General features: G+C 62.7%; 48 protein-coding genes and 1 pseudogene (1 of these 49 running past the window's edge). 30 read left to right on the top strand and 19 right to left on the bottom strand.

Annotated features, from left to right (window positions below; genetic code table 11):
* Both NKI47_RS29405 and dnaE read left to right on the top strand, forming a co-directional pair.
* A protein-coding gene (locus tag NKI47_RS29405; protein WP_352594502.1) for an acetyl-CoA carboxylase biotin carboxylase subunit crosses the window boundary here: on the top strand, positions 1-1421 show its 3' portion. The gene continues 592 nt to the left of window position 1, outside the view; the window shows 1421 of its 2013 coding nt (coding positions 593-2013); its start codon lies beyond the left edge, outside the window; it ends in the stop codon at positions 1419-1421.
* Between the two features lie 585 nt (positions 1422-2006).
* A complete protein-coding gene (gene dnaE / locus NKI47_RS29400; protein ID WP_036239474.1) occupies positions 2007-5534 on the top strand; it encodes a DNA polymerase III subunit alpha in 3528 nt (1175 codons plus the stop codon).
* Between the two features lie 14 nt (positions 5535-5548).
* Here dnaE and NKI47_RS29395 read toward each other — a convergent pair whose 3' ends face one another.
* Positions 5549-6430 (bottom strand): DMT family transporter, encoded by an 882-nt coding sequence (locus tag NKI47_RS29395; protein ID WP_023679994.1) that lies wholly within the window; start codon positions 6428-6430, stop codon positions 5549-5551.
* 173 nt (positions 6431-6603) lie between these two features.
* Between NKI47_RS29395 and NKI47_RS29390 the strand changes: the two genes are divergently transcribed.
* The gene (locus NKI47_RS29390; protein ID WP_352594501.1) at positions 6604-7110 is read left to right on the top strand and encodes a hypothetical protein; all 507 of its coding nucleotides are present in this window, start codon (positions 6604-6606) and stop codon (positions 7108-7110) included.
* A gap of 5 nt (positions 7111-7115) precedes the next feature.
* On the opposite strand, the gene NKI47_RS29385 is transcribed toward NKI47_RS29390, so the two are convergent.
* Positions 7116-8444 carry a DNA polymerase IV gene (locus NKI47_RS29385; RefSeq protein WP_352594500.1) on the bottom strand — a complete coding sequence of 443 codons (1329 nt, stop codon included), beginning with the start codon at positions 8442-8444 and terminating at the stop codon, positions 7116-7118.
* A gap of 68 nt (positions 8445-8512) precedes the next feature.
* Here NKI47_RS29385 and NKI47_RS29380 point away from each other — a divergent pair, with 68 nt between their 5' ends.
* Positions 8513-9088, top strand: coding sequence for a GNAT family N-acetyltransferase (locus NKI47_RS29380; protein ID WP_023679991.1), 576 nt, complete (start codon positions 8513-8515; stop codon positions 9086-9088).
* Positions 9089-9184: 96 nt separating this feature from the next.
* Positions 9185-10732 carry a hypothetical protein gene (locus NKI47_RS29375; protein WP_352594499.1) on the top strand — a complete coding sequence of 516 codons (1548 nt, stop codon included), beginning with the start codon at positions 9185-9187 and terminating at the stop codon, positions 10730-10732.
* A 190-nt stretch (positions 10733-10922) separates the two neighbouring features.
* Here the strand turns inward: NKI47_RS29375 and NKI47_RS29370 are convergent, their stop codons facing one another.
* On the bottom strand, positions 10923-11222 hold the full coding sequence (locus NKI47_RS29370) for a DUF3572 domain-containing protein (RefSeq protein WP_352568802.1): 300 nt from the start codon (positions 11220-11222) through the stop codon (positions 10923-10925).
* Positions 11223-11394: 172 nt separating this feature from the next.
* On the opposite strand from NKI47_RS29370, the gene NKI47_RS29365 reads away from it, so the two are divergent.
* The 8 genes from NKI47_RS29365 to NKI47_RS29330 all read left to right on the top strand — a co-directional run bounded on the left by NKI47_RS29365 (position 11395) and on the right by NKI47_RS29330 (position 19963).
* Positions 11395-11811 (top strand): response regulator, encoded by a 417-nt coding sequence (locus tag NKI47_RS29365; protein ID WP_348625950.1) that lies wholly within the window; start codon positions 11395-11397, stop codon positions 11809-11811.
* Between the two features lie 33 nt (positions 11812-11844).
* Positions 11845-13218, top strand: a complete 1374-nt coding sequence (locus tag NKI47_RS29360; protein ID WP_352594498.1) for a PleD family two-component system response regulator — start codon at positions 11845-11847, stop codon at positions 13216-13218.
* Positions 13219-13680: 462 nt separating this feature from the next.
* Positions 13681-14415, top strand: coding sequence for a FadR/GntR family transcriptional regulator (locus NKI47_RS29355; protein WP_352594497.1), 735 nt, complete (start codon positions 13681-13683; stop codon positions 14413-14415).
* Positions 14412-15599, top strand: a complete 1188-nt coding sequence (locus NKI47_RS29350; RefSeq protein WP_352594496.1) for a PLP-dependent transferase — start codon at positions 14412-14414, stop codon at positions 15597-15599. Before NKI47_RS29355 ends, NKI47_RS29350 begins: the two co-directional genes overlap by 4 nt.
* 29 nt (positions 15600-15628) lie before the next feature.
* Positions 15629-16906 (top strand): ABC transporter substrate-binding protein, encoded by a 1278-nt coding sequence (locus NKI47_RS29345; RefSeq protein ID WP_031212851.1) that lies wholly within the window; start codon positions 15629-15631, stop codon positions 16904-16906.
* A 213-nt stretch (positions 16907-17119) separates the two neighbouring features.
* A complete protein-coding gene (locus NKI47_RS29340) occupies positions 17120-18043 on the top strand; it encodes a carbohydrate ABC transporter permease (protein WP_023679983.1) in 924 nt (307 codons plus the stop codon).
* The gene (locus tag NKI47_RS29335; RefSeq protein ID WP_352594495.1) at positions 18043-18891 is read left to right on the top strand and encodes a carbohydrate ABC transporter permease; all 849 of its coding nucleotides are present in this window, start codon (positions 18043-18045) and stop codon (positions 18889-18891) included. Before NKI47_RS29340 ends, NKI47_RS29335 begins: the two co-directional genes overlap by 1 nt.
* 4 nt (positions 18892-18895) lie before the next feature.
* The gene (locus tag NKI47_RS29330) at positions 18896-19963 is read left to right on the top strand and encodes an ABC transporter ATP-binding protein (protein WP_352594494.1); all 1068 of its coding nucleotides are present in this window, start codon (positions 18896-18898) and stop codon (positions 19961-19963) included.
* Between the two features lie 67 nt (positions 19964-20030).
* Here the strand turns inward: NKI47_RS29330 and rpmG are convergent, their stop codons facing one another.
* The 9 genes from rpmG to NKI47_RS29285 form a co-directional block, all read right to left on the bottom strand.
* Positions 20031-20198, bottom strand: a complete 168-nt coding sequence (gene rpmG, locus NKI47_RS29325; RefSeq protein ID WP_006201775.1) for a 50S ribosomal protein L33 — start codon at positions 20196-20198, stop codon at positions 20031-20033.
* Positions 20199-20517: 319 nt separating this feature from the next.
* Entirely contained in the window at positions 20518-20886 is a 369-nt protein-coding gene (locus NKI47_RS29320; protein WP_352455648.1) for a YybH family protein, read from the bottom strand.
* 51 nt (positions 20887-20937) lie between these two features.
* Positions 20938-21399 carry a YqfO family protein gene (locus NKI47_RS29315; RefSeq protein WP_352568798.1) on the bottom strand — a complete coding sequence of 154 codons (462 nt, stop codon included), beginning with the start codon at positions 21397-21399 and terminating at the stop codon, positions 20938-20940.
* Between the two features lie 109 nt (positions 21400-21508).
* A complete protein-coding gene (locus tag NKI47_RS29310) occupies positions 21509-22684 on the bottom strand; it encodes an MFS transporter (RefSeq protein ID WP_023679978.1) in 1176 nt (391 codons plus the stop codon).
* Between the two features lie 16 nt (positions 22685-22700).
* Complete coding sequence (locus tag NKI47_RS29305; RefSeq protein WP_352594493.1) at positions 22701-23435, bottom strand: NUDIX hydrolase; 735 nt, start codon at positions 23433-23435, stop codon at positions 22701-22703.
* 72 nt (positions 23436-23507) lie between these two features.
* Positions 23508-23960: a DUF983 domain-containing protein gene (locus tag NKI47_RS29300; protein WP_352594492.1), complete on the bottom strand. Its 453-nt coding sequence runs from the start codon at positions 23958-23960 to the stop codon at positions 23508-23510.
* Positions 23960-26266 carry a ribonuclease R gene (gene rnr, locus NKI47_RS29295; protein WP_023679975.1) on the bottom strand — a complete coding sequence of 769 codons (2307 nt, stop codon included), beginning with the start codon at positions 26264-26266 and terminating at the stop codon, positions 23960-23962. Before rnr ends, NKI47_RS29300 begins: the two co-directional genes overlap by 1 nt.
* Before the next feature lie 6 nt (positions 26267-26272).
* Complete coding sequence (gene topA / locus NKI47_RS29290) at positions 26273-28888, bottom strand: type I DNA topoisomerase (RefSeq protein WP_023679974.1); 2616 nt, start codon at positions 28886-28888, stop codon at positions 26273-26275.
* A gap of 446 nt (positions 28889-29334) precedes the next feature.
* Entirely contained in the window at positions 29335-29712 is a 378-nt protein-coding gene (locus tag NKI47_RS29285; protein ID WP_352594491.1) for a COG4315 family predicted lipoprotein, read from the bottom strand.
* Positions 29713-29899: 187 nt separating this feature from the next.
* Between NKI47_RS29285 and NKI47_RS29280 the strand changes: the two genes are divergently transcribed.
* Entirely contained in the window at positions 29900-30646 is a 747-nt protein-coding gene (locus tag NKI47_RS29280; protein WP_352594490.1) for a cytochrome c biogenesis CcdA family protein, read from the top strand.
* Positions 30647-30699: 53 nt separating this feature from the next.
* On the opposite strand, the gene NKI47_RS29275 is transcribed toward NKI47_RS29280, so the two are convergent.
* A complete protein-coding gene (locus NKI47_RS29275; RefSeq protein ID WP_352594489.1) occupies positions 30700-31605 on the bottom strand; it encodes an SDR family oxidoreductase in 906 nt (301 codons plus the stop codon).
* A gap of 129 nt (positions 31606-31734) precedes the next feature.
* On the opposite strand from NKI47_RS29275, the gene NKI47_RS29270 reads away from it, so the two are divergent.
* Together NKI47_RS29270 and glmU are read left to right on the top strand one after the other, a co-directional pair.
* Positions 31735-32682, top strand: coding sequence for an AraC family transcriptional regulator (locus tag NKI47_RS29270; RefSeq protein ID WP_352594488.1), 948 nt, complete (start codon positions 31735-31737; stop codon positions 32680-32682).
* A gap of 129 nt (positions 32683-32811) precedes the next feature.
* Positions 32812-34173: a bifunctional UDP-N-acetylglucosamine diphosphorylase/glucosamine-1-phosphate N-acetyltransferase GlmU gene (gene glmU / locus NKI47_RS29265; RefSeq protein WP_352594487.1), complete on the top strand. Its 1362-nt coding sequence runs from the start codon at positions 32812-32814 to the stop codon at positions 34171-34173.
* Between the two features lies 1 nt (position 34174).
* On the opposite strand, the gene NKI47_RS29260 is transcribed toward glmU, so the two are convergent.
* Positions 34175-34528, bottom strand: coding sequence for an ADP-ribosylation/crystallin J1 (locus tag NKI47_RS29260; RefSeq protein WP_352594486.1), 354 nt, complete (start codon positions 34526-34528; stop codon positions 34175-34177).
* Between the two features lie 227 nt (positions 34529-34755).
* On the opposite strand from NKI47_RS29260, the gene glmS reads away from it, so the two are divergent.
* Together glmS and NKI47_RS29250 are read left to right on the top strand one after the other, a co-directional pair.
* Positions 34756-36579, top strand: a complete 1824-nt coding sequence (glmS, locus tag NKI47_RS29255; RefSeq protein ID WP_352455656.1) for a glutamine--fructose-6-phosphate transaminase (isomerizing) — start codon at positions 34756-34758, stop codon at positions 36577-36579.
* Between the two features lie 80 nt (positions 36580-36659).
* Positions 36660-37412, top strand: coding sequence for a DUF502 domain-containing protein (locus NKI47_RS29250; RefSeq protein ID WP_023680026.1), 753 nt, complete (start codon positions 36660-36662; stop codon positions 37410-37412).
* Here the strand turns inward: NKI47_RS29250 and recG are convergent.
* Positions 37364-39472 carry an ATP-dependent DNA helicase RecG gene (gene recG, locus NKI47_RS29245; RefSeq protein WP_352594485.1) on the bottom strand — a complete coding sequence of 703 codons (2109 nt, stop codon included), beginning with the start codon at positions 39470-39472 and terminating at the stop codon, positions 37364-37366. The two genes, NKI47_RS29250 and recG, sit on opposite strands and share 49 nt — an antisense overlap.
* A 91-nt stretch (positions 39473-39563) precedes the next feature.
* Between recG and NKI47_RS29240 the strand changes: the two genes are divergently transcribed.
* From NKI47_RS29240 to NKI47_RS29215, 6 genes are all read left to right on the top strand, one after another.
* On the top strand, positions 39564-39851 hold the full coding sequence (locus NKI47_RS29240) for an FAD assembly factor SdhE (RefSeq protein WP_023680023.1): 288 nt from the start codon (positions 39564-39566) through the stop codon (positions 39849-39851).
* A 13-nt stretch (positions 39852-39864) separates the two neighbouring features.
* Positions 39865-43362: a transcription-repair coupling factor gene (gene mfd / locus NKI47_RS29235; protein ID WP_352594484.1), complete on the top strand. Its 3498-nt coding sequence runs from the start codon at positions 39865-39867 to the stop codon at positions 43360-43362.
* A gap of 179 nt (positions 43363-43541) precedes the next feature.
* The gene (locus tag NKI47_RS29230; RefSeq protein WP_023680020.1) at positions 43542-44915 is read left to right on the top strand and encodes a class II 3-deoxy-7-phosphoheptulonate synthase; all 1374 of its coding nucleotides are present in this window, start codon (positions 43542-43544) and stop codon (positions 44913-44915) included.
* A 149-nt stretch (positions 44916-45064) separates the two neighbouring features.
* Complete coding sequence (locus NKI47_RS29225; protein WP_031212867.1) at positions 45065-45484, top strand: GFA family protein; 420 nt, start codon at positions 45065-45067, stop codon at positions 45482-45484.
* 76 nt (positions 45485-45560) lie between these two features.
* On the top strand, positions 45561-45920 hold the full coding sequence (locus tag NKI47_RS29220) for a diacylglycerol kinase (RefSeq protein WP_031212866.1): 360 nt from the start codon (positions 45561-45563) through the stop codon (positions 45918-45920).
* 101 nt (positions 45921-46021) lie between these two features.
* Entirely contained in the window at positions 46022-46609 is a 588-nt protein-coding gene (locus tag NKI47_RS29215) for a hemerythrin domain-containing protein (protein ID WP_031212865.1), read from the top strand.
* Between the two features lie 3 nt (positions 46610-46612).
* Here the strand turns inward: NKI47_RS29215 and NKI47_RS29210 are convergent, their stop codons facing one another.
* Both NKI47_RS29210 and NKI47_RS29205 read right to left on the bottom strand, forming a co-directional pair.
* Entirely contained in the window at positions 46613-47200 is a 588-nt protein-coding gene (locus NKI47_RS29210; protein WP_023680016.1) for a DedA family protein, read from the bottom strand.
* Positions 47197-47760 carry a DUF1003 domain-containing protein gene (locus tag NKI47_RS29205; RefSeq protein ID WP_023680015.1) on the bottom strand — a complete coding sequence of 188 codons (564 nt, stop codon included), beginning with the start codon at positions 47758-47760 and terminating at the stop codon, positions 47197-47199. The genes NKI47_RS29210 and NKI47_RS29205 overlap by 4 nt, the downstream gene beginning before the upstream one ends.
* 83 nt (positions 47761-47843) lie before the next feature.
* On the opposite strand from NKI47_RS29205, the gene NKI47_RS29200 reads away from it, so the two are divergent.
* The 5 genes from NKI47_RS29200 (at position 47844) to gltX (ending at position 54421) form a co-directional block, all read left to right on the top strand.
* Positions 47844-48557 carry a DNA-3-methyladenine glycosylase I gene (locus NKI47_RS29200; RefSeq protein WP_023680014.1) on the top strand — a complete coding sequence of 238 codons (714 nt, stop codon included), beginning with the start codon at positions 47844-47846 and terminating at the stop codon, positions 48555-48557.
* 65 nt (positions 48558-48622) lie between these two features.
* The gene (locus NKI47_RS29195) at positions 48623-50305 is read left to right on the top strand and encodes an NAD+ synthase (RefSeq protein WP_352594483.1); all 1683 of its coding nucleotides are present in this window, start codon (positions 48623-48625) and stop codon (positions 50303-50305) included.
* A gap of 26 nt (positions 50306-50331) precedes the next feature.
* On the top strand, positions 50332-50733 hold the full coding sequence (locus NKI47_RS29190) for a GNAT family N-acetyltransferase (protein ID WP_352455666.1): 402 nt from the start codon (positions 50332-50334) through the stop codon (positions 50731-50733).
* Positions 50734-51108: 375 nt separating this feature from the next.
* On the top strand, positions 51109-52914 hold the full coding sequence (locus NKI47_RS29185) for an ABC transporter ATP-binding protein (RefSeq protein ID WP_352594482.1): 1806 nt from the start codon (positions 51109-51111) through the stop codon (positions 52912-52914).
* Between the two features lie 133 nt (positions 52915-53047).
* A complete protein-coding gene (gene gltX / locus NKI47_RS29180; RefSeq protein ID WP_352594481.1) occupies positions 53048-54421 on the top strand; it encodes a glutamate--tRNA ligase in 1374 nt (457 codons plus the stop codon).
* Here the strand turns inward: gltX and NKI47_RS29175 are convergent.
* Positions 54339-55551 (bottom strand): annotated as a pseudogene (locus NKI47_RS29175) (DUF2865 domain-containing protein). The gene gltX and the pseudogene NKI47_RS29175 overlap by 83 nt on opposite strands.
* Before the next feature lie 267 nt (positions 55552-55818).
* On the opposite strand from NKI47_RS29175, the gene NKI47_RS29170 reads away from it, so the two are divergent.
* Positions 55819-56439: a DUF1287 domain-containing protein gene (locus tag NKI47_RS29170; protein ID WP_352594479.1), complete on the top strand. Its 621-nt coding sequence runs from the start codon at positions 55819-55821 to the stop codon at positions 56437-56439.
* A 12-nt stretch (positions 56440-56451) separates the two neighbouring features.
* Here NKI47_RS29170 and NKI47_RS29165 read toward each other — a convergent pair.
* A partial coding sequence (locus NKI47_RS29165) for a phosphate acyltransferase (RefSeq protein WP_352594478.1) occupies positions 56452-57671 on the bottom strand: 1220 nt, incomplete at its 5' end.

Here is a 57671-nt window from a genome sequence, read left to right as displayed (position 1 = left end):
TCATCGAAAAATTCATCGTCGATCCGCGCCATATCGAAATCCAGGTGCTCGCCGACGCGCATGGCAACACGCTCTATCTCGGCGAGCGCGAATGCTCGATCCAGCGCCGCAACCAGAAGGTCGTGGAGGAGGCGCCGTCGCCGTTCCTCGACGCCAAGACCCGCAAAGCCATGGGCGAGCAGTCGGTGGCGCTGGCCAAGGCCGTCGACTACCAGAGCGCCGGCACGGTCGAGTTCATCGTCGACAGCGACAAAAACTTCTATTTCCTGGAAATGAACACGCGGCTGCAGGTCGAGCATCCGGTGACGGAGCTCGTCACCGGCATCGACCTGGTCGAGCAGATGATCCGCGTGGCGGCCGGCGAAAAGCTCGCCATCAAGCAGAGCGACGTCAAGCTGAACGGCTGGGCGGTGGAAAGCCGCCTCTATGCCGAAGATCCGTATCGCAACTTTCTGCCGTCGATCGGCAGGCTGACGAAATACCGGCCGCCGGAAGAGGGAAAATTCGGCGAAATCGTCATCCGCAACGATACTGGCGTTACCGAAGGCTCGGAAATCTCGATGTTCTACGACCCGATGGTCGCCAAGCTGTGCACCTGGGCGCCGACACGGCTGGCGGCGATCGACGCGATGTCGGAAGCGCTGGACAGTTTCGTCGTCGACGGCATCGAGCACAACATACCGTTCCTGGCGGCGCTGATGCAGCATCCGCGCTGGCGGGAAGGGCGGCTATCGACGGCGTTCATCGCCGAGGAATATCCCGACGGCTTCGCGCCCATTGTGCCGAACAGCGAAGAAAACGCGGTGCTGGCCGCGATCGCAACCGCGATCGAACTGCTGCGCCGCGACCGGCTCGACCGGCTGGGCGGGCGGCTGGCGCCGCATTCGGGCGCCTTGAAACGCGATTGGGTGGTGAAGATCGGCCGGGATTATCTTTCGGTTGCCATCGTCGAAGGCATGATTTCCATTCCGATGGAGCTCGACCTCACAATCGACGGCGGCAAACCGCTGACGGTGACCTCCGACTGGCGGCCGGGCGATCTCATCTGGCGCGGCGCGGTCAGCGGCCGCAAGGTTGCGGCGCAGGTCAGGCCGGTGCTGAACGGGTTCCGCGTCGCCTGGAAAGGCATGTCGGTGACAGTCCGCGCCATGCTGCCGCGCACCGCCGAGCTCGAACGGCTGATGCCGGAAAAAGTGGCGCCGGACACCTCCAAGATGCTGCTCTGCCCGATGCCCGGCCTCGTCGTCTCGATCGCCGTTGCCGAGGGGCAGGAGGTCAAGGCCGGCGAGACGCTGGCCGTGGTCGAGGCGATGAAGATGGAAAACGTGCTGCGCGCCGAGCGCGATCTCATCGTCTCGAAGCTCAACGCCAGGCCAGGCGACAGCCTTGCCGTCGATGCGGTGATCATGGAATTCGCGTGAGGCCGAAACCCCCGCCCTCGACGCCCGTCAGAAGTTGGCGGGACAGCGCCCCCCTCTGTCCTGCCGGACATCTCCCCCTCCAGGGGGGAGATTGGCAGCCTCGGCGCCTCGCTCGCTCCTGCAACGTTGGAAATTGGCGAAAGCCGAGATGATGGCCAATCTCCCCCCTCGTGGGGGAGATGTCCGGCAGGACAGAGGGGGGCGCGAAGGAACGCGACCTTGCAATTGGTTGGGCACGCTCAGTGGAGGAGGGACAAGGCGAGGCCGTGAGGAATTCGCACTTTTTTGCCGTCACAACGTATTTTGTTCTTGCTTTGTGCCGGCAGCTATGCTATTAATTTGCGCATGGTGCTAATTGGCTCCAGCGACCCGCCCGCAGTGGCGGGTTTTTATTTGCAGCCTGACGTCGGCGGGACAGCGCCCTCTCTGTCCTGCCGGACATCTCCCCCACGAGGGGGAGATTGGCAGCTTCGGTGGTTGCTCTAAACTTCCAAAGCTCCAATCACCACCGCTGGACTCGTGTTACCCGGTGCCGGACAATACATCTTCATCGACTGAGTCCTTGTGAGGCGGCGCGAAAAAACCATGGCGGATGAGAGACTTCCACGCGATCCCTTGCTGCGCGAGGCCTATGCAAAGGCGTCGCGGGCGGAGGCGGCGGCGCGTCGGTTCATTCATCTGCGCGTGCATTCGGCCTATTCGCTGCTCGAAGGTGCCTTGCAGCTCGGCAAGATCGTCGGCCATGCGGTGCAGGACGAATGCCCGGCAATCGCCGTCACCGACACCAACAATCTGTTCGGCGCGCTGGAATTCGCCCAGAAGGCGGCAAAGGACGGCATCCAGCCGATCATCGGCTGCCAGATCGACCTCGCTTTTTCCGGCGAGGCGAGCGACAGCCAGCGCGACCGCAGGCGGCAAGGACCGGAGATGCGGCCGGTCGTCCTGATCGCCGCAACCGAGGCCGGCTACGGCAATCTGGTCAGGCTGGTCAGCCGCGTCTACCTCGAGACACCGCCCGGCGAAGCGGTGCATCTGACGAGCGAGATGCTGCAGGGCCATTCCGACGGTCTGATCTGCCTTACGGGCGGGCCGCGCGGTCCGATCGGCACTGCCTTGAAACAGGATCGCCGCGAACTCGCCGAGACCCGGCTCTCGGCGCTCAAGAGCCTGTTCGGCGACCGGCTCTATGTCGAGCTTGAGCGCGTGTCGAGCTACGACCGCGCCATCGAGCAGTCGTCGGTCGATCTCGCCTACCGCCACGATCTGCCGCTGGTTGCCACCAACGAGGCGTTTTTCTTCTCTCGTGAAGACTATGAGGCGCATGACGCCCTGATCGCCATCGCCGAAGGTTCCGTGGTTGCGGCCGACAATCGCCGCCGCCTGTCGCCCGACCACTTCCTGAGAAGCCAGGCCGATATGGCGAGGCTGTTCGCCGACCTGCCGGAAGCAATCGACAACACCGTCGAGATCGCGCTGCGCTGCTCGTATTACCCGAAGACCCGCAATCCGATTCTGCCGCGCTTTGCCGGCCGCGATGTCGCCGACGCCGATGCTGCGGTCAAGGCGGAGGCGCAGGAGCTTGCCAGGCAGGCGCATGAAGGGCTAGAGGCGCGGCTGGCGGCGCACGGGCCGACGCCCGGCTATACCGTCGAGCAATATCGCGAAAGGCTGGATTTCGAGCTCGGCGTCATCGAGAAGATGAAATATCCGGGCTATTTCCTGATCGTTGCCGACTTCATCAAATGGGCCAAGGCACAAGGGATTCCGGTCGGCCCGGGCCGCGGTTCGGGCGCCGGCTCGCTGGTCGCCTATGCCACGACCATCACCGACATCGACCCACTGCGTTTTTCGTTGCTGTTCGAGCGCTTCCTCAATCCCGACCGCGTGTCGATGCCCGACTTCGACATCGACTTCTGCCAGGACCGGCGCGAGGAAGTCATCCGCTACGTCCAACGGAAATACGGCCGCGACCAGGTTGGCCAGATCATCACCTTCGGCACGCTGCAGGCGCGCGCGGTGCTGCGCGACGTCGGCCGCGTGCTGCAGATGCCTTACGGGCAGGTCGACAAGCTGAGCAAGATGGTGCCGTCGAACCCGGCCAATCCGGTCAAGCTCGCCGACGCCATCGCCAACGAGCCGCGCTTTGCCGAAGAGGCGGAGCGTGAGCCGATCGTGCAGACGCTGCTCGATACGGCGCAGAAACTGGAAGGTCTTTATCGGCACGCCTCGACGCACGCCGCCGGCATCGTCATCGGCGACCGGCCGCTGTCGGAGCTGGTGCCGATGTACCGCGATCCGCGCTCGGACATGCCGGTCACGCAGTTCAACATGAAATATGTCGAGCAGGCCGGGCTGGTGAAATTCGACTTCCTTGGCCTGAAGACGCTGACGGTGCTGGACAGGGCCGTCAAGCTGATCCGCCGCCGCGGCATCGAGATCGATCTTGCCCACATTCCGCTCGACGACCCCGAAACCTACGCCATGCTGTCGCGCGGCGAGGTGGTCGGCGTGTTCCAGGTGGAAAGTGCCGGCATGCGCAAGGCGCTGATCGGCATGCGGCCCGACTGTATCGAGGACATTATCGCGCTGGTCGCGCTCTACCGGCCGGGGCCGATGGAGAACATACCGACCTACAACGCCAGAAAGCACGGCGAGGAGGAGATGGCGTCGATCCACCCGAAGATCGACCATCTCGTCAAGGAGACGCAAGGCGTCATCGTCTACCAGGAACAGGTGATGCAGATCGCGCAGGAGCTCTCCGGCTATTCGCTGGGCGAAGCCGATCTGCTGCGCCGCGCCATGGGCAAGAAGATCCGCGCCGAGATGGACAAGCAGCGCGAGCGCTTTGTTTCGGGCGCGGTCGAGCGCGGCGTCGGCAAGCCGCAAGCCGACTTCATCTTCGACCTGCTGGCAAAGTTTGCCGACTACGGTTTCAACAAATCGCATGCCGCCGCCTATGCCGTCGTCTCCTACCAGACCGCCTATCTGAAGGCGCATTACCCTGTCGAATTCCTGGCGGCATCGATGACGCTCGACATGGGCAATACGGACAAGCTCGCCGATTTCCGCCAGGATGCGCTGCGCCTCGGCATCGAGGTGGTGGCGCCGTCGGTCATGACGTCGTTCCGGGATTTCGAGGTCGGCGAGAACCGCATCTTCTATTCGCTGGCCGCGCTCAAGGGCGTCGGCGACGCGGCGGTCGAGCACATCGTCGCTACGCGCGGCGAAAAACCCTTCAAGAGCCTCGCCGATTTCTGTGATAGGGTCGATCCGAAGATCGTCGGCAAGCGCGTCTTCGAAAGCCTGATCATGGCCGGCGCGCTCGACTGCTTCGGTCATGACCGTGCGGCGATGATGGCCGGCGTCGAGCGGATGATGGGGCTGGCGTCGCTGGCGCAGCAGAATGCCGTCACCGGCCAGCATGACATCTTTGGCGCCTCGCTCGGCGCACAGTCGCAGGCGCTCAACTTGCCGGCGACCGATCCCTGGCTCGCCGCCGACCGCCTGCACCGTGAATTCCAGGTGGTCGGGTTCTATCTCTCGGCGCATCCGCTCGACGAATACAAGGCGGCGCTGCAGAAAATGCGGGTGCAGACCTGGGGCGAGTTTTCGGCCGCCGTCAAACGCGGTGCTGCCGCCGGCCGGCTCGCCGGCACGGTGACCACCAAGCAGGAGCGCAAGACGCGCACCGGCAACAAGATGGGCGTCGTGCAATTCTCCGACACGTCCGGCCAGTATGAAGCGGTGCTGTTTTCCGAGGGGCTGGCGCAATACCGCGACTTGCTCGAACCCGGCCGCTCGGTGGTGATCACCGTTTCGGCCGAGGACAGGCCTGAAGGCGTCAATCTGCGCATCCAGACCGTGCAGTCGTTGGAGGAAGAGGCAAGCCGTATCCAGAAAGCGTTGCGCATCTTCGTCAGAAATGACGCACCGGCATCGACAATCCAATCGCAGCTTGGCCAGCGTGGCGACAGTCAGGTGAGCATCATCGTCATCAAGGAAGGCGGCGAGGGCGAGGTCGAGATCGAGTTGCCCAACCGCTACCGCGTATCGCCTCAGATCGCGTCGGCGATGCGGGCGGTGCCGGGCGTGGTCGAGGTGGAACTGGTCTAAGAGTTAGCGCACGCTTATGAAGCGGCGATCTCCGCCGGTTGCGGTGCTCTCCGCTGCAGGTTGAGCAGATTTCCCATGAGGATCAGCAGGGCGCCACCGGCGGTGAAGGCGTCGATCTGCTCGTGATAGAGCAGCCATCCGATCACCGCCGACAGCGGCACGCGCAAAAAGTCCATTGGCGAGATGACCGTCGCATCGGCATAGACAAGTGCGCGGGCCATGCAGAAATGCGACGACATGCCGGTGAAGGCGATGAGCAGGATCCACGGCCAGAGCTCAAGCGGCGGGTTTTGCCATTCGTAAAGCGCCGGGACCAGGCCAAGCAGCGACTGGATGATCAGCATCCAGAAGATGATGCGCACGACGCTGTCCGTCCGCGTCAGCGACTTGACGAGGACCACCGAGACGCCGAAGCAGACCGCGGCTCCCAGCACGATTACATGTCCCGGATTGACCGCGCCGACGCCCGGACGCACGATGATCACAACGCCGATCAGCCCGAGCACGATCGCTGCGAGCCGTGGCCGGGAGAGCCTTTCGCCGAGGAAACCGACGGCCAGCAAAGCAGTCCAGATCGGCGTCGTGAATTCGATCGAGATCAGTACCGCAAGCGGGATCAGCGTCAGGGCGTAGAGCCAGGCAGCCTGGCCGGTATAGTGGACGACGTTGCGGGCGATATGAGCCAGCGGGCGTCCGGTGCGCATCGCCGCAAAACCGCCTGACATCATGACCAGCGGCAACAGGATGAAAAAGCCGATCACCGAGCGCAGCTCGAGCACCTGGAAGACGTTTAGTTCGGCCGTCGTGGCGCGGCCAGCCACCGACATCGCCAGGAACGAGGCGATCGACAGCGCCATCCAGAACGCGGCCTTGGGGATCGAGGGTGCGGGTGCCATGCGGCTATGTCGCAAGCCGGAGCGCTCATCGCAACCGCTAGCCGACGCATTCGGCTGGGCCAGCCGTGCAGCGCTTCACGCAGTGATGTTGAAGCCGGAACTCGCGACTGAGGGAAGCGTTGGTCTGTCACTGCTTGCGTTCTGTGTTTTGGATACCAACGAGGAGCGGTCCGATGAAATCATTCGCACGATTTGTACTTGCCGGCTGCCTGACGGCCGGGGCCGGCGCAGCGCATGCCGACGATCCGGATTTTCTTCGCTCATTCCAGGGGAATTTCGCCGGCAAAGGCATCGTCAAGGTGACCACCGATGCGCCGACGGTGAATGTCTCCTGTCATTTCAATTCCGACGCAACGTCGAGCTCGCTATCGCTCGACGGCAGCTGCCGCGGTCTTATCGTGGTAACGCGCGCCATCAGCGCCGATCTCAAATCGAGCGGGACGAAATACACCGGCACCTATGTCGGATCGCGCACCGGGCCGGCGCAATTGAGCGGCAGCCGCTCCGGCAACGCAATCAATCTCGGCATCCGTTGGGCCAAGGAGGTCAATGGCGATCGCAGGGCGCAAATGACTGTTGAGAAAACCGGCGAGGACGGCATGCGGCTGACCGTTATCGATACCGATCCGAAAACTGGAAAAAGGGTGGTGACCAGCAGGATCGATCTGCGGCGCACCTGACGGGCTCACTCCTCGACCGGTTCGGGCGGATGGGCATCGCGGCCCTTGCCGAAGGTATAGCCGGTTTCCACCGCCCTGCGGCCGAACTTGCCGCGCAGCGTGTCGATGGCGCCTTCGGCCATGGCGCGCTTGCGTGACTGGACGTCGACCAGGTCGGGCGGGTCCGCCCGGTCATCGTCGGAGAGATCGCTGACGCCAATGCCGAGCAGCCGGTATTTCGTGCCATCCGCTTCCTTGCGCAGCAGCTCGAGCCCGGTCTGAAAGATGCGGTCGGCCAGCCGGGTCGGATCGCCGAGCTGGCGATTGCGCGTGCGGATCTTGAAATCCTGGGTCTTCAGCTTGAGGACGACGGTGCGTCCGGCAATGCCGGATTTCTTCAGCCGGGCCGAGACTTTTTCCGACAGCGCCCTCAGCACCGAAACCAGTTCGTCGACGGAGGCGATGTCGGTATCGAAAGTGGTTTCTGCCGACACACTTTTCGCGTCCTGGTCGGGAACGACGCGACGGTCGTCCTCGCCGCGCGAAAGCCGGTAGAGCCGGTCGCCCATGACGCCGTAGCGGCGCATCAGATCGCCACGTTCCATGCGCTGCAACTGGCCGATGGTGCGGATGCCGTCGCGCTCGAGCGTGGCGGCAAAGGCCTTGCCGACCCCCCAGATCAGCGTCACCGGCTGCTCGGCCAGGAAGCCGATAGCCTCGGCCTCGCCGATCACCGAAAAGCCGCGCGGCTTGCGGAAGTCCGACGCCACCTTGGCCAGGAACTTGCAGTAGGAAAGGCCGGCCGAAACGGTGATGCCGATCTCCTTTTCCACGCCGAGTGCGAAGCGCGCCAGCACCACCGCAGGCGGCAGGCCATGCAGGCGCTCGGTGCCGGCGAGGTCGAGAAAGGCCTCGTCGATCGAGAGCGGCTCGACCAGCGGCGTCAGCGCCTGCATCATGGCGCGCACCTCGCGGCCGACGCGCACGTATTTTTCCATGTCCGGCGGCAGGACCACCGCTTCCGGGCAGGCTTCGAGCGCCTTGAACATCGGCATTGCCGAGCGCACGCCGTGGATGCGGGCAATGTAGCATGCGGTGGAGACGACGCCGCGCTTGCCGCCGCCGATGATCAATGGCCGGTCCTTCAACGCCGGGTTGTCGCGCTTTTCGACCGCCGCGTAGAACGCGTCGCAATCGATATGGGCAAGGCGCAGCCGGTAGAGCTCCGGATGGCGGGCGAGCCGTGGACTGCCGCAGCGCTCGCAACGGCCTGCCTCGCTGCGCTGAAAACTCAGGCAGTCGCGGCAAAAACCGTGTTCGGGATTGTTGACAGGGGCCGCCATCGCTGCGAACATAAAGAGAACAAATGCAATGGTACGTCAGGACGGACGCCACGACAAGGCGGTGGGCCGGGAGAGAGCTCATGAATACGACCATAGCGCCGCTAGTGCCCGAGCTTTGGGCGGATTTCGAAGATCTTTTCGGTAGGCAAGGCGCCTGCTACGGCTGCTGGTGCACACATTTCCGGCTGTCGCCCGCAGCGCGCCGCGCGAGCAACCGGGAGCGCAACAAGGACCACATCAAGGCGCGGATCGAGGCCGGGCCGCCGCCCGGCCTGTTGGCCTTCGAGGGTGGCCAGGCGGTCGGCTGGATGCAGATCGGCCCGCGTGCCGACGTGCCCGAATGGAACAACCAGGGCAGGGGGTCGGCGCCGATCGACCCCGCCGACGCCAGCGATCCGGGCGTCTGGGCGATCTCCTGCTTCTTCATCCGCACCAAAGCACGCGGCAAGGGCCTGTCGCACCGCCTGGTCCAAGGCGGCATCGAGTTCGCCCGCCAGAACGGAGCGCGGCTGATCGAAGCCTGCCCGATCGATCTATCGAAGGATTCGCGCTCGATCGGGCTGTTCGTCGGCTCGTCGCGGGTCTTCGAAAAGGCCGGGTTCCAGCGGTTGGTCGAACGTAAGCCAGGCCGACCGCTGATGCGGCTGGTGCTGTAACAGCTCCGCAACACATAGGCCTTCTCTTGCGGCTGCGATGGTATTTGCCTACCAGTGATAGAACGGCTTGAGGGCCGCGATTAAGTGAGGATCGAGATGAAGCGCGTTTTGCCACTTGTTTTACTTCTTGCCTGCAGCGCACCGGCCTTCGGCCAAGCGGTCGACAGGCAAGGCGCGAAGCAGCTTTCCGACGATCTGGCGCACTACATCGGCAAGAAGCTGTTCGATATCGGGTTCGTGAAAATTTCAGTCGACGGCGATGCCTACAAGCTCGCTTTCGACTTCAAGCCAGTCACGGATTTGATGGCAAAGCAGCAAGCCTTCAAGTTCGACGTCACGCCTTACTTCATCTTGGTCAAGCCACGCCAAGATGGACACTGGGACGTTTCGGCGGACGTGTCCCCGAAGGGGTCTATCGATTTCGTTGGCCCTGAGGGGGCGCAGCACATCGACTTCTCCGTGTCGGACAACAAGTTCACCGGAGTTTATGACCCCGACCTGGCCGCTTTCGCGAGCGCAACCGGTTCGATGGCTGGCATGACGATGACCACCCGAGAGCCCAAGCAGCAGGCGGATGTCACGGTCGGTGCTGGCACTGCCGTAATAGTTTCGACCAAATCCGCAAATGGCGGCATCGATTTCACGGTGATGGAAAAAATAACGAACTTCGCCGAAACGATCAAAGTCAACGATCCCAAAAGTGGGTTGAGTTTTCCGGCTGCTGTAAAAGCGCCTGAACTTTCCGTGGATGCGTCCGGCAAGGGTTTGCGGACAAAGCCGCTGCTCGACCTGCTTGCTTTCATCGTGGCGACTGATGATGCAGCCAAATTCAAGGCGGATGAGGCGGAGTTCAAATCGCTTCTGACGGCAGCACTGCCATTGTGGGAGCGGATCGACGGCACCTACGGCTTCAAGGACTTTGTGGTGGAGAGCCCGGTAGGCAAGTTCGGTGCGACGCAACTGAATACCGCCGTCGGCATGGACGGCATCGCCAAGGACAGCAAGATCAACTACGCGTTCAAGGTTTCCGGCCTGACAATACCACAGCAGGTGCTGCCCAGCTGGAGCGTTGCGTTGCTGCCGACGGATATCGACCTCAACTTCGGCGGCACCAACATCGATCTGGACAGCATGGCGAAGAAAACCATCGAAACCCTTGATTTCAGCAAGGATCCACCGCTGCCGGCAGATTTCGGCAACCAGATCTTCGCCGATTTCCTGGCCAAGACGCCAAAGGCCATTCTCGGACACAGCACGATCAAGAACGGCAACATCGAGATTGCGATGGAAGGTGAAATGACGTTCCCCGGCAAGAAGCCCGAGGCGAGCATGACCATCGATGTCGCGGGCTATGACAAGATTGTGGAGGCTCTGCAGACGGCGGCCAAGACCGAGCCGGAAGCGGCGCAGTATTTCCCCTTCGCACTCGCCGTCAAAGGATTTGGCAAGGCGCTGCCGGATGGTCGACTGGAATGGGTCGTCAACGCTAAGGCAGACGGTTCGGTCACGGTCAACGGCGCCATGCTGAAGCCGGCCGATGCCGTTCAGGACAACCCCGTCATGGACCCAAGCGAGGCTACCGTTCCGGATCATGGCTCGGGCGAGAATGACAGTGGCGGGGCAGGGGCGAAGTTGAAACCCTAAGCGCCGAGCTTGGAGCGGTTCATCGTTTCCCGGAAACGCCGAACCGCTCCATGTCTTTGTTTTTGCACAATCCGGACGGAAAACCGTTTCACACTTTTCCTGGAATTGCTCTAGAAGCGGCTGGCGTTAACGCCCGAGTGCGCTCACGATTTTCGCCGCCGCGATCTGCCCGCAGTCTCGGGATCGCCGCTTATATCGAATGCTCATGATTGTCGTCGCCGAGCGGCAGCGCCCGCAATGCCTTGCCGACTGCGGCGGGCGGCGTTCCGGTCTCCTCGGAAAAACGCATCAACGTCGGCTCGTGGGCAAGGATGAACTGCAGCACGCCGGCCAGGAATCCCGGCTCGCCCGCCGCCCGGCGGATGGAATGGGCTTCGATGCCGGTGATCGCCAGGAAGCGGGGCAGAAGTTCCGAATCGGCGGCGACGAAGCCCAACGCCTTTACGGCAACCGTTTCCGCTTCCTCGCGCATTGACGCTGCGTTTGCCATCGCTACCTTCCTTCATGGGCGGAATCGTTCTGTTTTCGCAGTAGTGGCAAGTGTCGCCGGCAGCAAGCTCGCCGACCTGGAATCCGAACGCTTTTAGGGCGACCGGTTTCCGTTTCGTCAATCATATTGCCGTATAGTGGGAACAGGTTTGGTGCGTCCCGACAAGGGGCGCATGACGGCACCCTTCGAGTGGAAGGCCAGCCGGGACGGGAAATCGATGCCAAAGAAGGTTATGATCGTCGAAGACAACGAGCTCAACATGAAGCTCTTTCGCGACCTCATCGAAGCGAGCGGCTACGAGACGGTGCGCACACGCAACGGCCTGGAAGCGCTGGATCTGGCGCGGCAGCACAGGCCGGACCTCATCCTGATGGACATCCAGCTGCCGGAAGTGTCGGGCCTCGAGGTCACCAAATGGCTGAAGGAGGACGATGATCTCCACGTCATCCCGGTCATCGCCGTCACCGCCTTCGCGATGAAGGGGGACGAGGAGCGCATTCGCCAGGGCGGCTGCGAGGCATATATCTCCAAGCCGATCTCGGTGCCGCGTTTCATCGAAACCATCAAATCCTACCTGGGCGATGCCTGATGTATCTTTCCAGCCGAGCCGGAGCTTTGTGAAATGACCGCGCGGATCCTCGTCGTCGACGACATCCCAGCCAATGTCAGGCTGCTGGAGGTTCGGCTGCTCGCCGAATATTTCGAGGTCCTGACCGCCACCAACGGGCCGGACGCGATCGAGATCTGCGAGAACGGCAAGGTCGACGTCGTGCTGCTCGACGTGATGATGCCCGACATGGACGGGTTCGAGGTCTGCCGGCGGCTGAAGGGCGACCCGGCGACATCGCACATCCCTGTCGTGATGATCACCGCGCTCGACCAGGTTTCGGACCGGGTGCGCGGCCTCGAGGCCGGCGCCGACGATTTTTTGACCAAGCCGGTTAACGATCTGCAGTTGATGACGCGCGTCAAGAGCCTGGTCAGGCTGAAATCGCTGACCGACGAGCTGCGGCTGCGCGCCTCGACGACACGCAATATCGGCATCGAGGAGCTTTTGAGCCGCAACTTCGCTACCGACGATGCGGTGCCGAAGGTGCTGCTGGTCGACGAGCGCAAATCCTCGTTCGAGCGCATCCAGAAGATGCTGCGCGGCAGTGCCGATCTCGACGTCGCCAACGATCCGCATGCCGGCTTCTTCCAGGCCGCCGAGCAGCCGTATGAATGCGTGATGATCTCGACGGCCTTCGCCGATTTCGACCCGCTGAGGCTCTGCTCGCAATTGCGCTCGCTCGATCGCACCCGTTTCCTGCCGATCATCCTTCTGGCGGACGAGGGCGAGGAGGGGCGTATCATCCGCGGCCTCGAACTCGGCATCAACGATTATCTGATGCGGCCGATCGACCAGCAGGAGCTGACCGCGCGGCTGCGTACGCAGGTGCGCCGCAAGCGCTACAACGACCAGCTTCGCGCCAGCGTCACCCAGACCATCGAGATGGCGGTGACCGATGCCCTGACCGGCCTGCACAACCGCCGCTATCTCGACAGCCATTTGCAGACGCTGTTCGACCGCGCCGTAGCACGGCGCCGGCCGCTGTCGGTGATGATCACCGATCTGGACCGCTTCAAGAGCATCAACGACGCGCATGGCCATGACGGCGGCGACGACGTGCTGCGCGAATTCGCGCGGCGGCTGCGCAAGAATGTGCGCGGCATCGATCTAGCCTGCCGCTTCGGCGGTGAGGAGTTCGTCGTGGTGATGCCGGACACCGACGGCGCGGTAGCCGAAAAGGTCGCCGAGCGCATTCGCGCCGAAATCGCCCAGCTGCCGTTTGCCATCGGCACCGAAGGCAAGGCCGTCGAAGTCACCGTCAGCGTCGGCGTGTCGTCGGTGCTGAAGGGGGTAGACACGGTCTCGGCGCTGATGAAACGCGCCGACCTCGCGCTCTACGAAGCCAAGAGCGGCGGCCGCAATCGCGTCGTCGCCAAGGCGGCTTAGCACCGAACACCAATTGCCCGGTCAACGCGACAAGGTTACGAATTTACCTTAATCCAAGCGATTTGCGAGGCTTGGTTAAGAAACGGTTGATTTCCATAAGTTGTTGCGCAAATGTGCAGCCCTTAGACGTAACCGGCACGAGGCTAGATCGCCGGTTCGACCCGAAGAATACCCCATGATGCTCAGGTCCGCCGCATCTCCTGGGTCCGTGGGGTCGGCCGGCCGGCGCTGGCACATAGTGGCCTCCTCGTACCGCTGCCAAACGCCGGCCGGCCCCCAATTTTCAAAACACATCAGGATTCTACGCCAAGACCTGGAAAACGCTTGGTTTTTGTAGCGGCAGCGACAGCGCCCTTTGAAATAGCCGGCTGGGCAGAGCGTATGCGCCCGCAGTCGGTTGACAGGGCCTGTCTTCTATGCAGAAATTGGTTGGACCATTGAGCCATTTGGTGACCCGTTGGCATGACCGAATTCGGCCTTTCCCCCATACAGGCAACTGCTCGCGACGACGCGGTACTCAAGGCGCTGGCCGGCTTTGTGATGCGGGAAGCTCTCGGGCCCGGCCAGAGACTGCCGACCGAACGCATCCTTGCCGAGCGCCTCAAGGTGAGCCGCAACACCGTGCGCGAGGCGCTGACGCGCTGGGAAGGGCTCGGCCTGGTCGAACGGCGGCAAGGCAGCGGCACCTATCTCAAGGGAGTGGTCTCGCTGGACATGCTGCACATGCCGCTGACGCTGGCCGGCGGCAATGATTTCACCAGCCTGATGCAGACGCTGGAAATCCGCCGGGCACTGGAAGCGGAAGCCGCCGCCCTGTGCGCCGTCCGCGCGGGCCAGGCAGATCTCGTCGAGATCGGGCGCAAGCTCGACATTATGGAGCAGGCCTTCCACACCCGCGCCGGGATGTCGGCGGAGGAGGACTGGGAATTCCACCAGTCGATCTACCGCAGTTCCGGCAATCCGCTGTTCGAGCAGATCATCGCCGCCATGCACGAACTGTTCTATCGTTTCTGGGAGCATCCGCTCGGCGTGCGTGATTTCGGCCACGCCAGCTTTCCTTACCACCGCACCATCTACGAACGCATCGCCGCGCACGATCCGGAGGGGGCCCGGGCCGAGGCGCTCAAGCTGATCGCCACCGTCGAGGACGATCTGAAGCGCGGCGCGGCCAAACTCGAACTTTCAGGCCAGACATGAGCGATCATCCCGCCGGTTTCGAAAACGACTATCTCGCCGAGGCAGCGACGCTTCTCGCCCATGACGAGCCTTTCCCCGGCGGCGCGGTGGTCCCGCCGATCTACCAGACTTCGCTCTTCACCTTCGCCAACTATTCCGAGATGGCCGACACATTCGCCGGCAGGCGACGTCAGCCGATCTATTCGCGCGGCGACAACCCGACGGTCATGGAGTTCGAGGCGCGTGTCGCCGCTCTCGAAGGCGCGGAGGCCGCGCGCGGCTTTTCCAGCGGCATGGCGGCGATCAGCGCCACGGTGCTTGCTTTCGTCGGTGCCGGTGAGCGCATGGTTGTCGTGCGCAATTGCTACGGCGATGCCTACCGGCTGTTCGAACGGCTTTTGCCACGGCTCAACATCAAGGTCGACTATGTCGACGGTTCCGATCCGGACGCGGTCGCGGCAGCACTTCCCGGCGCCAAGCTGCTCTACCTGGAAAGCCCGACGTCGATGATGTTCGAGCTCCAGGACATAACCCACCTGGCGCGGCTGGCCAAAGAGCAGGGCATCATCACCTCGATCGACAATTCCTGGGCGACGCCGGTGTTCCAGAAGCCGATTTCGCACGGTGTCGACCTGGTGCTGCATTCGGCCTCGAAATATCTCGGCGGCCACAGCGACACCGTCGCCGGTGTGGTGGCCGGTTCGGCCGCCCATATCCGACATATCAACGAGCAGACCTATTCCTATCTCGGCGGCAAACTTTCGCCTTTCGAGGCCTGGCTGTTGCTGCGTGGCCTGCGCACATTGCCGCTGCGGTTGCCGCATCACATGAAGAGCGGGCTGACCATCGCCGAACGGCTGAAAGCGCATGACCATGTCGAGCGGGTCAACCACCCGGCCTATTCCAACCATCCAGGCAAGGCGACGCTTGCCGGCTATGCCGGGCTGTTCTCGTTCGAAGTGACGGAAGACGTCGACATCCCGGCTTTCGTCGATGCGCTGAAACTCTTTCGCATCGGCGTCAGCTGGGGCGGCCATGAAAGCCTGGTCGTTCCGGCAAAGGCCTCGCTCGAGCAGACGCCGGGCCTGAATTCGATGGCGCGCTTCGGCGTCAGCCCACGAACCATCCGCTTCAGTGTCGGATTGGAAAGTGTCGAAGACCTGTGGGCGGATGTTGCCCAGGCCTTCGACAGAGCAAAAAGATAAAGGAGCCGTTCAAAATGGGAGTGCTGAACATGAAAAAACTGAGCATCCTTCTTGGTGCCGTCGCGGGTCTGGCGATTTCCGCCGGCAGCGTGCTGGCCGATTCCACGGTCAAGATGGTCGAGGTCATCACCAGCCCGCCGCGTACCGAATTCCTCAAGAAGCAGATCGCCGAATTCGAGGCGGCCAATCCGGGTGTCAAGGTCGAGCTGGTATCGCTGCCCTGGGGCCAGGCGTTCGAGAAGTTCCTCACCATGGTGCAGGCCGGCGACACGCCCGACATCGTCGAGATGCCGGAACGCTGGATGGGTCTTTATGCGACCAACGGCCAGCTCGAGGATCTCGGGCCATACATGGCCAAATGGGACGATGCCAAAACGCTGGGCGAGCGTGCCAAGCAGTTCGGCTCGACGGTCGATAACAAGCAGTACATGATCCCTTACGGCTATTACCTGAACGCGCTGTTCTGGAACAAGAAGCTGTTCAAGGAGGCCGGTCTGGACGGTCCGCCGGCGACGCTCGATGAATTCGTCGAGGACTCCAAAAAAATCTCGGCGATACCGGGCAAATACGGCTACTGCCTGCGCGGCGGCCCGGGCGCCTTCAACGGCATGCATATGTTCATGAACATCGCCGCCGGCAAGGGCGGCTATTTCAACGAGGACGGCACCTCGACCATCAACGAGGAAGGCTCGGTCAAGGGCCTGCAGATGCTCGCCGACATGTACAAGAACGGCCTGGCGCCGAAGGATGCGGTGAGCTGGGGTTTTAACGAGACCGTCACCGGCTTCTACAGCGGCACCTGCGCCATGCTGAACCAGGATCCCGACGCGCTGCTCGGCATCGCCGACAAGATGAGCGCCGACGATTTCGCCGTGGCGCCGATGCCGGTCGGGCCGAGCGGCAAATCCTATCCGACGCTCGGTTATGCCGGCTGGGCGATGTTCGCCAATTCCCAGCACAAGGACGATGCCTGGAAGCTGATGGCGACGCTGTTGTCGCCCAAGGACAATCTGGAATGGGCAAAGGAAGTCGGCGTCATTCCAATCCACAACGGCGCCGACCAGGACGCCCACTTCAGGACCGAGCAGTTCAAAGGCTGGTTCGAGGAACTGAACAACGGCGACAAATACGAGATGGTGACGCCTCCGACGCATCTGGAAAACCTTGGCAATTTCGTAGACCAGGTGGCGATCAAGAATTTTCAGGAAGTGCTGCTTGGCCAGAAAGCGGCCAAGGACGTGGCTGACGAATGGGCCAAGTTCCTGACCAAGGAACAGCAGGACTGGCTGGCCAAGAACAAGAAATAGCTTTTCTTCCTTCTCCCGTTCACGGGGAGAAGGTGTCACGACGTGACGGATGAGCGGCGGCGCCAACTCGACTTGGCTCGCGCTGCTTCTCATCTGCCTGCCCGTCCTCCACAGCAGCTGCGCTGCAGCTGCGGAGGGTGGACCGGCATCTCCCCGTAAACGGGGAAGGCGCTGTCGCCAGCCCGTGCTTACTCAGGAGACGATCCAGTACCAATGACCTATGCCGTGTCCGAAATCCGATCCGCCGGCAGGCCGCGAAAGAAGCGGCTATCGCATGCCGCGATCGAGCCTTGGCTCTATCTCAGCCCGGCGATCGCGCTGCTGGTCGTCGTGCTCCTGGTGCCGCTGGTTATCGGTGTCGGCTACTCGTTCCGCAAATTCTCCGCTTTCAAATCCGAATATGTCGGGCTTGGGCAGTATCAGGCGATGCTGTCGGATCCTGTGCTCGGGCAGGCGCTCGTCAACACCCTATGGTGGACGGCAGCCAGCCTGTTCTTCCAATTTTTCCTTGGACTTGGCCTGGCGCTGCTGCTCGATACGCCGTTCCGGGGCAGAAAGATCGTGCAGGCCGTGGTGTTCCTGCCTTGGGCGGTACCGTCCTTCCTCTCGGGCCTGACCTGGGCCTGGCTGTTCAACCCGATCATCGGGCCGCTGCCGCATTGGCTCTACGCCTTGGGGCTGAAAGCCGAGCCAACCAACGTGCTCTCCGATCCCTCGACAGCCATGTGGGGGCCGATCGTCGCCAATGTCTGGTTCGGCATTCCCTTTTTTGCCATCACGCTTTTGGCGGCGTTGAAGTCGATCCCGTCAGAACTGCATGAGGCGGCGGCGATCGACGGCGCCTCGCCGTGGCAGCGCTTCACCAAGGTGACGCTGCCGTTCCTGGCGCCGACCATCGTCATTACCGTCATGCTGCGCACGATATGGATCGCCACATTCGCCGACCTGATCTTCGTCATGACCGAAGGCGGGCCTGCCGGTTCGACCGCCACGGTGCCGGTCTATATCTATGTCAGCGCGTTCAAGTCACTGGATAAGGGCTATGCCTCGGCGGTGGCGGTGCTGCTGCTTGTGCTGCTCATCGTCTATGCGATTGCGCTGATAGGCATCCGCCGCTCGCTGGTGAGGCACGTCTGATGATTGCCGGACGCTCCGTCTCCTCGCGCATTCTCGGCGGCATCGGCCTTTACGGCGCCATCGCCGCCTATATGGCCTTCGCGCTGTTCCCGATCTTCTGGACGTTGAAGATCTCGGTTACGCCGGAGCGGCTGCTCTATTCCGAAGGCATCACTTTCTGGCCGTCGCAAGCGACGCTGCAGAACTTCGTCACCGTGCTCGAAGCCACCGATTTTCCGCGCTATTTCCTGAACAGCGTTATCGTTTCGGTGTCGACGGCAGCCTTCGTAACGGTCATTGCCACGCTGGCCGGCTACGCCATGTCGCGATTTTCCTTCCGCGGCAAGGCGACCCTGGCCATCCTGCTTTTGCTCACCCAGACTTTTCCGCTGGTGATGGTCATTCCGCCGATCTACCGCATCATGGGACAGATCGGCCTCATCAACAGCCTGACCGGCCTCGTCATCATCTACACCGCGTTCAATACGGCCTTTGCGACCTTCCTGATGCAATCTTTCTTCGACGGCATCCCGAGAGACCTGGAAGAGGCAGCCATGATCGACGGCTGCACGCGCCTGCAGGCGATGCGCAAGGTGATCGTGCCGCTGACGCTACCCGGCATGGGCGCGACGCTCGGCTTCGTCTTTACCGCCGCCTGGAGCGAGTTGCTGTTTGCGCTGATGCTGATTTCCAGCGACGACCAGAAGACCTTCGCGGTTGGCCTGCTCACCTATATCGGCAAATTCGCGGTCGACTGGGGACAGATGATGGCTGCTTCCATCCTGGCGCTGATCCCGGTCTGCGTCTTCTTTGCCTTCCTGCAACGCTACCTCGTCACCGGCCTTACCGCCGGCGCCGTCAAGGGATAGATCGATGGCCTCCGTTACACTCGACAAAGTCCGCAAAGACTATGGAGCCGTGCGCGTTCTGCACGCGGTCGATCTCGAAATCGCCGACGGCGAGTTCGTCGTTCTGGTCGGCCCGTCCGGCTGCGGGAAATCGACCCTGCTGCGCATGATCGCCGGGCTGGAGGAGGTCTCCGACGGGCAGATCCATATTGGCGAGCGCCTGGTCAACGACATCGCGCCAAAGGACCGCGACATTGCCATGGTATTCCAGTCCTACGCGCTCTATCCGCACATGGACGTGTCGAAGAACATGGGCTTCAGCCTGATGCTGAGAAAGGCCGGCAAGCCGGCAATCGATGCAAGGGTGGACAGTGCCGCCAAGCGGCTCGGGCTCGATGCGCTTCTGCAACGCCTGCCGCGGCAATTGTCCGGCGGCCAGCGCCAGCGCGTCGCCATGGGACGGGCCATCGTGCGCGACCCGAAGGTCTTTCTCTTCGACGAGCCGCTTTCGAACCTCGACGCCAAGCTGCGCGTCCACATGCGTGCCGAGATCAAGGCGCTGCACCAGCAATTGAAGACCACTTCGGTCTATGTCACCCACGACCAGACCGAAGCGATGACAATGGCCGACCGCATCGTCGTCATGCATGACGGCCTCGTCCAGCAGGTCGGTGTGCCGCTCGATCTGTACGACCGGCCGGTCAACATGTTCGTCGCCGGGTTCATCGGCTCGCCCGGCATGAATTTTCTGCCTGCCGTAGTTGAAAAGGGCGCCAAGCCGGATGCCATCCTGGCCGACGGCCAGAAGCTGAGGCTGCCGGACGGCCTGCCGCTCAGGGATGGCGATGCGATCACCGTCGGCTTGCGGCCCGAGCATATCCGGCTCGCCGACAATGGCGCGCTGAAGGGCGAGGTGGGTGTCGTGGAGCCGCTCGGCCTGTCCACCCAGTTCTATGCCGGGCTTGCCGGCCAGCAGGTCTGCGTGTTTGCCATGGGCCGGGCCAGCGTGAAGCCGGGTGAGGCCGTGCGCCTATCGGCTGATCCGGCATCGCTCCATCTGTTCGATCCGGCAAGCGGCGATCGCATCGGCTAATCCTGCATCCCGAAATGAAAAACGCCGCCCGGAAGGCGGCGTTTCGGTACTGCGAGAGAAAACCCGATTACTTGATCTTGGTTTCCTTGAATTCGACGTGCTTCTTGGCGACCGGGTCGTATTTGCGGAACGACAGCTTGTCCGTCTTGGTGCGGCTGTTCTTGCTGGTCACGTAGAAGAAACCGGTGTCGGCGGTCGACAGAAGCTTGATCTTGATGTTTGCGGCTTTGGCCATGATGTTCGTCCGTTAATGTTCGTGGAGTTTTGGCCGCTGGAGCACGGGAAACACCCGGACGCGGGAAACTTGCCGCGACACATAAAGAACGCGCCCGGAAAGTCAACCCTTGTCCAGGTTCTGTGTCGTAAGCAGATGAGTTGTCCGGATTAGGTAGCACATGAGTTGTCCGGGTTTATTGCCAGCCGATGGAGGCTGGGGACGAAGCGGACATTGATGTGCTACCAAAACCCGACAATTTGATTGGGTGCCGACAGCCGCGGGAGGCTCCTGTGTGCCTCCGGCCGTCCTCCGGGTGGCGTCTCAGTTTGAATGCTAGCTATGAGTATCGAGCGATGGACGGCTGATCGATCACCCAAAGCCAGTTCCCGTCACCTTGCCGGCGAGCGATTTCCGCAGTAACGGTGCCATCGGCAAGGCGCGTGGAAGTGAGCGCCAAATCCCTGTTGATGATAGCCGGACGCTGATCTCCGAGATCAAACTTTCGTCCCGCTGCCACCAACTTGGCGTAAAATCGGCGGATGGCATCTCTGCCGCAGGCCAACTGTCCGTTGCCGGTAGCGAGGATGGCACCGGGTTCGTAAAGAGCAGCCATTCCTTCCGCGTCTCCCGCTTGCTCGCGAGAAACCAATAGCCGCGCCAGGTCCTGGGGATCGCTTGCCGGTTTGCGGTTTGCTTCATCATTCATCGGCAGGCTTCCTGACAGCCAAATTCAAACCGAGATACGACCAGGTTCCGGTCACTCCGCCGCGACGGTTTCCGGTTGCAACGCCTTCTTCCAGTCTCCCGTCGTGTTCCACCAGCGGTTCGGGTTGGCGCGGTCGTCGAGACCCTTGGAGCGGCTGGCAAGCAGTGGCTGAATGCGGATCACCGGCTCCTGATAGCTATGAACCTGGTAAATCGCTTCGACGACGCGAGCGGCGAGCTTCTGGTCGTCAGGCAGTTCGAACGACACCTCGACAGTCCCTGGCCGCCTGCGCAATTCCGTCTCGGCGCCGGCGGCGGCACCTTCAAGCGGCCGGTAGCGTTCGATGCCGTCCGCCGACTGGAAAGCATTGCTGTCATATTTGCCCATTCCGAGCGGTACGATCGCGACCACCGCCTCCATGATGCGGTCGACATCGGCTGCCGGTGCCTGAAAGGTCACCAGCAGCAGCAATTCCATCCGCAGCGATTTCGTTTCAAAGCCACTATCGATCATCCGAGGTCTCCCTGCTATGCATTTTGGGGGAGCATATACTCGAGCCCTCCTGACATGGTTGTGTCAGGAGTTGGTCAGCAGTGGGAGCGATGTCGGCAGCTGGGCCGACTCAGAGGATTTTGCGGAGCAGCCTGGTGCCGACCAGCACGATATAGCAGGCGAAGAACAGGCCGAGCGCCCAACCGAAGCCCGACGGCCCGAAAGCGTCCATGCCGATGCCGATTGCCTGCGGGCCAAGCACCATGCCGACGCCGTAGCAGAGAACGAAGGCGGCGTTGGCGGAGGCCAGTTCGTGGCCGGAAAGCTGGGAGCCGAGGTGAGCAAGACCGATTGTATACATAGCGGCGACCACACCGCCCCAGATGAACAGAAGCGCTGCCATCAAATGCCAGTTATGCGCGAAGAACGGCATGAAGACCGTGCCGGCAAGCCCGACAGTGGCACAGGCCATCAGCAGATAGCGGCGGTCGCTGACGCGGTCGCTGATCATGCCGATCGGGATCTGCAACAGCACATTGCCAAGCCCGATCATGGTGAGCAAAAGGGCGGCGTCCGCCTCTGAGTAGCCGATGCGGCTACCGTAGACCGGGAACAGTGCAAAGCCGCCGGTCTCGACCGCGCCGAACACCAGCACGGCGGCGGTTGCCGTCGGCACCAGCCAGATGTAACGCAGGAAATTGCTGGTTTCGCCGTCCGAGACGATCGTCGGGCTCTCGTTGCGTGCCGCCAGGACCGGTATGGCAGCGAGCGTAACCAAGGCGATGGTAACGCCGAAGGGCAGGAAGCCACTGCTGCCGAGATGGGCGAACAGCCAAGGCCCGGCGGCAAAGCCGAGAGACAGCACGGTGGCATAGATGCCGAGGACCAGTCCGCGCCGGTGTGGCGGCGCCGAGGTGCTGATCCAGAATTCCGACAGGATGAACAGCACCGTCAGCGCGATATGCAGCAGCACGCGCAGCGGAAACCACATCCAGAAAGCTGGCGCGAAATGGAAACCGACAAATGCCAGCGCCCCGGCGGCGATCATGGCAAGCATCGTCCAGGCGACCCCGAACCGCATGGCGAGCGGGGTGGCGAGCGGCGCGCCGGCGATAGAGGCGAGGCCGGCGACCGCGGTGTTGAGACCGATCATCGACGCGGAATGGCCACGCGTTTCCAGGATCACGCTGAGCAGCGGCATGCCAAGGCCGATGGCAATGCCGACGACGCTGATCGACGAGATCGCCGCGACCATCGGCAGCCAGTGTACGCGTTCCTTGCCCTGCGGCTGGATATCGACTGTCATGGAATGCCTGGCTGCTCTAGAGAATTTCGCGGACGAAGCGATTGCGGACAAGCCGGTAGAACGGCACGGGACCGCCGGGGCTCAGCAGCGGATCCCGGACGAGCCGGGTTTCCAGCTCCTCCAGGACCGTGCGCGTGATGTCTGGAATATCGACTTGCCGGGCCTTGGCCAGCGGCAGCCAAACGACGTCTTCCAACTCGTCGGTCGGACCGCCATCCGGCAGTTGCACGGCGACATCGTCGCGCCATGCGGCGAGAAAGCGCGTATCGAAGCGGCGCACCCGGTTGGGCGGGGTGATGGCGCGTGCGACGAAGCGCAGCGCTTGCAGTGATGGGATGACGCCGTGTTCGACAAAGCCCTGCCAGTCGCGCCTGGCGGTTGCGAACACGCCTTTTTGACCGATCAGCAGGCCGGCCTCCTCATAGGTTTCGCGGATTGCCGACAAGGCAATGGCGCGGGCGCGAGCCGGGCTGGTGCGACCGATGCCAGCGGTCAATCTCGCTTCTTCCTCGGGATGAAGTGCGGTGGCTATCGGGATGCGGCTGTCGGCCGGATCTGTGCGGCCGCCAGGAAACACGAATTTTCCCGGCATGAAGGCATGACGGGCGTGGCGCCGGCCCATCAGCACCAGGAATTCGTCGCCTTTGCGATCGAGCAGGATCAGCGTCGCGGCGTCGCGCGGGCGTATAGGCTTGGCCTCGAGCGCGTTCCGCTCAACCTTGTCGACTTCCGCCTTGGTCATAACGTCCATGCGCTCGACCTAGCGGAATCTTCTCCGATGCGAAAGTGGCGTCCAGCCATGCCGATTGCGCCAGCCTCGGTTTCAAGCCTCGGGATGCGACTCGATCAGATCTTCTTCACCGCCAAAGCCGTGCATATAAAACGCCCATTGCAGGCCGATGACAGCGCCCTTGACCGGCTGCAGCAGGACGACGGCGAGAATGATGGTCAATGGCACCCAGATGGCGATGTGCTGCCAGGTCGACAGCGTCGAGGTTGCCTCGACACCCATGAAGGCGCCGAGCACGATGTGGCCGACAATGACCACCACAAGATAGGCCGGCAGGTCGTCGGCGCGATGGTGGTGAAGTTCCTCGCCGCAATGATCGCATTTGTCGACGGTTTTGACGAAGGCGCGAAACAGCTTGCCCTCGCCGCAATGCGGGCGGCGGCCGAGCATGCCGCGCTTCATTGCCGTCCATAGCGGCCGGGCGGTCCGGCCCGAGTGATGTTCGCCGCCGAAAATCCGTTCTTCCACCTGCAGTTCTGTTGGCATTACCGTCTCCTGCCGCGCGAGCCTGGACGCGATTGCGACGCCCGGGCGCGGCCTTTGGCCTTGTGGAACGACCGTTTGGAGCCGGGCAGCGGCTTTGGCTCGGTCAGCATCTCGAAACGCATCGCGCCGGCCATCGGCGCCACCTCGATCAGGCGAACCTCGACGCGATCAGCAAGCTGATAGCCCTTGCCGGTGCGTTCTCCGAAAAGCGATCGAGCAGTTTCGTCGTATATATAGTAGTCGCCGCCCAGGGTTGAAACCGGAATGAAGCCATCCGCGCCATACTGCGGCAATTGGACAAACAGGCCCGATTTGGTGACGCCCGAGATGCGGGCGTCGAAACGGTCGTCGATGCGCTCGGCGAGATAGGCAGCGATCAGCCGGTCGACCGTGTCGCGCTCGGCGGCCATCGCGCGCCGCTCGGTCGCCGAAATCAGCGCCGAGACCTCTTCCAGCCGCTCCGCCTCGTCCTGCGTCAGGCCCCCCGGACCAAGGCCGAGTGCGGCAATCAGCCCGCGATGCACGATCAGATCGGCATATCTGCGGATCGGCGAGGTGAAATGCGCGTAGCGCTTCAGGTTGAGGCCGAAATGGCCGATATTGGCGGGCGAATATTCGGCCTGGCTCTGCGAGCGCAGCACCACTTCGTTGACGAGCCCCTCATTGTCGGCGCCGCGCACGCGAGCGAGGATGCCGTTGAACTGGTTCGGCCGCATTTGCGCGCCGCGCGCCAGCGACAGGCCGAGCGTCTGCAGGAATTCACGCAACGATTCCTGCTTGGCGAGCGAGGGCGCATCGTGGATGCGGTAGACCAGCGCCTGGCGCTTCGCCTCGAGTGTCTCGGCGGCGGCGACATTGGCCTGGATCATGAACTCTTCGATCAGCTTGTGCGCGTCGAGCCGCTCCGGCACGACGACCTTGTCGACGGTGCCGTCCTGCTTGAGCAGGATCTTGCGCTCGGGCAGATCGAGCTCAAGCGGCTGGCGCGTGTCGCGGCCGCGCTTCAGGATCGTGTAGGCGTCCCATAGCGGCTTCAGCACCGTATCGAGGATCGGGCCGGTCGTGTCGTCCGGTGCGCCGTCGATCGCCGCTTGCGCCTGCTGATAGGCGAGTTTCGCCGCCGACTTCATCATGACGCGATGGAAGGAGTGTCTGAGTTTGTGGCCATCGGCCGAGAAAGTCATACGCACCGCTATCGCCGGACGATCCTGGCCCTCGCGCAGTGAACAGAGGTCGTTCGAGATGCGCTCCGGCAGCATCGGTACGACGCGGTCGGGAAAATAGACCGAATTGCCGCGCTTCAGCGCTTCGCGATCGAGCGCCGTGGCATAGCGCACGTATGCAGCGACATCGGCAATGGCGACGGTGACAACCACGCCGCCGGCGTTCTTCTCGTCGGTGTCGGGCATGGCGAACACCGCGTCGTCATGATCCTTGGCGTCGGCCGGATCGATGGTGAGCAGCGGCAGCTCGCGCCAATCCTCGCGTCCGGCAAGCGTCGCCGCCTTGACCGCCTCCGCCTCGGCGATGACGTCGGTGGGAAAAATATGTGGAATGTCGTGTGCATGGATGGCGATCATCGAGACCGCCTTTTCGCTGGTCAGCGACCCCAACACCGCCAGAACCTTGGCTCGCGGCAGCCCGTAGCGCGAGGCCCGCGCCGGCTCGACTTCGACCAGGTCGCCGTTCTTGGCGCCGTTCTGGAATTCCTTGTCGACGACCAGCTCCGGCTGGCGCCTTTCCACCGGCTCGATGCGGAACGTGCCGTCCTTCAGCACACGGAAAACGCCGAGAACCGCATCGGTGCGCTTCTCGAATATCTTCATCACCCGGCCGGTATAGGCCGGGCCTGCCGGATCGTCGGTCGGAAAGGTCTTGGCCAGCACGCGGTCGCCGATGCCAGGCGTCGGCCCATTGCCGCCGCGCGACACGCGGATCGCTATGACCGGAGGTTCGCCATTGCCGATCGCTTCGGTCGGGTGCGCCAGCAGCACACCGTCGGCGTCACGGCCGAAGATGTCGAGCACCGCGACGTGGGGCAGGGCGCCGACACGGGCAAGCCGCTTGCGCTCCTTGGTCAGCAGGCCTTCATCCTGCAGGTCGCGCAAGACGTCCTTCAGCCAGATGCGGTCTTCGCCGCGCAGCGCAAACGCCTTGGCGATGTCGCGTTTTCCGGCGCGGTCCGGATTTTCGGCGATGTAACGCAGTATCTCGTCGCGTGAAGGCCGGTAATTGTCCCTGACCTTGGCACGGGTATCGGCGGTGCGCAGATCGCCGTGGCTTCTTCCGGAGACTTTGCGCGCCAACCCGTCCTATCCCTTTTTCCTGGCCGCCGGTTTTTTGGCCGCAGCCGATTTCTTCGCAGGCGCGGCCGCTTTGCGGAAGGGCTTCCTGGGGCCATTGCCGCCCTTGGCTTCCTTTTCCGCAATGAGCGCCACCGCATCCTCGATCGTCACCGATTGCGGATCCTTGCCCTTCGGCAGCGTCGCATTGACCTTGCCGAAATTCACATAAGGCCCGTATTTGCCGTCGCGCACGACGATCTTGCCGCCGCCGGCAGGATGCTCGCCAAGTTCCTTGAGCGCAGCGGCTGTGCCGCCATTGCGGCCGCCTTTGCCCTTCAATTGCTTCTCGGCGATCACGGAGACGGCGCGATTGAGGCCGATCGAGAACACGTCCTCGATGCTGTCGAGATTGGCGTAGGTGCCGTCATGCAGCACGAACGGCCCGTAGCGCCCCAGCCCGGCCGAAATCATCTTGCCGGATTCCGGATGCTTGCCGACATCGCGCGGCAGCGACAAAAGGGCGAGTGCTTTTTCGTGATCGATCGAATCGACAGTCCAGCCCTTGGGCAGGCTGGAGCGCTTGGCATCCTTGCCGTCGCCGCGCTGGATATAGGGGCCGAACCGGCCATTGCGCAGCGTGATCTCCTCGGCGGTATAGGGGTCCTTGCCGAGCACTTTGGTGCCGTCTTCGCCACCGCCGTTCTCGCCATTGGGATTGGCGGCGTCGCCGAGCTGGCGGGTGAAGGAGCATTCGGGATAGTTCGAACAGCCAACGAAGGCGCCGAACTTGCCGAGCTTCAGCGACAGGTTGCCGGTGCCGCATTTCGGACAGATGCGCGGGTTCGAACCGTCTTCCCGCGCGGGAAAGACCAGCGGCGCCAGTTCCTCGTTCAACGCATCGAGGACGTCGGTGACGCGCAACTCCTTGATGTCGGCGACGGCGCCGGAAAAATCCTTCCAGAAATCGCGCAGCACGTCCTTCCATGCGAGCTTGCCGTCGGAAATCTCGTCGAGCTTTTCCTCCAGCGAAGCGGTGAAGTCGTACTCGACATAACGCTCGAAGAAGCTTTCGAGGAAGGCCGACAATAGCCGGCCCTTTGCCTGCGGCACCAGCTTGCGCTTGTCGATGGTGACATAGTCACGATCCTCGAGCGTCTTCAGGATCGCCGTATAAGTCGACGGCCGGCCGATGCCCAACTCTTCCAGCTTCTTGATCAGCGAAGCTTCCGAATAACGCGGCGGCGGCTCGGTGGTGTGCTGGGTGGCGTTGATCGCCTCGCGTGTGAGCTGCTCGCCGGCACGGATCTCGGGCAGGCGGCGGCTTTCCTCGTCTTCCGAATCTTCTTCCTTCTGCTCGATGTAAGCGGCAAGGAAGCCGTCGAAGCGAACAACCGAGCCTACAGCGCGAAGCTCGGCGGTGCGCGGGCCGTTGACTGCCTCTATCTCGACCGTGGTGCGCTCTATCTCGGCCGGCTGCATCTGGCTGGCGATGGCGCGTTTCCAGATCATCTCGTAAAGCCGCGCCTGGTCGGCGTCGAGATACTGCTTGACGGAAGCCGGCGTGCGCATGAAATCGGTCGGACGGATCGCTTCGTGCGCCTCCTGGGCATTCTTGGCCTTGGCGGAATAGTAGCGCGGCTTTTCAGGCAGGTATTTAGGGCCGAATTCCTTGGCAATCGCATCGCGTGCGGCAGAGATCGCCTCCGGTGCCATCTGCACGCCATCGGTCCGCATATAGGTGATCAGGCCGGTGGTCTCACCGCCGATCTCCATGCCCTCATAGAGCCGCTGCGCCACCTGCATGGTGCGGTTGGCCGAAAAGCCGAGACCCGATGAGGCTGCCTGCTGCAGCGTTGAGGTGGTGAAGGGCGGCCCGGGATTGCGCTTGGTCGGCTTCGCTTCGACAGACGCCGCCTTGAAGCTGGCGCCTTCGAGCATCGCTTTGATGTCGTCGGCCTGCCCCTTGTTGGAAATGTCGAGCTTTTGCAGCTTCTTGCGCTCGAAGGCGGTCAGCCGCGCCTCGAAATTTTCCTTGCGCGGCGTACCGAGAATGGCGGCGACCTGCCAGTATTCCTCGCGGATGAAGCGCTCGATCTCGGATTCGCGGTCGCAGACCAGACGCAGCGCCACCGACTGGACGCGGCCGGCGGAGCGGGCGCCGGGCAGCTTGCGCCACAGCACGGGCGACAGCGTGAAGCCGACCAGATAGTCGAGCGCGCGGCGGGCGAGATAGGCATCGACCAGCGGCGCGTCGATCTGGCGCGGATTGGCCATCGCCTCCAGCACGGACGCCTTGGTGATGGCGTTGAAGACGACGCGGCTGACCGGCTTGTCCTTCAACGCGCGCTTTTGCTTCAGCACTTCCAGGACATGCCAGGAGATCGCTTCGCCCTCGCGGTCCGGATCGGTGGCGAGGATCAGCCCGTCGGCGTCCTTGACCGCCTTGGCAATATCGGCGAGACGCTTTCCAGACGCGGTGTCGACGGCCCAGGACATGGCAAAGTCCTCATCCGGACGCACCGAGCCATCCTTGGCCGGCAGATCGCGGACATGGCCGAACGAGGCCAGAACCTTGTAGTTCTTGCCGAGGTATTTGTTGATTGTCTTCGCCTTGGCCGGCGATTCGACGACGACGACGTCCATACGGTCTCATATCAGTTGTGATGCGGCAGAAGAATTCCGCTGCGCGCGACGAAATCTCGTTCAATGTGTCGCTCACATGGCCGCGCTTTTGCATCCGGTCAAGGCCAAGCAGTCAAAATGCGGCCCTGTACCGAATGCGCAACCCAACGGCGCCATGCGATTTTCCGCAATCCTGGATAAGGGAAATGGCCAGCCTATCACTGGACAAGCCCGGCAATTGATCCTGGAGAACGGGACAAACTCTCCCGCGGATATAAGAGAAACATCGAGCACGCGCCAGCCCTGCTTGAACAGATGCTGTGAAGCGCGCAATCGGTAGCCCGGCATTTTGCTCGGACAGTCGCAAGGAAGTACCGTGCTGAAAAGCTGGCCGCCGGGGCGGTTGGGTCGAGTTCCCAGCGACCAGCCGTGTTACCGCCTGTTACAGCCGATCAGAAGCTCAAGGCCTAGTCGGCCTTGGCGATATGCCAGACGCCGCCGACACCCTCGCCGGTCACGTCGCCGGCCTTCTTGTCCTTGATGAACGTGTAGAGCGGCTTACCTTCGTAGGCCCACATCCTGGTGCCGTCGGTGCGGTCGACGATCGTCCACTCGCCCTCGGCCTTGGCGTTGGCGTCAGCCTTCAGCGGCGGCCAATTGGCGGCGCATTTGTCGTAGCAGTTCGACTTGCCCGCCTCGTCCTTGTCGTAGGTGTAGAGCGTCATGCCGCTGGCGTCGGTGTAGATCTTGGTGCTGCCGACCTCCGCTTCCTTCCACGCCTCGGCGGCGAAGGATGCGGCAGTGCCGAGCAAAAGCGCGGCCATGCCAGTTGCGATCGTTTTCATGGACTTCTCCCTGGATCATTCGAAAAGCGCGCGGAACAACGCAGCTTCGTTTGATCAACGCTGCCTGGCTGCCCTTTCTTCCCGGGCGGGCGTCGGCTTGCTACCCAATGTGATGGGGCCACGCGATGGTGATTGGCGGACAGCTGTTGTCGCGGCTATATGGCTGCGCAGTCATCGGGAGACGGAAATGGCATTGGACGTCGGCTATGTCAGTGCGATCGGGGCGGGAGCGATTTCGTTCCTGTCGCCTTGCGTGCTGCCGCTGGTGCCACCGTACCTATGTTATATGGCCGGCGTCTCGGTCGACGATTTCCGCGGCGAAGCCGGCATTACGGCAAAGGCCGGGGCGCGAGGCGCGCTGATCAATTCCTCCATCGCCTTCGTGCTCGGCTTCTCGACTGTCTTCGTCGCGCTCGGCGCCGGTGCCTCGACGATCGGCCATTTGCTGCGCGTTTGGCAGGAGCCGCTGGCGATGGCAGCCGGCGTGCTGATCATCCTGATGGGGCTGAATTTCCTCGGCGTACTGCGCATCCCTTTGCTTTCACGCGAGGCGCGCTTCCAGTCACAAGGCAAGCCGGCCAGCCTGATCGCCGCTTACGTAATGGGCCTGGCCTTCGCCTTTGGCTGGACGCCCTGTATCGGCCCGGTGCTGGGGCCGATCCTGACGCTTGCCGGCGGCCGCGAGACGGTGGGCGAGGGCGCGCTGCTGCTTGCCGCCTATTCGCTCGGCCTCGGTATTCCCTTCCTCGTTGCGGCGCTGTTTTCAGGCGCCTTCATGCGCTTTCTCGGGAAATTCCGCGTCCATCTCGGCCGCGTCGAAAAGGCCATCGGCGCGTTGCTGGTGGTCGCCGGCGTGTTTTTCCTGACCGGCGGCGTGCAGGCGGTGTCCTATTGGTTGCTCGAGACTTTCCCGGTGCTGGGGCAATTGGGATAGGTTTGCCGCCCGGCCGAAGCGCGAGGCCGTAGCTGCGGCGCAAGGCACCGCAGCTACGCGGTCCATTCACCTTCGAAATAGCCCGGCTGGTCGATATCGGCGATGAGCCCGGGTCCGCTCGGCGCCCACCCCAGCAGCGCGCGAGTCCGCTCGCTCGAGGTCGGGACATCCATCGCCGCGAACATCGCGAACCAGCCAAAATGATCGGCGGCTTCTTCCGCGGACTTGGCGACCACCGGCACGTTCAGGTGCCGGCCGATCACGCCGGCGACGTCCTTGAACGGCACGCCTTCTTCGGCGATCGCGTGATATCGCCCGCCATCGGCTCCATGCTCGAGCGCAAGCCGGTAAACGCGAGCGGCATCGAACCGATGCACGGCAGGCCAGCGATTGAGCCCTTCGCCGATATAGGCCGACACGCCCTTCTTGCGAGCGAGGTCGATGAGAATAGGAACGAAGGCGTGGTCGCCCTGGCCATGGACCGCCGGAGGAAGGCGCACAACCGACGCGCGCACGCCGCGTGCCGCCAGCGCGGCGGCTGTCGCTTCGGAGGCGCGGGGATACGAAGCGGAAGAGGGGACAGGCACATCTTCCTCGGTCGCGATACGGCCCCGCGCCTGGAGCGCGGTTCCGGAGGTTACGAGCAGGGGCCGCTCGGAGCCTTCGAGTGCACCGCCCAAGGCCTCGATGGCGCGCCGGTCCATCTCGCAATTTTGCGCGAATTTCGAGAAGTCGTGGTTGAAGCCGGCATGGATCACGCCATCAGCTGCCGCTGCGCCCCTGCTGAGGCTTTCGAGGTCTTCGAGGTCACCTCGATGCACCTCGGCTCCGGTGGCTGCAAGCGACTTGGCCGACGCCGCCGAGCGGGCGAGGCCGAGCACCTGATGGCCGGCGCCGATGAGTTCTTGAACGACGGCAGAACCGACGAATCCGGTCGCTCCGGTAACGAAAACACGCATCACGACTTCTCCTTGTTCGTTTCTGACCACGACCATTTTCGCGGCTCAGTTATGTCGTGATAGGCGCTTGAGAAAATACGATCTATGCGGCAAAGTCCGTATTATCTTCGCAATCGTCCGGAATGACCTGTGGATCCCCTTTCAGATGTGCTCTCGCTGCTGAAGCCGCGAAACTATATGTCAGCCGGTTTCGATGCTGGTGGTGAATGGTCGATCCAGTTCCCCGACCAGCAGCAAAGCATCAAGACCGGAGCGGTGGTCTCCGGCCGGTGCTGGCTATCTGTGGAGGGCGTTGCTGACGCAGTGCGCCTTGAGACGGGAGACTGCTTCCTGCTGCCGAGTGGACGGCCTTTCCGCCTTGCAAGCGACATGAGCTTGACGCCTGTTGAAGCCGTCAGGATTTTTCCGCCTGCGCGAGCCGGCGGTGTCGTGACCCACAATGGCGGTGGTGATTTCTTTCTGGTCAGCAGCCGCTTCGCGCTTGGCGGCAATCATGCCGGCATCCTGTTGCGGATGCTGCCAGCCATTGTGCATATCCGCAAAGAGTCGGACCAGTCGGCGCTGCGCTGGTCGGTGGAGCGGATGATGCAGGAGCTGCGCGAGCCGCAGCCGGGCGGCTTTCTGATGATCCAGCACCTCGCCCACATGATGCTGGTTCAGGCGCTGCGGCTGCATCTTTCGGAAGGATTGAAAGGTGGCATCGGCTGGCTCTTTGCCCTCGCGGACAAACAGATCGGCGCGGCGATCAGCGCCATGCATGACGATCCGGCGCATGGCTGGACGTTACAGGAACTGGCGGAACGGGCCGGCATGTCGCGATCGACCTTTGCGCTCAGATTCAAGGAGACGGTTGGCGCGTCGCCGATGGACTATTTGACGCGCTGGCGAATGCTGCTGGCCGGCGAACGGCTGACGAATTCCAGCGATCCCGTCGCCGTCATAGCGCTCTCGCTCGGCTACGAATCCGAAAGCGCCTTCAGCACAGCCTTCAAGCGGGTCATGAACTGTTCGCCACGGCAATACGGCCGTGGCCGAGCCTCCAGTTTCGCATCACGCAACGAGGCGGAAGCCGCGTGAGCCGATCGGCTTGAGCGTGTCGCGGGTTGGAGGTTCCACCGTCTCACCGGAATTTAACCGCATTGGTGCAGCATGGCGCCAGTGCTACTAACGCTTCGATTCCAGACCCCTTTCAACGGTTGCCATCCCATGAGCCAGAGAACCTGCCTGTCCATCATCCTCGCCGCCGGCGAAGGCACGCGCATGAAGAGTGCAGTGCCGAAAGTGCTGCACACAATCGCCGGCCTGCCGATGGTTGCCCATGTCGTCAAGGCGGCCGAAGCCGCCGGCAGCGGCGAGTTGGCGCTGGTGATCGGCCATGGCGCCGATGAGATGCGCAAGGCGGCACTCAAGTTTGCGCCGAAGGCCGAGGCTTTCGTCCAGGAAAAACGTCTCGGCACCGCGCACGCCGTGCTTGCCGCACGCGCAGCAATATCAAAAGGTTATGACGACATCTTGGTGATGTTTGGCGACACGCCGTTGATCGATCCGGAAGCGCTCGCGGCGGCGCGGCTGAAGCTGGCGGAAGGTGCGGCCGTCGTCGTGGTCGGCTTCCGTACGGAAAATCCTTCGGGCTACGGCCGGCTTATCGAAAAGGCCGGCAAGCTCGTGGCCATCCGCGAGGAGAAGGACTGCTCGGACGAGGAGAAGAAAATCACCTTCTGCAATGGCGGGCTGATGGCGGTCGCCGGCAGGCACGCGCTGAAGCTGCTCGATCAAGTCGGCAGCAAGAACGCCAAGGGCGAGTATTATCTCACCGACATCGTCGAGATCGCCGCTGCGCAGGGACTTGATGTCGTAGCCACCGAAGCCAGTTTCGAGAACGCGCTCGGCATCAACAACCGTGCCGAGCTTGCCCAGGCGGAAGATATCTGGCAGCAGCGCCGCCGGCGCGAGGCGATGCTTTCTGGCGTTACGCTGATCGCGCCCGAAACCGTGTTCTTCTCGCACGACACCGAGATCGGCGCCGATACGATCGTCGAACCCAATGTCTGGTTCGGGCCGGGCGTGAAAATCGCCACGGGGGCCAAGATCCATGCCTTCAGCCATATCGAAGGCGCCACCATCGCGTCGAATTGCGATGTCGGGCCGTTCGCGCGGCTGCGGCCCGGGGCCGATCTGAGAACCAAGGCCAAGGTCGGCAATTTCTGCGAGGTCAAGCAGGCGATCGTCGAAGAGGGCGCCAAGGTCAACCATCTGACCTATATCGGCGATGCCCGCATCGGCGCCGGCGCCAATATCGGCGCCGGCACCATCACCTGCAATTATGACGGCTATTCGAAATTCTTCACCGATATCGGCGAGGGCGCCTTCATAGGCTCGAACTCCTCGCTGGTGGCGCCGGTGTCGATCGGCAAGGGCGGCTACATCGCCTCGGGCAGCGTCATCACAGAAAGCGTACCCGACGATGCGCTGGCCTTCGGCCGCGCCCGCCAGCGGACTCTAGCCGGCAAGGGCAAGGAGTTGCGAGAGCGTTTTTCTCAGGCCGCGGCGGCCCGCAAAAAAGGGTAGACTAGCGGAACTCGGCGACAAGCTGGATTTCGCCAACGATTGCATCGTTGAAGGCCGACAGGTCTTCGGCCGGGATCCAGTATTCCAGATGCGCCCGGCTGCCGGCATGCTGGACGCTGTAACGGTCCAGAAAGCTGCGACGCACCTCGAAACGCGTCACGAAACCTGATCCGCTCGCGGGCACATTCCAGTCTCGGGCGATCTGGGTGGCATAGGCCTCGCTGGTGACCGGATAGAAGATCGGCTGATCGGCAAGTCGAGGAGGAAAGGCGCGCATCCCTGCCTTCTGGATCAACTCCAATTCGCGGGGGCCGACCGGACGCCAAAGCGTCACCGTGTCAATTCGTTCGTTCATAGCCGCATCATGTCTTTGACTGATTTCTGGAGCCGTTGAGGCGAGATAGGATACATAAGCGGAGAAACTGAGCAATTGCAGTAACCGGATTGCAAGTGCGCCCTGTCATGGTGCATCTGTGCAGGATAGTCCGGCTGATACCGGACGAAATGGAATGTGATTTTTCGCGACAGCCCGGCAGTCTCTAAATAGCGCCGGGTTTGAGGTCGGAATCGGGGGCAAGCGCCATGTGCGGTATCGTTGGAATTGTCGGTAACTCGCCGGTCGCGCCGCTTATCGTCGATGCGCTGAAAAGGCTCGAATATCGCGGCTATGACTCGGCCGGCGTCGCCACGATCGAGCACGGCAGGCTTGACCGCCGCCGTGCCGAGGGCAAGCTGGTCAATCTCGAGCGCCGGCTGAAGGACGAACCGCTCGACGGCATGATCGGCATCGGCCACACGCGCTGGGCCACACATGGCGTTCCGAACGAGAGCAATGCGCATCCGCATTTTTCCGACGGCGTCGCCATCGTCCATAACGGGATCATCGAGAATTTCGCCGAATTGCGCGACGAGCTGATGCGCGACGGCTACAGTTTCGCCTCGCAGACCGATACCGAAGTCGTCGCTCATCTGGTGGCGCGCGAACTGGCCAAGGGGCTGAAGCCGGTTGAGGCGGCGCACAAGGCACTGAAGCGGCTGGAAGGCGCCTTTGCGCTCGCCATCATGTTCAAGGGCGACGAGGATCTGATCGTCGGCGCGCGCAATGGCCCGCCGCTCGCGGTCGGTCATGGCGACGGCCAGATGTTCCTTGGCTCCGACGCCATTGCGCTTGCCCCTTTCACCAATTCGATCACCTATCTGGAAGACGGCGACTGGGCGGTGGTGCGCCGCAACGAGGTCGATATCTTCGACATGGGCGGCAACAAGGTCGACCGCAAACGCCAACAGTCGCTCAGCACGAGCTTCATGGTCGACAAAGGCAACCGCCGCCATTTCATGGAAAAGGAAATCCATGAGCAGCCGGAAGTGATCTCGCACACGCTGGCGCATTATGTTGATTTCGTCAGCGGCGTCTCGAAGCCGCTCGACCTGCCGTTCGATTTCGCCAAGATCGACCGGCTGGCGATCTCGGCCTGCGGCACCGCCTATCTCGCCGGGCTGATCAGCAAATACTGGTTCGAGCGCTATGCGCGGCTGCCGGTCGACATCGATGTCGCTTCGGAGTTCCGCTACCGCGAGATGCCGCTGTCGAAGAACGATGCCGCTTTCTTCATCTCGCAATCGGGTGAGACCGCCGACACGCTGGCGTCGCTGCGCTACTGCCGCAAGGCCGGCATGAAGATCGGCGCGGTCGTCAATGTGCGCGAATCGACCATGGCGCGCGAATCCGACGTCATCCTGCCGACGTTGGCCGGCCCGGAGATCGGCGTCGCTTCGACCAAGGCGTTCACCTGCCAGCTTTCCGTGCTGGCCTCGCTGGCGGTGCGGGCGGGCGTGGCGCGCGGAACGATTTCGCAGGAGCAGGAGAAAACGCTGATACGCGAGCTGTCGGAAGCGCCGCGTTATGCGAACCAGGTGCTAAAGCTCGACGGGCAGATCGAAAAGGTCGCGCGCGACCTCTCGCACTACAAGAATGTGCTTTATCTCGGCCGTGACACCAATTTTCCGCTGGCCATGGAAGGTGCGCTGAAGCTCAAGGAGATCTCCTACATCCATGCCGAAGGCTATGCTGCCGGCGAGTTGAAACACGGCCCGATCGCGCTGATCGACGAGAACATGCCCGTCATCGTCATCGCGCCGCATGACCGCATCTTCGAAAAGACCGTGTCGAACATGCAGGAGGTCGCGGCACGCGGCGGCAAGATCATCCTGATCACCGACAGCAAGGGCGCCGCACACGCTACGGTGAAGACGATGGAGACGATCGTTTTGCCGGACGTGCCGGAAATCATCTCGCCGATCATCTACGCGCTGCCGATCCAGATGCTCGCCTATTTCACCGCCGTGTTCATGGGCACGGATGTCGACCAGCCTCGCAACCTGGCGAAATCGGTAACGGTGGAATAGGTCTGGTTTAAAAACTTCGCCATTCCAAAGCGCCTTGGGGTTCAGTAGTGTCGCGCTGCAAACACACGCTGCGGTGAACCATGTCGGATGCTCTCAAGACCTCAGGCATGACCCGGCTGAGAAACTATTTCCTGACCGGCTTCGTCGTTTGCGCGCCGCTGGCGATTACTGCCTACATTGCCTGGTCGCTGATCGGCTGGGTCGATTCCTGGGTGAAACCCTACATTCCGGTACGCTACAATCCGGACACCTACCTGCCGTTTCCAGTGCCGGGTTTTGGGCTGATCGTTGCCTTGATCCTCATCACCTTCATCGGCTTTATGACCGCCAATATCGTTGGCCGCGCCATCGTCAACTTCGGCGAGCGCCTGCTTGGCCGCATGCCGCTGGTGCGCGGCATCTACCGTTCGCTGAAGCAGATTTTCGAGACCGTGCTGTCGAACAAGGGCGACATGTTCCGCCAGGTCGGGTTGGTCGAATATCCGCGTAAAGGGGTCTGGTCGCTTGTCTTCGTCGCCAGCGAGAAAGAAACCGAGATCAACCAGAAGCTCGACCGGGAAGGCGATCCGCTGATTGCCGTGTTCATGCCGTGTACGCCCAATCCGACGACGGGCTTTTTGATGTATGTGCCGAAATCCGACATCGTGCTGCTCGACATGACGATCGAGGACGGAGCCAAGCTGATCGTTTCGGCCGGCCTGGTGGCGCCGGCAGTCAAAATGGTGACGGTGAACGGCGAGCAGATCCACGGCGCGCTTGCCAATCCTCCGCTCGACACGATGCCTCAGCCGGCACGCAGGAGCCGCACGGCCTCGTCGCGGCCGAACAGATAGAGCAACAGGCGCAGCGCCGTGCCGCGATCGGACTGCAATTCCGGATCGCGCGACAGGATCAGCCGCGCATCGTCCCGAGCGGCCTCGAGCAGGTCGGCATGCGCCTCGATGCGCGCCACCTGGAAGCCCGGCGTGCCGGACTGGCGGGTGCCGAGCAACTCGCCTTCGCCGCGCAGCTTCAGATCCTCTTCGGCGATACGGAAGCCGTCCTCGGTCTCGCGCATTACCGACAAACGGCGTTTTGCCGTCTCGCCGAGCGGATCCTTGTAGAGCAGCACGCACGATGAAGGCTTGTCGCCACGCCCGACCCGGCCGCGCAATTGGTGCAACTGGGTAAGGCCAAAACGCTCGGCATGCTCGATAACCATGATTGTCGCATCAGGCACATCGACGCCGACCTCTATCACTGTGGTGGCGATCAGGATACGGGTGTCACCCTGCTTGAAGGCGCGCATCGCCTCGTCTTTGTCGGTGCCTTTCATGCGGCCGTGCACCAGGCCGATGCGGTCGCCGAACAGCGGCTCCAGCGAGGCAAAACGGTCCTCGGCCGACATCAGCTTGATCTCCTCGGATTCCTCGACCAGCGGACAGATCCAGTAGATTTTCTGGCCATCGGCGACGGCGTCGAGCATGCGTCCGATCAGTTCGTCGAGCCGTTCAAGCGGCAAGGTGACGGTGCGGATCGGCTGGCGGCCGGCCGGCTTTTCCGTCAGCTTCGACACATCCATGTCGCCGAATGCAGTCAGCACCAGCGTCCGCGGTATCGGCGTTGCCGTCATCACCAGCATGTCGGGCGCGTCGCCCTTGGCGGTGATCGCAAGGCGCTGGTGGACACCGAAACGGTGCTGCTCGTCGACGACGGCGAACACGAGGTCACGGAACGTCACCGTTTCCTGGAACAGCGCATGGGTGCCGACGACGATGTCGATGTCACCATTGGCCAGCCCGGTCAGCGTGTCGGCACGCTCGCGGCCCTTTTCGCGACCTGTGAGGACGGCGACACGCAGGCCGGCCCGTTCCGCCAACGGCGCAATCGTTGCCAGATGCTGGCGCGCCAGGATTTCGGTCGGCGCCATCAATGCCGCCTGGCCGCCGGCCTCGACGGCACGCGCCATGGCAAGCAGCGCGACCACCGTCTTGCCGGAGCCGACATCGCCCTGCAAAAGGCGCAGCATGCGTTCGGGGTCACCGAGATCGGCGTTGATTTCGGCAAGCGCCATTTCCTGCGACATGGTCAGCGAATAGGGGAGTGCCACGCGCAGTTGTTCGACTATGCGGCCGTCGCCGACGAGTGGCCGGCCAGATAATCGGCGGACCTTGGCCCGCACCAGCGCCAGCGATACCTGGCCGGCCAAGAACTCGTCATAGGCAAGGCGCCGCCACGCTGCGCCGTCGACAGAGACGTCGATCGGGTCGGCAGGATTGTGGATGCGGTTGAGCGCATCGCTGAAAGCAGGAAAGGCATGGCGGCGCCGGAACTCACCGTCCTGCCATTCGGGCAGCACCGGCAGGCGGGCCAGCGCCTGGCCAATCGCCCGGCGCAGCACCTTGCCAGAGAGCCCGGCGGTCAGCGGATAGACCGGCTCGACCAAGGGAAGGTTTTCCGTGTCGCCGGCAAGTGCGATATGGTCGGGATGAACCATGGTCGGGCGGCCGTTGAACCATTCCATGCGGCCGGAGACGACGACATGCTCGCCTACGGGCATTGCTTTTTCGAGATAGGCGGCATGGGCATGGAAGAAGGTCAGCGCGATCTCGCCGGTGTCGTCATGGGCGTAGACTCGGTACGGGACCGACCTGTTGCCGCGTGGCGGCGGCTGGTGGCGGTCGATGCATACATCGAGTGTGACGATGGCGCCCTCGGCCGAGCCGGCGATGCCGGGCCGGTTGCGGCGGTCGATGACAGTATGCGGCAGCACGAACAAGAGGTCCCCGGCGCGCGCGGCCCGGTCGCCGAGGTCGGCTGCTACGACTTTTTCGATCAGGGCGCCAACTTTTGGCCCGACCCCGACAAGCGAGGTGATCGGGACAAACAGCGGATCGAGGAGGGAGGGACGCATGATGTCAGCTTATGTTGCGGCGACTGTAGCGCAAGGCTGACACCGCCTTCTATCCACGCTATATGCGCCGCCTGGGCAAGGATGTTGCAAGATGACCGGAACGAAACGATCAAGCGAGGGGCTCGATGCCCGCCGCCGCAAGCTTCTGTTTCGTTCGTGGCACCGCGGCATGCGCGAGATGGACCTTATACTCGGCAGCTTCGCCGACGCCGAGATCGGCGCCTTGACCGGCGACGAAATCGACCAATATGAGAGGCTCCTCGACATTCCCGACACCGAATTCCTGCCTCTCGTCACTGGCGAACGCCCGGTTCCGGCGGATATCGACTGTGCCGTCCTGCAAAAAATCCTGGCTTCGCGCCGGGAGATGACCTTCTGAACAACGTGTAGCCATGAGCCTTATCCCTACGATCGGTCTGCCGAAAGGCCGCGCCGGCCAGTTCATCGTCGATGGCGTCGCCGACGGCTACGAAGCCTTTGCGCTGGTGCAGGCTGCGCACGAGATCGCCCCTGACAAGCCGGTGCTGTTCGTGGCGCGCGACGGCCAGCGTCTGCCGGCGATCGTCGAGGCGCTTGCCTTTGCCGCTCCAGGCCTGCCGGTGCTGGAACTGCCGGCCTGGGACTGCCTGCCTTACGACCGCGTCTCGCCCGGCGCCGATGCCGCCGCAAGGCGGCTCGACGCACTGGCCGCAATGATTGCGCTGGCGAAAAAGCCGCACCGCGCCGTCGTCCTCACCACCGCGAATGCGCTGTTGCAACGCATTCCGCCGGCTGAACTCGTCGAGGCGCAGACCTTCCACGCCAAACCCGGCAACCAGATAGACATGAACGTGCTGGTGTCGCGGCTGGAGACTTCCGGCTTCGAGCGAGTGCCGACGGTGCGCGGCATCGGCGAATTTGCGGTGCGCGGCGGCATTCTCGATCTCTTCGCGCCCGGCTGGATGGAGGCACTGCGCCTCGATTTCTTCGGCGATACGCTGGAATCGATCCGCGTCTTCGACACCGCAACCCAGCGCACCATCGGCCAACGCAAATCGATGGCGCTGCAGGCGATGAGCGAGGTGGCGCTGACGCCGGAAACCATCAGCCGCTTCCGCCGCGCCTACATCGAAGCCTTTGGCGCGCCCTCCCGCGACGATGGGCTCTATGCGGCGGTCAGCGAGGGCAGGCGGTTTGCCGGCATGGAGCACTGGCTGCCGTTCTTCTATGAGCGGCTGGAAACCGTCTTCGACTACCTGCCCGATGCGCCTGTGGTTTTCGACCATCTGGCGCATGAGGCACTGGCCGAGCGCCACACTCTGATCCTCGACCACTACGAAGCGCGCAAGAAGCAGGCCGACGGCGCCTTGAAGGACGCGGTGCCCTACAAGCCGGTGCCGCCGGATCTGCTCTATCTGTCGCCCGAGAACCTGATTGCCTCGCTTGGCCCGCGCGAGGCGATAGATTTCACGGCCTTCGACGCGCCCGATGCCGGCGCGAAAAAGGTGTTCCATGCCGGCTCGCGCCACGGCCGCAGCTTCGTCGAGGAACGCGCCGATCCTAACGCCAACGTTTTCGACGTCGTCGTAAAACACATTTCCGACGAGCGCGCTGGACGCCGCCGCGTCATCGTCGCCGGCTGGACTGAGGGTTCGCTCGACCGGCTTGGTCAGATCCTGGCCGAGCATCATCTTGGCAATCTGAAGCCGGTGGCGACGCTTGCAGAAGCCGAAAAGCTTGAGCCGGGGCAGGCGGGACTGGCCGTGCTGCCGCTCGAATCCGGCTTCGAGACAGAGAAACTGGTCGTCGTCGCGGAGCAGGACATTCTCGGCGACCGGCTGATCCGGCGCTCGAAGCGCAAGAAGCGTGCGTCCGACTTCATCGCCGAGGCTTCGGCCTTGTCGTCAGGCGATATCGTCGTCCATGCCGACCATGGCATTGGCCGTTTCATCGGGTTGCGTACCATCGAGGCGGTTGGTGCGCCTCACGATTGCCTCGAGATCCACTATGCCGGCGACGATCGGCTATTCTTGCCGGTGGAAAACATCGAGCTGCTGTCGCGCTATGGCTCGGATTCGGCCGAGGCGACGCTCGACAAGCTTGGCGGTGGCGCCTGGCAATCGCGCAAGGCGCGGCTGAAGAAACGCCTGCTCGACATGGCCGGGCAGCTGATCCGCATTGCCGCCGAGCGGCAGATGCGGGCAGCACCGGCGCTGGTGCCGGCGGAAGGCCTCTATGGCGAGTTTGCAGCGCGTTTTCCCTATGAGGAGACCGATGACCAGCAGACGGCGATCGATTCGGTCATGGATGATCTAGGCGCCGGAAAGCCGATGGACCGGCTGATCTGCGGCGACGTCGGCTTCGGCAAGACCGAAGTTGCACTTCGCGCCGCCTTCATTGGGGCGATGGAAGGCTTTCAGGTGGCCATAGTGGTGCCGACGACATTGTTGTCGCGCCAGCATTTCAAGACTTTCTCGCAGCGCTTCTCCGGCCTGCCGATCCGCGTCGCCCAGGCCTCGCGGCTGGTCGGCGCCAAGGAATTGGCGGAGACCAAGAAGGGCATCGCCGAAGGCCAGATCGATATCGTCGTCGGCACGCATGCACTGCTCGGCTCCTCGATCTCGTTCAAGAATCTTGGTCTGCTGATCATCGATGAGGAGCAGCATTTCGGCGTCAAGCACAAAGAGCGGCTGAAGGATCTCAAGACCGACGTCCACGTTCTGACGCTGTCGGCGACGCCGATCCCGCGAACGCTGCAGCTTGCCTTGACCGGTGTGCGTGAGCTGTCGCTGATCGCCACGCCGCCGGTCGACCGCCTGGCGGTGCGCACCTTCATCTCGCCCTTCGATCCGCTGGTCATCCGCGAGACGCTGCTCAGAGAACGCTACCGCGGCGGCCATTCCTTCTACGTCGTACCGCGCATCAGCGATCTCGCGGAAATCCATGATTTTCTGCGCGAATCTGTACCTGAGCTGAAAGTGGCGGTGGCCCATGGCCAGATGCCGCCCGGCGAGCTCGACGATATCATGAATGCCTTTTATGACGGCCAGTACGACGTGCTTTTGTCGACCACCATCGTCGAATCCGGCCTCGATATACCGACCGCCAACACGCTGATCGTGCATCGCGCCGACATGTTCGGCCTGTCGCAGCTCTATCAGTTGCGTGGCCGCGTCGGCCGTTCGAAGGTGCGCGCCTATGCGCTGTTCACGCTGCCCGCCAACCGCAAGCTAACCGATACAGCCGAGCGTCGGCTGAAAGTGCTGCAGTCGCTCGATACGCTAGGCGCCGGTTTCCAGCTGGCCAGCCACGACCTCGACATCCGCGGCGCCGGCAATCTGCTCGGCGAAGAGCAGTCCGGGCACATCAAGGAGGTTGGCTTCGAGCTCTATCAGCAGATGCTGGAGGAGGCGGTGGCCGAAGTGAAGGATTCCGGCGAGGTGCAGGACGGCGGCTGGTCGCCGCAGATCGCCGTCGGCACGGCGGTAATGATCCCGGAAAGCTATGTCCCGGACCTGCAGCTGAGGCTCGCGCTCTATCGTCGTCTTGGCGATCTCGAAAATACGGAAGAGATCGATGCTTTCGGCGCCGAGCTGATCGACCGGTTCGGGCCGCTGCCGGAAGAGGTTGAACATCTGTTGAAGATCGTCTTCATCAAGGCGCTTTGCCGCAAGGCCAACGTGGAGAAGCTCGACGCCGGGCCGAAAGGCGTCGTCATCCATTTCCGCAAGCGGGAATTCCCCAATCCGGTCGGGCTGGTCAAGCTCATCGGCGAACAGGGCTCGCTGGCCAAGATCCGTCCGGACCAGAGCGTCGTCTTCAGCCGTGACTGGGCGACGCCCGAGAAGCGGCTGGCTGGCTCAGCGGTTGTCATGACGCAGCTGGCGCGGCTGGTGGAGAAGGCGGCGTAGCAGCGCGTCGCTGGTGGTCTGGGCACAGCCGCACCGGCACTTTCGCCGTGCCGTGCTCATTCGCCACGCGACCACTTCCGGTCTAGAATAGGAAATCGGCTTCGTGTATGGAGCCGCGACCCCATGTGGGGCGGATTGGCGGGCGATGGCGTCCGTGTGAAAGAGCGTTAGGTGCTTCGATGACGAAATGGTCGCCGAATTCGTGGAGAGCTAAGCCGATCCAGCAGGTTCCTGCCTATCCGGAACTTGCCGCGCTGAGGAACACGGAAGCCCAGCTTGCCACGTTTCCGCCGTTGGTTTTTGCAGGTGAGGCACGCAAGCTGAAGAAGCAGCTTGCAGCCGTCGCTGCCGGTGACGCATTCCTTCTGCAGGGCGGCGATTGCGCCGAGAGCTTCGCCGAGCATGGCGCCGACAATATCCGCGACTTCTTCCGCGTCTTCTTGCAGATGTCGGTGGTGCTGACCTTCGCCGGCGCACAGCCGGTGGTGAAGGTCGGCCGTGTCGCCGGCCAGTTCGCCAAGCCGCGCTCGTCCGACAATGAGACCAAGGGCGGTGTGACGCTGCCCAGCTATCGCGGCGACATCATCAATGGCATCGAGTTCGATGCCAAGTCGCGCATTCCCGATCCTGCGCGGCAGGAGATGGCGTACCGCCAGTCAGCGGCCACGCTCAACCTTTTGCGTGCCTTCGCCCAAGGTGGCTATGCCAGCCTGGAGAACGTGCATCAATGGATGCTTGGCTTCGTGTCCGACAGCCCGCAGGGCGAGAAATACGAGTCTCTCGCCAACCGCATCACCGAGACGATGGACTTCATGAAGGCCGTCGGCATCACCTCGGAGACCAATTACGCGCTGCGCGAGACCGATTTCTACACCAGCCACGAAGCGTTGCTGCTCGGCTATGAGGAGGCGCTGACCCGCGTCGATTCGACCTCCGGCGACTGGTACGCCACCTCCGGCCACATGATCTGGATCGGCGATCGAACGCGCCAGCCCGACCATGCCCATGTCGAATACTGCCGTGGCATCAAGAACCCGCTCGGCCTGAAATGTGGCCCGTCGCTGACGCCGGATGGCCTCTTGCAGCTCATCGACCTGCTCAATCCGGAGAACGAGCCCGGCCGGCTGACGCTGATCGCGCGTTTCGGTTCCGACAAGGTTGCTGACCACCTGCCGAAGCTGGTGCGCGCGGTGCAGAAGGAAGGCCGCAGCGTGGTGTGGTCGTCCGACCCGATGCATGGCAACACCATCGAGGCCGCCGGCTACAAGACACGGCCGTTCGACCGCATCCTGAAGGAGGTGCAGACCTTCTTCGAGGTGCATCGCGCCGAAGGCACGCATCCGGGCGGCATCCATGTCGAGATGACCGGCAAGAACGTCACGGAATGCACCGGTGGCGCCCGCGCCATCACCGCCGAAGAGCTGCAGGATCGCTACCACACCCATTGCGATCCGCGCCTCAACGCTGACCAGGCGATCGAGTTGGCGTTCCTGGTCTCCGATCTGCTCAAGAAGACCCATCCGGTCCAGCACAAGCAGGCCGTCAACGGCTGATACGATCTGAACTTTGATGTCATTGAAGAAGCGCCGGGCGAAAACCGGCGCTTTTTGTATTCAATCCCGCCGGTGTCGCATTTGCTCGTGCCTAACGCGCGCAAAACTGGAATCCTGCCAGGCGATGGCAATTGCATCGGGAGGCCGACATGGCTGACAGTCACAGCGGATCATGCTTGTGCGGGGCAGTGCGGTTCCAGACACGAGGACCGCTACGCGGTGTCGTCTACTGCCATTGCTCGCAGTGCCGGAAGCAGAGCGGGCATTTTTATGCGGCGACCAATGTTGCCGACCGCGACATCACAATCACCGGCGCGGAGAGCATCACCTGGTACGAGGCTTCTTCGTTCGCCAGACGCGGCTTCTGCAAGACATGCGGCTCTCTGCTGTTCTGGAAGCCGAGCGATGATGGCTATGTTTCGGTCATGGCAGGGCTGTTCGACGCGCCAACCGGGCTTCAAGGAGAATGCCATATCTTCGTCGGCGACAAGGGCGATTATTACGCCATCGATGACGGGCTGCCGCAGTTCGAGAAGTCGACACCGTCGATCAAGGTGGCAGGCGACTGATTTTGAAGAGGTCGCCTTATTCCCTTGGTCCAGCCATTGCGCTAATCCCCTGCCGGTGATTCCGAAGGGTTTTGGCATGCAGCGGCTGATCGACGCTTTTTACAATTCGGTGCGGGCGTTTCGCAAACTGGCCGCCGGCGAGGAGGCTTTCCAGTTGGAGCTGACACTGCTCGTGCTTGCCTTGCCGCTCGGCTGGTTCCTTTCGGAATCGTGGCGCGGCTATGCGTTGCTGATCGGCGCGGTGCTGCTCATGATCATGATCGAGGTGTTGAATACCGGCATCGAGGCGGCATGCGACGCGTTCAGCCGCGAATTCAACATCGATATCCAACTGGCCAAGGATTGCGGTTCGCTGGCGGTGCTGATTTCGGTGGTGATCGCTGCCGGCGTCTGGGGCGTCGCCGTCATCGAGCGGATCCTCGGGGTACCGATCTGAGGTTTCAGACACTACATGCCGTCACTGCATTTCTCGTTTTGACCATGATCTTTTCCGAAAACCGGTACCACTTTTCGGGATCATGGTCTGAGGAGACCGATATGGCCGATACCGCCGGATTTCTGCTGCTCGAACGTGAGGGCCTGCCGGACGATCTTCGCTGGCTGGTTGAAAAATTTCCACGCGAGGTCTGGCAGGCGCATGCCAACATCCACGGCGTGGCCAATATGTGGCTGCAGCGGCACGATATGTTCCGCGAGCTTGGCGGCATGCTCACCAATGGTATCGGCGATTATCGAGAAGGTAGGCTGAACGCGCCGGAATTCGCGCGCTGGTTCGCGCCGCGCCTCAACCATTTCCTCGGCAATCTCGACGGCCACCACAATGTCGAGGACCATCATTATTTCCCGGTCTTCGCCAGGGCCGAGACCCGTCTGAAGCGCGGCTTCGAAATCCTGGATGCCGATCACCACACAATCCATGAGGGACTGGAGCGCAATGGCCAGGCGGCAAATGCCTTCATCCGCACGCTTCAGGAGAGCGAAGACAAACAGCGTTTCGCCGCCGATGCCTATGCTGACGAGAACAGCCGGCTGATCGCCATGTTGACCCGGCATCTTGCCGACGAGGAAGACCTGATCATTCCGCTGATCCTCGAGAAGGGTGATCGTGCGCTCGGCATTGATTGACGATCAGCTTCCCTTGTGGAGTTCCTTCTTGGCGACGATATGGGCCGCGAGCCAGCCGAGGATGGCCACAACGAGGCCGATTGCCAGAGCGATCAGCAACCGCTCGTGGCGGGCCAGCGCCTGGCCGACGATGTGCTCCGCGCCCAGCCCGAAGACATAACCGACAGTGCAGAACAGTGCCGCCCAGACTACCGACGAGATGGCGTTGAGGATGATGAAGCGCGCCGCGGCGATGCCCGACAGCCCGGCCGCGATTCCGCCGACCAGTCGCAGGCCATAGATGTAACGGTTCGACAGCACGAAAATGTTGGGATGAGAGGTGACAAGGCGGTAGGCGTGGCTGAAGCCCGGCCGGGCTCGGAGCCTGATCACGAATTTATGGTCGGCGAAGCTCCGTCCCAAGATGAAGAACAACGTGTCGCCACCGAAGGCGCCGAGCGCGGCTGCGAGAAACGCCTGCCACGGGACGAAGACATGCTGATGCGCAAAAAAACCGCCAAGAATTGCGGCGCTTTCGCCCTCGGCGACGCAGCCCAGAAAAACCGCGACCAATCCATATTGCTCAATGAGACGATGGATGACTTCCGTCATGAAGACGTTCGCTGCTTCGACAGAATGTCGTCGATGCGCTTCACCTGCTCGGCCAGCCGGGCGATCTCGTCTCGCATGCCGATGATCTGGCTGTGGCGCAGTTCGTCGAGCTTTTCGTGTAACGCCATGATCTCGATCTCGGCCTTGAGATTAACCTCATAGTCGTGGGCGGCGTCGATTCGATCGCGCTCCGTCTGGCGGTTCTGCGCCATCATGATCACTGGCGCCTGCAGGGCGGCAACCATGGAAAGCACGAGATTGAGAAAGATGAAGGGATACGGATCGAAGGCGGCGCGCGACAAGAGCCAGACATTGCCTGCCGTCCACAGGATCAGGAAGCCAATGAATGCCAGGATGAAGGACCACGAGCCGCCGATCCGTGCGATGGTGTCGGCCAGGCGATCTCCAAACGTCTGGTGAAAGGCGACGGCCTTGTTGGTGTCCTTGGAGATCGTGGTGCGCTCGAGCGTAGATTGCAGTACCCGGCTTTCGAGCGCGCTGAGGCCGTCCGGCTTTCGCTTCAGCCAGCGGCTTGCCAGGTCCTCGATCGTTTTGTTCATCGTCGCCTCCGTCGTCAGCGATGAGGTAGAAGCTGCCGGTTCATACGGGAAGTGGTAGATTGACGCGATGGGGTCAGGAAACAATGGTGGATTTTCAGAAAATTCGCGCCCGTGCAGCGAAGCGCAAAGGCGGTGAGGCAGCGCTGACGTCGCTGCTGGGTCCTATGCCCGACAATGCCGCGGTGGCAAAAATTGCGGACGACCGGATCCTGTCGACCATGGCCGAGCGGGTTTTTGCCGCCGGCTTTGTCTGGCGGGTCATCGAGCAGAAATGGCCGGGTTTCGAGGAAGCATTTCTTGGCTTCGAGCCGAGGCGGCTGCTGTTCCAGCCTGACGATTTCTGGCACGATCTCACAGCCGACAAGCGCATCGTCCGCAATCCGCAGAAGATCAAATCCGTACGCGACAACGCAGCCTTCGTCGCGCGCGTGTCGAAGGAGCATGGCAGCTTCGGCAAGTTCCTGGCCAATTGGCCGGCGGATGACCAGGTCGGATTGATGGCCTATCTCGGCAAGCATGGCAGCCGGCTCGGCGGCAATACCGGCCAGTATTTTCTGCGCTGGCTGGAGTGGGACGCCTTCATCGTCTCGGCCGACATGACGGCAGCGCTGCGCGACGCCGGGCTCGACCTCGCGCAGAGCCCGACATCGAAGAAGGACCTGGACAAGATCCAAGTGCAGATAAACGCCTGGGCGGCGGAAACCGGGCTGCCGCGCCGGCACATTTCGCGCATTCTGGCAATGTCGATCGGCGAGAACCATCCGCCGGAAGCCTTGCGCGAATATATGGGCGAATAGGATCGACTGTTTGGTCCAAACGAACGCCATTGCTCGACGAATTTTGCCGCGCTAAACCCACGGGCATGACAGACAAGACCGCTCCAGACATATTGCGCATCGCCGTCGCCCAGCTCAATCCGACGGTCGGCGACGTCGCCGGCAATCTTGCCAAGGCACGCGAGGCGAGGGCGGATGCCGCCCGCCAAGGCGCCGACCTCGTGCTGTTTACCGAGCTTTTCCTTGCCGGCTATCCGCCTGAGGATCTGGTGCTGAAGCCCGCCTTCCTGAAGGCCTGCGAGCGGGCGGCGGAGGATTTCGCCGGCGATACCGCCGACGGCGGCCCGGGTTTCGTCATCGGCACGCCGTTGAAGCGCAAGACCGGCACGCACAATTCGATCATCTTTGCCGATGGCGGCAAGATCCGTGCCGAACGCTACAAGCTCGATCTGCCGAATTACGGTGAGTTCGACGAGAAGCGCGTCTTCCAGGCCGGCCCCGAGATCCAGGGGCCGGTCAATTTCCGCGGCGTGCGCGTGGGAGTGCCGATCTGCGAAGATATCTGGGGCGAGGTTGCCGTCTGCGAGACGCTGGCCGAAAGCGGCGCGGAAATCCTGCTGGTCCCGAACGGCTCGCCCTATTACCGCGGCAAGGTCGACGTCCGCCACCAGATCGTCATCCGCCAGGTCATCGAATGCGGACTGCCGATTATCTATGCCAACCAGCTTGGCGGCCAGGACGAGCTGGTTTTCGATGGCGCATCGTTTGCCATAGGTTCTGACAAGACGCTGGCCTTCCAGATGAGCCAGTTCGAGGAGACGGTCAACGTCACCACCTGGAAGCGAAAGAATGACATCTGGGTCTGCTCTGACGGACCGATGTCGAAAATCCCGGAGAAGGAGGAGGCCGACTACCGCGCCTGCATGTTGGGCCTGCGCGATTACGTCAACAAGAACGGCTTCAAGAATGTCGTGCTCGGCCTTTCCGGCGGCATCGATTCGGCGATCTGCGCGGCACTTGCCGTCGATGCGCTGGGCGAGGAACGGCTGCGCGCCGTGATGATGCCTTACCGCTACACTTCGAAGGACTCGCTGAAGGATGCCGAGGACTGCGCCCGCGCACTCGGCTGCCGCTACGATATCGTGCCGATCTTCGAGCCGGTCGAGGGCTTCCTGCACACGTTGACACAGCTTTTCGAGGGCACCAAGGAAGGCATCACCGAGGAAAACCTGCAGAGCCGGGCCCGCGGCACCATCCTGATGGCGATTTCCAACAAATTCGGCTCGATGGTGGTCACCACCGGCAACAAAAGCGAGATGTCGGTCGGCTACGCGACGCTCTATGGCGACATGAATGGCGGCTTCAATCCGATCAAGGACCTCTACAAGATGCAGGTCTATGCGCTGTCGCGCTGGCGCAACGCGCATATGCCGCCGGGTGCGCTCGGTCCGTCCGGCGAGGTGATCCCGAACAACATCATCGACAAGGCGCCCTCGGCGGAACTGCGAGAGAACCAGACGGACCAGGATTCGCTGCCGCCCTATCCGGTGCTCGACGACATATTGGAATGTCTGGTCGAAAACGAGATGGGTGTCGACGACATCGTTGCGCGCGGCCATGACCGGGCGACGGTGACGCGCGTCGAGCACCTGCTTTACGTCGCCGAATACAAGCGCCGGCAGGCGGCACCCGGCGTGAAGATCACCAGGAAGAACTTTGGCCGCGACCGCCGCTATCCCATTACCAACCGGTTCAGGGATGGCGGGTAGGCGATTGGCTGCATAACGGTTTAGCCATGGCCAACCTTGAAATCAGCTTCGACCTGTCGCGGATCGATTTCCGGGCGACGTCCGACATTTTGAAGGAGAGCTATTGGGGCAGTGGCCGCAGCGACGAACAGCACCACCGCGCCTTCGCCAACTCACTGTGCGTCGGCGCCTATGTCGGCGGCAATCAGGTCGGCTTCGGCCGGGCGATCACCGACCGTACGGTATTTGCCTATCTCGCCGACATAATTGTCTGGCCGGGGTATCGCGGACAAGGCATCGGAACCCGGCTTGTCCAGGCGCTTATCGACCACCCGGACGTCAAGACGGTCACGCATTGGAGCCTGTCGACCAACGACGCCCATGCGGTTTACGAGAAGCTCGGCTTCAGGCCTTCCACCGACGGCCGCTATATGCGCTTCGACCGATGAGGGCGCACAACCCGCGATTGTTGCAAAATCGTCTCACTGCTTGGACCAGATGCGCTTTGGGCTATCTAGTGACTTGGCGCGGCGTTGAGGCGTCTCTATAAACACCTCTCCGCGATTCCCCTTCAGGAGGAACCGAATGCCAGGATTTGACATCGTTATGCGAGGCCGCGAAGCCTAGGTCTTGGTCAGCGCGCCGCGAGATAGCCTCGCGGCAAGGCTGAACCGAGGCAGGTATTTCGCCGCTGCCGGTCGCCGCCCCTCTACAGGGCCGCCAAATACGCCAAACCTCCGCATCTCCGGGCGCCTAACGGCGCCGACGCGGTATTTCAATTTCTACTTTCGTGGGATCGGGCTCGTTTGCGCCCGAATGACATCATGACTCGTTTTCGAATAGATTTGCGCGCGGGCGCCTTTCGCAGCGTTCTTGGCTTCACGCTCAGCCATTGGCGGCGTCAGCCGTGGCGGCTTGCCGGCATTATGGGCACGTTCCTGCTCTCGACCTTGGCCGACGTGCTGACGCCGCTCTATTCCGGCCGGCTGGTGGATGCCGTCGCCAGCAGTGCTGCGGCCGACGATGTTGCGTGGAACGCGGCGACAGCGGCCTTTTCGATGCTGGTGGCCCTGGCGCTCACCGGTGTCGTGCTGCGCAATCTCGCCTTCATGGCCATTGTCGAGCTGACGTTGAAGATGATGGCGGATATCGCCGCCGACGCCTTCCACCGCGTCCAGCGCTTCTCCACCGACTGGCACGCCAACAGCTTCGCCGGATCGACGGTGCGCAAGATAACGCGCGGCATGTGGGCGCTCGACCTGCTCAACGACACGATCCTGATCGCGCTGCTGCCATCGGTCGTCATGCTCGTCGGCTCGACGCTGCTGCTTGGCTGGTTTTGGCCGCTGATGGGTGCTGTCGTCGCCACCGGTTCGGTTCTGTTCATCGCGGTGACGACGATGCTGTCGCTTGGCTATGTCGCGCCCGCGGCAAGGCTTGCCAATGCGTGGGATACACGGCTCGGCGGCTCGCTGGCCGACGCGGTGAGCTGCAACGCCGTGGTCAAGGGTTTTGGCGCCGAGGAACGCGAGGAGACGCGGCTTGCCGAGGTCGTCGCCAAATGGCGCGGCCGCACGCGCCGCACCTGGATGCGCGGCACTGTCAACGGCACCACGCAAGGGACGATGCTGCTGCTTTTGAGGGCAGCGGTCATCGGGTTCTCCCTGCTGTTGTGGTCGTGGGGGCAGGCGAGCGCCGGCGACGTCGCCTTCGTGCTGACCTCATTCTTCGTGCTGCAAGGCTATTTGCGCGACATCGGCACGCATATCCGCAATCTGCAGCGCTCGATCAACGACATGGAGGAACTGGTCGACTTCCAGTCCGAACCACTCGGCATTGAGGATCGGCCCGGCGCCAAACCGATCCGGATCACCGATGGCCGTATCACCTTCGACAATGTCACGTTCCATTATGGCAGCCACCGCCTGCCGCTCTATCGCGACTTTTCGGTGGACATCGCGCCGGGCGAACGGGTTGGGCTGGTTGGCCATTCGGGCTCCGGCAAGACGACATTCGTCAAGCTGATCCAGCGCCTCTACGACGTGACTGCGGGCAATATCCTGATCGACGGCCAGGATATTGCCAATGTGGCGCAGGCGTCGCTGCGCGCACAGATCGCGATTGTCCAGCAGGAGCCGATCCTGTTTCACCGGTCGCTGGCCGAAAACATCGCCTATGCCCGGCCGGCCGCCACGCAGGCCGAGATCGAGCACGCGGCGCGATTGGCCAGCGCGCATGACTTCATCGCCAATTTGCCGAAAGGCTATGGCACGCTGGTCGGCGAGCGTGGCGTAAAGCTATCGGGTGGTGAGCGTCAACGCGTTGCAATCGCACGCGCCTTTCTTGCCGATGCGCGCATTCTCATCCTGGATGAGGCAACGTCGAGCCTCGATTCGGAATCGGAGGTGCTGATCCAGCAGGCGATGGAGCGGTTGATGGTCGGCCGCACGACGCTGGTCATTGCCCACCGGCTGTCGACGGTGCGGGCGCTGGACAGGCTTTTGGTGTTCGATCGCGGCCGCATCGTCGAAGAGGGCTCGCATGACCAACTGATCCGGCTGCAAGGCGGCATCTACCGCCGGCTGTTCGAACGCCAGGCGCTTGAGCTGACCAAAGGCATGGTGATCTGACGGTTGCGGCGCCGCGCGTCCTGATGGACGCGTGGCGCTGCAGTCTTTTCTTCGCCTTCGTCATGTTCTATGTCTGCCGCAGAGCGCGGGGGCGCGTCTTGTCAACAGCAAAACCATCCGGTACGCCCCGCTCATGACAGTTACCGTCCGTTTCGCCCCGTCACCGACCGGCCGCATCCATATCGGCAATGCGCGCACCGCTCTGTTCAACTGGCTGTTCGCCATCAAGAACAAGGGCCGCTTCATCCAGCGCTTCGACGACACCGACGTTGCCCGTTCGACGCAGGAATTTTCCGACGCCATCCTTTATGACCTGCATTGGCTGGGCATCTTCCCCGACGCCACGGAGTATCAGTCGCGGCGGGTCGAAGTCTATGATGCCGCACTGCAGAAGCTGAAGGAGGCGCGCCTCGTCTATGCCTGCTATGAGACGCCCGAAGAGCTCGACCTGAGGCGCAAGGTGCGCCGCACGCGTGGCCTGCCGCCAGTCTATGGCCGCGAGGCGCTGACGCTGGCACCCGAGCAGGTGGCGGAATATGAGGCCGATGGCCGGCGGCCGCACTGGCGCTTTCTGCTGCCCAACTTCAGCAGCGATCCGCTGCAGCCGGAGCGCACCGAAATCCACTGGAACGACCTGGTGCGGGGCGAAGAGACCGTCGACCTCGCCTCGCTTTCAGACCCGGTTCTGCGGCGTGAGGACGGCACCTACCTCTATACATTGCCTTCGGTTGTCGACGACATCGACATGGGCGTCAGCCATGTCATTCGCGGCGACGACCACGTCACCAATACCGGCGTCCAGATAGCCCTGTTCCGAGCACTTGGCGCGGAGCCGCCGGTGTTCGGCCACCACAATCTCCTGACAACGGCATCAGGCGAGGGACTTTCGAAGCGCACCGGCGCGCTGTCCATCCAGAGCCTGCGTGAGAGCGGCATCGAGCCGATGGCGATCGCTTCGCTGGCGGTGCTCGTCGGCACCTCGGAAAACGTCGTGGCGGTGCCAACGATGGCCGAGCTAGCCGAGCGCTTCGATCCGGCTGCAACATCGAAATCCGCCGCCAAATTCGACCCGGACGAGCTCTTCGTGCTCAACCGCACGCTGCTGCATCACATGCCGTTTTCCGAGGCGCGCGACCGGCTGATCGTGCTCGGCATCTCCGGCGAACAGGCCGAGCCTTTCTGGCTGGCGGTGCGCGGCAATCTCGACAGGCTGGCCGATGCGGCGATCTGGTGGCGTACGCTTCGAGACGGTCCAGAGGAGCCGGCGGAGTTTTCCGACGATGACCGCGACTTTCTTCGCCAGGCGTTCGAACTGCTGCCGGAGGAGCCTTGGAACGGCACCGTCTGGAAAAACTGGACCGGCAAGATCCGAGAGGCGAGCGGCCGTAAGGGCAAGGCGCTGTTCATGCCGCTCAGGCTGGCGCTTACGGGACAGCCTTCGGGTCCGGAGCTTGCAGATCTGTTGCCGCTGCTGGGTCGGGAAGGAACGTTGGCCCGACGACCCTGACCTTGCGCTGTTCCGGCGGCGGCAGCGACGTCGGCGAAGGCACGGGCTTGACGGCAAGGCGTCTGATCGCCTCACGGTCGAGGCCGTCTTGCGCGTTGGCCAAGGACTCCGGATCGGCGCCCGGATCAGGCCTGGCAACCGGCAGCGGAATGAACGGGGTACTCTCTACATTCGCCTCAGATTGTTCCCGGGTTGGCGGGTTGCCGGCAATGATCTCGAAATTCTGCGCGGCATTGCAGCCGCAGGCCGGCGGCCGCGGCATGTCGGACTGCTTGTAGAGGTAGGCCGTCGGCAGTTTGATATAAGGCCTGCCGGTCACCGAAGACGTCATGGACGCCGAATCGCCATTCATGCCGCGCGTGTAGAAAACCTGCATCTCGGTGCCGGGGCAGCTCGATTCGCAATTCTTCTGATCGCGCTCGAAATCGCCCAGCGAGGCAGCATTCGACATCGGGAAGAAATAGCCGTCGCAGGTCCGCACGCACATGGTGCGGAATTCGCCTCGCGGCTGCCCCAAGTCGTCGGCGTTGTTGAGCATGGTGCGGATGTTGCCCGGCTGGCTTAGCTCTTCGGCCTGGCTGGGCCCTTCAGGCTGGTCGGGCGCGCCCGGTTCACTTGCGTCACTGCCCAAAAGCTGGTCGAGCAGGTTTCGCTTGCCGTTTTCACGGCTGGCTTCGCGGACCGGCGCGGGCGTCCGCGCCGCATCATCGCGGCAGCCATTGGCGTAAAGCAACGTCAATATGCGCGCGCGATCGCGTCGCGAACCACCGCCGGCAAGGTCGGCGCGCTTGGCCTGCAGGGCGTCGAGATTGGCTGCCATGCGATCGATGGTGGCGTCGAGTGCCGCGCATGCGTTGGCCGTTGCGGCGAGACAGCGAAAAGCCGCAGCCGGCGCTGCTGGCCTGGCTGACGGCCTTTGAAATCTGCTGGCGCTGCCGGACGATTGCGTCGTCATATTTCCTGAACAAGGCCGGTTTGCCGCCGCCACCACGAGAAGCGGCGGCAAGATCGGCTTCAAGCTGGCGGCAGAGGCGCGGAGCGGGCTGCGCCTGAGTGACGGCAATGTCGCACAGTAGCAGGGCACCGAGCAGCGCGGCGGCACGCGTCAGCTTCCAACATGCGCCCGTCATCCCTCCGAAACTCCGCCTGTCTGCCGTTCTGAAAGCTACCGCGCTTGCGGTTAACCGTTTGTTTAGCATACCGCCGATTCCGGCTTCAGCCCAAATGCGCGATGGCTTGCGCCTTGTGCGGGGCTTCGATCACGACGAGTGCTGGCATGTCGACCACGCCACACGACGTATTCGGACAGAGCCAGAACCGCGACATCCTGGCGCTGCACGAAAAAGGCGTATTCGCCCAGAAGAATGCCCGGATCCAGCAATGCCCGGAGGCTTGGCATGACCGCGATTACCCGTCGAGCCGCACTGCAATTTGGTCTTTTGTGCCTGGCGATGCCGGTTGCCATGGCGCAGGAAAAGCCCATCACGCCGGATTGGGGTACCAAATTGGTCGAAGCTGCCCGTGAGCAGATCGGCGTCACCACACTCTACGATCCGACCTATACACGCCTGGCCTATCCGGGCGGGGACGTTGAGCCCGAGCGGGGTGTGTGCACGGATGTCGTGATCCGTGCCTATCGCCGCGCCTTCGATCTCGATCTGCAAGAATTGGTGCATGAGGATATGCGGGCCAATTTTGCCGCCTATCCGAAGGCTTGGGGCCTGAAAGCGCCGGACCGCAACATCGACCACCGCCGTGTGCCCAATCTTGCGGTCTATTTCGAGCGGCGCGGTGCCGCCTTGCCCGTCAGCCAAGACCCCGCCGACTATCGGCCTGGGGATCTTGTCGCCCAGATGCTGCCGGGCAATCTGCCGCATATTGCCATCGTGTCGTCCAATCGCTCCACTGTGGTGCCGACAAGAAGGCTGGTTATTCACAATATCGGCGGCGGCGCCAAAGAAGAGGACACTTTGTTTGCCTTCAGGCAGACAGGACATTTCCGGTTCAGGCCAATCTGAGAAAGCCCGCGGCTACCCCAGATCGACGATGGCTTGCGCCTTGTGCGCGGCTTCCACCACGGCCAGTGCCGTCATGTTGACGACGCCGCGCGACGTGACCGACGGAGTCAATATGTGCGCCGGGCTATCGGTGCCGAGCAGGATCGGGCCGACATGCAGCGCGTCCATCATTGTGCGCAGCGCCGTCAGTGTGATGTTCGCCGAATCGAGATTGGGGAACACCAGCAGATTGGCTTCGCCTTTCAGCCGCGAATGCGGATAGACGCGTTGGCGCAGCTGCTCCGACAATGCCGAGTCGGCATGCATCTCGCCGTCGCATTGCAGGTCTGGCGCGATGCGCGCCAGGATCGCCGCCGCCTGCCGCATCTTCATGGCGCTTGGCGAATCGCGGGAGCCGAAATCAGAATGCGACAGTAGCGCTGCCTTGGGCTCGATGCCGAAACGCTGAATCTCCTCGGCCGCCAGAACGGTCATTTCCGCAATCTCCTCGGCGGTCGGGTCGACCGAGACATGGGTATCGGTGAGAAAGATGATGCCGCGCTGCGAGATCAGCATGGAAAGCGTCGACAGGTCGCGATCCCTAATGCCGGCGCGTGGCCCGATGATCAGCGTGACGTTTCGCAAATGGCGCTCGAAACGGCCTTCGAGGCCGCAGACCATGGCGTCGGCGTCGCCGCGCTTCAGGGCAAGGGCGGCGATCACCGTATTGTCGGTGCGCACCATGGTGCGTGCCGCTTCCGTAGTCACCCCACGGCGGCCGGCAAGCTCGATCAAAAGGTCGACATAGTGGCGGTAACGCGGATCGTCTTCCGGGTTGATCAGGCCGAAATCGACGCCCGGCTTGATGCGCAGCCCATAGCGTTTCAACCGCACCTCGATGACATGCGGGCGGCCGATCAGGATCGGTTCGGCAATGCCTTCCTCGAGCACGACCTGGGCGGCGCGAAGCACGCGCTCGTCCTCGCCGTCGGCATAAATGACGCGTTTGGCGCTCGACATCTTGGCCATCGAGAACACCGGCTTCATGACCAGGCCGGAGCGGAAGACGAAGCGGTTCAGCTTGTCGATATAGGCGGCGAAATCGGTGATCGGCCGGGTCGCGACGCCGGTCTCGCAGGCTGCCTTAGCGACGGCAGGGGCAATGCGCAGGATCAGCCGCGGATCGAAAGGCGAGGGGATCAGGAACTCCGGACCAAAGATCGGCGTCTCGCCGGAATAGGCACGCGCGGCAA

It is taken from the genome of Mesorhizobium sp. M0633 (assembly GCF_040320645.1).
Taxonomy (GTDB): domain Bacteria; phylum Pseudomonadota; class Alphaproteobacteria; order Rhizobiales; family Rhizobiaceae; genus Mesorhizobium.
This window is presented reverse-complemented; position numbering and strand designations above follow the sequence as displayed.

Bases quoted from the DNA above. Each gene is read 5' to 3' on its own strand.
- dnaE (WP_036239474.1), top strand. From the start codon at position 2,007: ATGGCGGATGAGAGACTTCCACGCGATCCCTTGCTGCGCGAGGCCTAT.
- NKI47_RS29395 (WP_023679994.1), bottom strand. From the start codon at position 6,430: ATGGCACCCGCACCCTCGATCCCCAAGGCCGCGTTCTGGATGGCGCTG.
- NKI47_RS29390 (WP_352594501.1), top strand. From the start codon at position 6,604: ATGAAATCATTCGCACGATTTGTACTTGCCGGCTGCCTGACGGCCGGG.
- NKI47_RS29385 (WP_352594500.1), bottom strand. From the start codon at position 8,444: ATGTTCGCAGCGATGGCGGCCCCTGTCAACAATCCCGAACACGGTTTT.
- NKI47_RS29380 (WP_023679991.1), top strand. From the start codon at position 8,513: ATGAATACGACCATAGCGCCGCTAGTGCCCGAGCTTTGGGCGGATTTC.
- NKI47_RS29375 (WP_352594499.1), top strand. From the start codon at position 9,185: ATGAAGCGCGTTTTGCCACTTGTTTTACTTCTTGCCTGCAGCGCACCG.
- NKI47_RS29370 (WP_352568802.1), bottom strand. From the start codon at position 11,222: ATGGCAAACGCAGCGTCAATGCGCGAGGAAGCGGAAACGGTTGCCGTA.
- NKI47_RS29365 (WP_348625950.1), top strand. From the start codon at position 11,395: ATGACGGCACCCTTCGAGTGGAAGGCCAGCCGGGACGGGAAATCGATG.
- NKI47_RS29360 (WP_352594498.1), top strand. From the start codon at position 11,845: ATGACCGCGCGGATCCTCGTCGTCGACGACATCCCAGCCAATGTCAGG.
- NKI47_RS29355 (WP_352594497.1), top strand. From the start codon at position 13,681: ATGACCGAATTCGGCCTTTCCCCCATACAGGCAACTGCTCGCGACGAC.
- NKI47_RS29350 (WP_352594496.1), top strand. From the start codon at position 14,412: ATGAGCGATCATCCCGCCGGTTTCGAAAACGACTATCTCGCCGAGGCA.
- NKI47_RS29345 (WP_031212851.1), top strand. From the start codon at position 15,629: ATGAAAAAACTGAGCATCCTTCTTGGTGCCGTCGCGGGTCTGGCGATT.
- NKI47_RS29340 (WP_023679983.1), top strand. From the start codon at position 17,120: ATGACCTATGCCGTGTCCGAAATCCGATCCGCCGGCAGGCCGCGAAAG.
- NKI47_RS29335 (WP_352594495.1), top strand. From the start codon at position 18,043: ATGATTGCCGGACGCTCCGTCTCCTCGCGCATTCTCGGCGGCATCGGC.
- NKI47_RS29330 (WP_352594494.1), top strand. From the start codon at position 18,896: ATGGCCTCCGTTACACTCGACAAAGTCCGCAAAGACTATGGAGCCGTG.
- rpmG (WP_006201775.1), bottom strand. From the start codon at position 20,198: ATGGCCAAAGCCGCAAACATCAAGATCAAGCTTCTGTCGACCGCCGAC.
- NKI47_RS29320 (WP_352455648.1), bottom strand. From the start codon at position 20,886: ATGAATGATGAAGCAAACCGCAAACCGGCAAGCGATCCCCAGGACCTG.
- NKI47_RS29315 (WP_352568798.1), bottom strand. From the start codon at position 21,399: ATGATCGATAGTGGCTTTGAAACGAAATCGCTGCGGATGGAATTGCTG.
- NKI47_RS29310 (WP_023679978.1), bottom strand. From the start codon at position 22,684: ATGACAGTCGATATCCAGCCGCAGGGCAAGGAACGCGTACACTGGCTG.
- NKI47_RS29305 (WP_352594493.1), bottom strand. From the start codon at position 23,435: ATGGACGTTATGACCAAGGCGGAAGTCGACAAGGTTGAGCGGAACGCG.
- NKI47_RS29300 (WP_352594492.1), bottom strand. From the start codon at position 23,960: ATGCCAACAGAACTGCAGGTGGAAGAACGGATTTTCGGCGGCGAACAT.
- topA (WP_023679974.1), bottom strand. From the start codon at position 28,888: ATGGACGTCGTCGTCGTCGAATCGCCGGCCAAGGCGAAGACAATCAAC.
- NKI47_RS29285 (WP_352594491.1), bottom strand. From the start codon at position 29,712: ATGAAAACGATCGCAACTGGCATGGCCGCGCTTTTGCTCGGCACTGCC.
- NKI47_RS29280 (WP_352594490.1), top strand. From the start codon at position 29,900: ATGGCATTGGACGTCGGCTATGTCAGTGCGATCGGGGCGGGAGCGATT.
- NKI47_RS29275 (WP_352594489.1), bottom strand. From the start codon at position 31,605: ATGCGTGTTTTCGTTACCGGAGCGACCGGATTCGTCGGTTCTGCCGTC.
- glmU (WP_352594487.1), top strand. From the start codon at position 32,812: ATGAGCCAGAGAACCTGCCTGTCCATCATCCTCGCCGCCGGCGAAGGC.
- NKI47_RS29260 (WP_352594486.1), bottom strand. From the start codon at position 34,528: ATGAACGAACGAATTGACACGGTGACGCTTTGGCGTCCGGTCGGCCCC.
- glmS (WP_352455656.1), top strand. From the start codon at position 34,756: ATGTGCGGTATCGTTGGAATTGTCGGTAACTCGCCGGTCGCGCCGCTT.
- NKI47_RS29250 (WP_023680026.1), top strand. From the start codon at position 36,660: ATGTCGGATGCTCTCAAGACCTCAGGCATGACCCGGCTGAGAAACTAT.
- recG (WP_352594485.1), bottom strand. From the start codon at position 39,472: ATGCGTCCCTCCCTCCTCGATCCGCTGTTTGTCCCGATCACCTCGCTT.
- NKI47_RS29240 (WP_023680023.1), top strand. From the start codon at position 39,564: ATGACCGGAACGAAACGATCAAGCGAGGGGCTCGATGCCCGCCGCCGC.
- mfd (WP_352594484.1), top strand. From the start codon at position 39,865: ATGAGCCTTATCCCTACGATCGGTCTGCCGAAAGGCCGCGCCGGCCAG.
- NKI47_RS29230 (WP_023680020.1), top strand. From the start codon at position 43,542: ATGACGAAATGGTCGCCGAATTCGTGGAGAGCTAAGCCGATCCAGCAG.
- NKI47_RS29225 (WP_031212867.1), top strand. From the start codon at position 45,065: ATGGCTGACAGTCACAGCGGATCATGCTTGTGCGGGGCAGTGCGGTTC.
- NKI47_RS29220 (WP_031212866.1), top strand. From the start codon at position 45,561: ATGCAGCGGCTGATCGACGCTTTTTACAATTCGGTGCGGGCGTTTCGC.
- NKI47_RS29215 (WP_031212865.1), top strand. From the start codon at position 46,022: ATGGCCGATACCGCCGGATTTCTGCTGCTCGAACGTGAGGGCCTGCCG.
- NKI47_RS29210 (WP_023680016.1), bottom strand. From the start codon at position 47,200: ATGACGGAAGTCATCCATCGTCTCATTGAGCAATATGGATTGGTCGCG.
- NKI47_RS29205 (WP_023680015.1), bottom strand. From the start codon at position 47,760: ATGAACAAAACGATCGAGGACCTGGCAAGCCGCTGGCTGAAGCGAAAG.
- NKI47_RS29200 (WP_023680014.1), top strand. From the start codon at position 47,844: ATGGTGGATTTTCAGAAAATTCGCGCCCGTGCAGCGAAGCGCAAAGGC.
- NKI47_RS29195 (WP_352594483.1), top strand. From the start codon at position 48,623: ATGACAGACAAGACCGCTCCAGACATATTGCGCATCGCCGTCGCCCAG.
- NKI47_RS29190 (WP_352455666.1), top strand. From the start codon at position 50,332: ATGGCCAACCTTGAAATCAGCTTCGACCTGTCGCGGATCGATTTCCGG.
- NKI47_RS29185 (WP_352594482.1), top strand. From the start codon at position 51,109: ATGACTCGTTTTCGAATAGATTTGCGCGCGGGCGCCTTTCGCAGCGTT.
- gltX (WP_352594481.1), top strand. From the start codon at position 53,048: ATGACAGTTACCGTCCGTTTCGCCCCGTCACCGACCGGCCGCATCCAT.
- NKI47_RS29170 (WP_352594479.1), top strand. From the start codon at position 55,819: ATGACCGCGATTACCCGTCGAGCCGCACTGCAATTTGGTCTTTTGTGC.